Origin of the sequence: Klebsiella sp. ZJOU C1 (assembly GCF_035620215.1) — a bacterium.
In the GTDB taxonomy this organism is placed as follows: Bacteria; Pseudomonadota; Gammaproteobacteria; order Enterobacterales; family Enterobacteriaceae; genus Klebsiella; species Klebsiella variicola.
Map to the genome: position 1 here is coordinate 4908679 of NZ_CP141644.1, position 57671 is coordinate 4966349.

Annotated in this window: 53 protein-coding genes, 1 tRNA gene and 4 rRNA genes (2 of these 58 only partly in view); 23 read left to right on the forward strand and 35 right to left on the reverse strand. The window is 55.9% G+C overall.

The window, feature by feature from the left end:
* Window positions 1-157, forward strand: the final stretch of a protein-coding gene (gene degS, locus SPE70_RS23555; RefSeq protein ID WP_008806667.1) for an outer membrane-stress sensor serine endopeptidase DegS. It extends 902 nt beyond the left edge of the window; 157 of the gene's 1059 nt are visible here — the last part of the coding sequence; the start codon falls outside the window, past its left edge; it ends in the stop codon at window positions 155-157.
* A 25-nt stretch (window positions 158-182) separates the two neighbouring features.
* Here the strand turns inward: degS and SPE70_RS23560 are convergent, their stop codons facing one another.
* The 10 genes from SPE70_RS23560 to mdh form a co-directional block, all read right to left on the reverse strand.
* Window positions 183-893, reverse strand: coding sequence for a hypothetical protein (locus SPE70_RS23560; RefSeq protein WP_008806668.1), 711 nt, complete (start codon window positions 891-893; stop codon window positions 183-185).
* Between the two features lie 59 nt (window positions 894-952).
* Complete coding sequence (locus SPE70_RS23565) at window positions 953-2254, reverse strand: oxalacetate decarboxylase subunit beta (RefSeq protein WP_099217003.1); 1302 nt, start codon at window positions 2252-2254, stop codon at window positions 953-955.
* 15 nt (window positions 2255-2269) lie between these two features.
* On the reverse strand, window positions 2270-4039 hold the full coding sequence (gene oadA, locus SPE70_RS23570) for a sodium-extruding oxaloacetate decarboxylase subunit alpha (RefSeq protein ID WP_136047505.1): 1770 nt from the start codon (window positions 4037-4039) through the stop codon (window positions 2270-2272).
* 15 nt (window positions 4040-4054) lie between these two features.
* Entirely contained in the window at window positions 4055-4300 is a 246-nt protein-coding gene (locus SPE70_RS23575) for an oxaloacetate decarboxylase subunit gamma (RefSeq protein WP_032736653.1), read from the reverse strand.
* Between the two features lie 141 nt (window positions 4301-4441).
* Window positions 4442-5059, reverse strand: a complete 618-nt coding sequence (ttdB, locus tag SPE70_RS23580) for a L(+)-tartrate dehydratase subunit beta (protein WP_012967163.1) — start codon at window positions 5057-5059, stop codon at window positions 4442-4444.
* Entirely contained in the window at window positions 5059-5958 is a 900-nt protein-coding gene (ttdA, locus tag SPE70_RS23585; protein WP_008806674.1) for a L(+)-tartrate dehydratase subunit alpha, read from the reverse strand. Before ttdA ends, ttdB begins: the two co-directional genes overlap by 1 nt.
* A 32-nt stretch (window positions 5959-5990) precedes the next feature.
* Window positions 5991-7259, reverse strand: coding sequence for an SLC13 family permease (locus SPE70_RS23590; RefSeq protein ID WP_012967161.1), 1269 nt, complete (start codon window positions 7257-7259; stop codon window positions 5991-5993).
* Window positions 7260-7470: 211 nt separating this feature from the next.
* Window positions 7471-8136: a GntR family transcriptional regulator gene (locus SPE70_RS23595; RefSeq protein ID WP_008806676.1), complete on the reverse strand. Its 666-nt coding sequence runs from the start codon at window positions 8134-8136 to the stop codon at window positions 7471-7473.
* Window positions 8123-8752 carry a GntR family transcriptional regulator gene (locus SPE70_RS23600; protein WP_008806677.1) on the reverse strand — a complete coding sequence of 210 codons (630 nt, stop codon included), beginning with the start codon at window positions 8750-8752 and terminating at the stop codon, window positions 8123-8125. The genes SPE70_RS23595 and SPE70_RS23600 overlap by 14 nt, the downstream gene beginning before the upstream one ends.
* A gap of 131 nt (window positions 8753-8883) precedes the next feature.
* Window positions 8884-9822: a malate dehydrogenase gene (gene mdh, locus SPE70_RS23605; protein WP_008806678.1), complete on the reverse strand. Its 939-nt coding sequence runs from the start codon at window positions 9820-9822 to the stop codon at window positions 8884-8886.
* A 414-nt stretch (window positions 9823-10236) separates the two neighbouring features.
* Here mdh and argR point away from each other — a divergent pair, with 414 nt between their 5' ends.
* The 3 genes from argR (at window position 10237) to yhcN-B (ending at window position 11709) form a co-directional block, all read left to right on the forward strand.
* Window positions 10237-10707, forward strand: a complete 471-nt coding sequence (gene argR, locus SPE70_RS23610; RefSeq protein ID WP_002918625.1) for a transcriptional regulator ArgR — start codon at window positions 10237-10239, stop codon at window positions 10705-10707.
* 373 nt (window positions 10708-11080) lie between these two features.
* Complete coding sequence (gene yhcN / locus SPE70_RS23615) at window positions 11081-11344, forward strand: peroxide/acid stress response protein YhcN (RefSeq protein ID WP_008806679.1); 264 nt, start codon at window positions 11081-11083, stop codon at window positions 11342-11344.
* 98 nt (window positions 11345-11442) lie between these two features.
* Window positions 11443-11709, forward strand: coding sequence for a DUF1471 family stress response protein YhcN-B (yhcN-B, locus tag SPE70_RS23620; RefSeq protein WP_008806680.1), 267 nt, complete (start codon window positions 11443-11445; stop codon window positions 11707-11709).
* Between the two features lie 193 nt (window positions 11710-11902).
* Here the strand turns inward: yhcN-B and SPE70_RS23625 are convergent, their stop codons facing one another.
* From SPE70_RS23625 to aaeX, 4 genes are all read right to left on the reverse strand, one after another.
* Window positions 11903-12178, reverse strand: a complete 276-nt coding sequence (locus tag SPE70_RS23625) for a barstar family protein (RefSeq protein ID WP_008806681.1) — start codon at window positions 12176-12178, stop codon at window positions 11903-11905.
* A 79-nt stretch (window positions 12179-12257) separates the two neighbouring features.
* Window positions 12258-14225: a p-hydroxybenzoic acid efflux pump subunit AaeB gene (gene aaeB / locus SPE70_RS23630; protein ID WP_008806682.1), complete on the reverse strand. Its 1968-nt coding sequence runs from the start codon at window positions 14223-14225 to the stop codon at window positions 12258-12260.
* Window positions 14226-14230: 5 nt separating this feature from the next.
* Window positions 14231-15163 (reverse strand): p-hydroxybenzoic acid efflux pump subunit AaeA, encoded by a 933-nt coding sequence (gene aaeA / locus SPE70_RS23635; RefSeq protein ID WP_008806683.1) that lies wholly within the window; start codon window positions 15161-15163, stop codon window positions 14231-14233.
* A 7-nt stretch (window positions 15164-15170) separates the two neighbouring features.
* Window positions 15171-15374, reverse strand: a complete 204-nt coding sequence (gene aaeX / locus SPE70_RS23640; RefSeq protein WP_002918640.1) for a p-hydroxybenzoic acid efflux pump operon protein AaeX — start codon at window positions 15372-15374, stop codon at window positions 15171-15173.
* A gap of 131 nt (window positions 15375-15505) precedes the next feature.
* Between aaeX and aaeR the strand changes: the two genes are divergently transcribed.
* Entirely contained in the window at window positions 15506-16435 is a 930-nt protein-coding gene (gene aaeR, locus SPE70_RS23645) for an HTH-type transcriptional activator AaeR (protein WP_008806684.1), read from the forward strand.
* Between the two features lie 35 nt (window positions 16436-16470).
* Here aaeR and tldD read toward each other — a convergent pair whose 3' ends face one another.
* The 9 genes from tldD to SPE70_RS23690 form a co-directional block, all read right to left on the reverse strand.
* On the reverse strand, window positions 16471-17916 hold the full coding sequence (gene tldD / locus SPE70_RS23650) for a metalloprotease TldD (protein ID WP_008806685.1): 1446 nt from the start codon (window positions 17914-17916) through the stop codon (window positions 16471-16473).
* A gap of 88 nt (window positions 17917-18004) precedes the next feature.
* Window positions 18005-21802 (reverse strand): AsmA2 domain-containing protein YhdP, encoded by a 3798-nt coding sequence (yhdP, locus tag SPE70_RS23655; protein ID WP_064170692.1) that lies wholly within the window; start codon window positions 21800-21802, stop codon window positions 18005-18007.
* Window positions 21803-21839: 37 nt separating this feature from the next.
* Window positions 21840-23309, reverse strand: coding sequence for a ribonuclease G (gene rng / locus SPE70_RS23660; protein WP_008806687.1), 1470 nt, complete (start codon window positions 23307-23309; stop codon window positions 21840-21842).
* A gap of 2 nt (window positions 23310-23311) precedes the next feature.
* Complete coding sequence (locus SPE70_RS23665; RefSeq protein WP_008806688.1) at window positions 23312-23893, reverse strand: Maf family protein; 582 nt, start codon at window positions 23891-23893, stop codon at window positions 23312-23314.
* 7 nt (window positions 23894-23900) lie between these two features.
* The gene (gene mreD, locus SPE70_RS23670; RefSeq protein ID WP_008806689.1) at window positions 23901-24389 is read right to left on the reverse strand and encodes a rod shape-determining protein MreD; all 489 of its coding nucleotides are present in this window, start codon (window positions 24387-24389) and stop codon (window positions 23901-23903) included.
* Window positions 24389-25381 carry a rod shape-determining protein MreC gene (gene mreC / locus SPE70_RS23675; RefSeq protein WP_008806690.1) on the reverse strand — a complete coding sequence of 331 codons (993 nt, stop codon included), beginning with the start codon at window positions 25379-25381 and terminating at the stop codon, window positions 24389-24391. The genes mreD and mreC overlap by 1 nt, the downstream gene beginning before the upstream one ends.
* Window positions 25382-25451: 70 nt before the next feature.
* Complete coding sequence (gene mreB / locus SPE70_RS23680; RefSeq protein ID WP_002918653.1) at window positions 25452-26495, reverse strand: rod shape-determining protein MreB; 1044 nt, start codon at window positions 26493-26495, stop codon at window positions 25452-25454.
* A 305-nt stretch (window positions 26496-26800) separates the two neighbouring features.
* The gene (gene csrD / locus SPE70_RS23685; protein WP_012540450.1) at window positions 26801-28741 is read right to left on the reverse strand and encodes an RNase E specificity factor CsrD; all 1941 of its coding nucleotides are present in this window, start codon (window positions 28739-28741) and stop codon (window positions 26801-26803) included.
* A gap of 79 nt (window positions 28742-28820) precedes the next feature.
* On the reverse strand, window positions 28821-29012 hold the full coding sequence (locus SPE70_RS23690) for a hypothetical protein (protein WP_032691257.1): 192 nt from the start codon (window positions 29010-29012) through the stop codon (window positions 28821-28823).
* Window positions 29013-29240: 228 nt separating this feature from the next.
* Here SPE70_RS23690 and msrP point away from each other — a divergent pair, with 228 nt between their 5' ends.
* The 10 genes from msrP to fis all read left to right on the forward strand — a co-directional run bounded on the left by msrP (window position 29241) and on the right by fis (window position 37707).
* Window positions 29241-30242 carry a protein-methionine-sulfoxide reductase catalytic subunit MsrP gene (msrP, locus tag SPE70_RS23695; RefSeq protein WP_012540448.1) on the forward strand — a complete coding sequence of 334 codons (1002 nt, stop codon included), beginning with the start codon at window positions 29241-29243 and terminating at the stop codon, window positions 30240-30242.
* On the forward strand, window positions 30242-30841 hold the full coding sequence (gene msrQ / locus SPE70_RS23700; protein WP_012540447.1) for a protein-methionine-sulfoxide reductase heme-binding subunit MsrQ: 600 nt from the start codon (window positions 30242-30244) through the stop codon (window positions 30839-30841). The genes msrP and msrQ overlap by 1 nt, the downstream gene beginning before the upstream one ends.
* Before the next feature lie 232 nt (window positions 30842-31073).
* A complete protein-coding gene (aroQ, locus tag SPE70_RS23705; RefSeq protein WP_012540446.1) occupies window positions 31074-31526 on the forward strand; it encodes a type II 3-dehydroquinate dehydratase in 453 nt (150 codons plus the stop codon).
* A gap of 22 nt (window positions 31527-31548) precedes the next feature.
* Window positions 31549-32016, forward strand: coding sequence for an acetyl-CoA carboxylase biotin carboxyl carrier protein (accB, locus tag SPE70_RS23710; protein ID WP_008806696.1), 468 nt, complete (start codon window positions 31549-31551; stop codon window positions 32014-32016).
* 10 nt (window positions 32017-32026) lie between these two features.
* A complete protein-coding gene (accC, locus tag SPE70_RS23715; protein ID WP_008806697.1) occupies window positions 32027-33376 on the forward strand; it encodes an acetyl-CoA carboxylase biotin carboxylase subunit in 1350 nt (449 codons plus the stop codon).
* 110 nt (window positions 33377-33486) lie between these two features.
* Entirely contained in the window at window positions 33487-33729 is a 243-nt protein-coding gene (locus SPE70_RS23720) for a YhdT family protein (RefSeq protein ID WP_012540445.1), read from the forward strand.
* Window positions 33719-35170, forward strand: a complete 1452-nt coding sequence (gene panF / locus SPE70_RS23725) for a sodium/pantothenate symporter (RefSeq protein WP_012540444.1) — start codon at window positions 33719-33721, stop codon at window positions 35168-35170. The genes SPE70_RS23720 and panF overlap by 11 nt, the downstream gene beginning before the upstream one ends.
* 11 nt (window positions 35171-35181) lie before the next feature.
* Window positions 35182-36063: a 50S ribosomal protein L11 methyltransferase gene (gene prmA / locus SPE70_RS23730; protein WP_008806699.1), complete on the forward strand. Its 882-nt coding sequence runs from the start codon at window positions 35182-35184 to the stop codon at window positions 36061-36063.
* Between the two features lie 357 nt (window positions 36064-36420).
* Window positions 36421-37386, forward strand: coding sequence for a tRNA dihydrouridine synthase DusB (gene dusB / locus SPE70_RS23735; RefSeq protein ID WP_008806700.1), 966 nt, complete (start codon window positions 36421-36423; stop codon window positions 37384-37386).
* A gap of 24 nt (window positions 37387-37410) precedes the next feature.
* Entirely contained in the window at window positions 37411-37707 is a 297-nt protein-coding gene (fis, locus tag SPE70_RS23740; protein WP_000462905.1) for a DNA-binding transcriptional regulator Fis, read from the forward strand.
* Window positions 37708-37791: 84 nt separating this feature from the next.
* Here fis and envR read toward each other — a convergent pair whose 3' ends face one another.
* Window positions 37792-38445 (reverse strand): acrEF/envCD operon transcriptional regulator, encoded by a 654-nt coding sequence (envR, locus tag SPE70_RS23745; protein ID WP_039102587.1) that lies wholly within the window; start codon window positions 38443-38445, stop codon window positions 37792-37794.
* A 378-nt stretch (window positions 38446-38823) separates the two neighbouring features.
* On the opposite strand from envR, the gene SPE70_RS23750 reads away from it, so the two are divergent.
* The 3 genes from SPE70_RS23750 to SPE70_RS23760 all read left to right on the forward strand — a co-directional run bounded on the left by SPE70_RS23750 (window position 38824) and on the right by SPE70_RS23760 (window position 43605).
* Window positions 38824-39963: an efflux RND transporter periplasmic adaptor subunit gene (locus SPE70_RS23750; RefSeq protein WP_008806702.1), complete on the forward strand. Its 1140-nt coding sequence runs from the start codon at window positions 38824-38826 to the stop codon at window positions 39961-39963.
* A 12-nt stretch (window positions 39964-39975) separates the two neighbouring features.
* Complete coding sequence (locus tag SPE70_RS23755; RefSeq protein ID WP_008806703.1) at window positions 39976-43086, forward strand: efflux RND transporter permease subunit; 3111 nt, start codon at window positions 39976-39978, stop codon at window positions 43084-43086.
* Between the two features lie 297 nt (window positions 43087-43383).
* On the forward strand, window positions 43384-43605 hold the full coding sequence (locus tag SPE70_RS23760; protein WP_012540441.1) for a putative periplasmic lipoprotein: 222 nt from the start codon (window positions 43384-43386) through the stop codon (window positions 43603-43605).
* A gap of 436 nt (window positions 43606-44041) precedes the next feature.
* On the opposite strand, the gene rrf (SPE70_RS23765) is transcribed toward SPE70_RS23760, so the two are convergent.
* The 5 genes from rrf (SPE70_RS23765) to SPE70_RS23785 form a co-directional block, all read right to left on the reverse strand.
* A 5S ribosomal RNA gene (rrf, locus tag SPE70_RS23765) occupies window positions 44042-44157 on the reverse strand.
* Between the two features lie 38 nt (window positions 44158-44195).
* A tRNA-Thr gene (locus SPE70_RS23770) sits at window positions 44196-44271 on the reverse strand.
* Window positions 44272-44285: 14 nt separating this feature from the next.
* Window positions 44286-44401, reverse strand: a 5S ribosomal RNA gene (gene rrf / locus SPE70_RS23775).
* Between the two features lie 97 nt (window positions 44402-44498).
* Window positions 44499-47403, reverse strand: a 23S ribosomal RNA gene (locus tag SPE70_RS23780).
* 194 nt (window positions 47404-47597) lie between these two features.
* Window positions 47598-49137, reverse strand: a 16S ribosomal RNA gene (locus SPE70_RS23785).
* Together the 16S, 23S and 5S rRNA genes with 1 tRNA gene alongside form the textbook arrangement of a ribosomal RNA operon.
* Window positions 49138-49608: 471 nt before the next feature.
* Between SPE70_RS23785 and SPE70_RS23790 the strand changes: the two genes are divergently transcribed.
* Window positions 49609-50163 (forward strand): gamma carbonic anhydrase family protein, encoded by a 555-nt coding sequence (locus tag SPE70_RS23790; protein WP_008807065.1) that lies wholly within the window; start codon window positions 49609-49611, stop codon window positions 50161-50163.
* On the opposite strand, the gene SPE70_RS23795 is transcribed toward SPE70_RS23790, so the two are convergent.
* Genes SPE70_RS23795 through dprA form a run of 6 tightly spaced genes read right to left on the reverse strand, consistent with a single transcriptional unit; the run spans window position 50139 to window position 53930 of the window.
* Complete coding sequence (locus SPE70_RS23795; protein WP_008807064.1) at window positions 50139-50396, reverse strand: DUF1488 family protein; 258 nt, start codon at window positions 50394-50396, stop codon at window positions 50139-50141. The genes SPE70_RS23790 and SPE70_RS23795 overlap by 25 nt on opposite strands.
* A complete protein-coding gene (gene aroE / locus SPE70_RS23800; RefSeq protein WP_008807063.1) occupies window positions 50393-51211 on the reverse strand; it encodes a shikimate dehydrogenase in 819 nt (272 codons plus the stop codon). The genes SPE70_RS23795 and aroE overlap by 4 nt, the downstream gene beginning before the upstream one ends.
* Window positions 51212-51214: 3 nt before the next feature.
* Entirely contained in the window at window positions 51215-51787 is a 573-nt protein-coding gene (tsaC, locus tag SPE70_RS23805) for an L-threonylcarbamoyladenylate synthase type 1 TsaC (protein ID WP_008807062.1), read from the reverse strand.
* Window positions 51788-51791: 4 nt separating this feature from the next.
* On the reverse strand, window positions 51792-52334 hold the full coding sequence (locus SPE70_RS23810; protein ID WP_004145330.1) for a DNA topoisomerase family protein: 543 nt from the start codon (window positions 52332-52334) through the stop codon (window positions 51792-51794).
* Between the two features lie 26 nt (window positions 52335-52360).
* Window positions 52361-52834: a DUF494 family protein Smg gene (gene smg / locus SPE70_RS23815; protein ID WP_008807060.1), complete on the reverse strand. Its 474-nt coding sequence runs from the start codon at window positions 52832-52834 to the stop codon at window positions 52361-52363.
* A complete protein-coding gene (dprA, locus tag SPE70_RS23820; protein WP_012967155.1) occupies window positions 52806-53930 on the reverse strand; it encodes a DNA-protecting protein DprA in 1125 nt (374 codons plus the stop codon). The genes smg and dprA overlap by 29 nt, the downstream gene beginning before the upstream one ends.
* A gap of 128 nt (window positions 53931-54058) precedes the next feature.
* Between dprA and def the strand changes: the two genes are divergently transcribed.
* The 4 genes in view from def to trkA are tightly spaced (at most 52 nt apart) and all read left to right on the forward strand, a layout consistent with a single transcriptional unit that may run on beyond the window.
* Entirely contained in the window at window positions 54059-54568 is a 510-nt protein-coding gene (gene def / locus SPE70_RS23825; protein ID WP_008807058.1) for a peptide deformylase, read from the forward strand.
* A 14-nt stretch (window positions 54569-54582) separates the two neighbouring features.
* Window positions 54583-55530 carry a methionyl-tRNA formyltransferase gene (gene fmt, locus SPE70_RS23830; protein WP_008807057.1) on the forward strand — a complete coding sequence of 316 codons (948 nt, stop codon included), beginning with the start codon at window positions 54583-54585 and terminating at the stop codon, window positions 55528-55530.
* Between the two features lie 52 nt (window positions 55531-55582).
* A complete protein-coding gene (gene rsmB, locus SPE70_RS23835) occupies window positions 55583-56878 on the forward strand; it encodes a 16S rRNA (cytosine(967)-C(5))-methyltransferase RsmB (RefSeq protein ID WP_008807056.1) in 1296 nt (431 codons plus the stop codon).
* Window positions 56879-56891: 13 nt separating this feature from the next.
* Window positions 56892-57671, forward strand: partial view of a Trk system potassium transporter TrkA gene (gene trkA / locus SPE70_RS23840; RefSeq protein ID WP_008807055.1) — the 5' portion only. The gene runs 597 nt beyond the window's last position; 780 of the gene's 1377 nt are visible here — the first part of the coding sequence; the start codon lies at window positions 56892-56894; its stop codon lies beyond the right edge, outside the window.

The following is a 57671-nucleotide window of genomic DNA, read 5'->3' on the forward strand; positions in this document are numbered from 1 at the left end:
CATCTCCGTGAATGACAAACCTGCGGTTTCTGCACTGGAGACGATGGATCAGGTGGCCGAGATCCGCCCGGGATCGGAAATTCCGGTAGTCATCATGCGTGATGATAAGAAAATTACGCTCCATATCGCCGTTCAGGAATACCCGGCCACCAACTAAACGGCTCCCCGTTTGGGGAGCCTCGTTAATCGCTAAATACCGGACCGGCCGGGAATCTGACCAGAAACCCGGTCACCGCCAGCAGCGATCTCAGCCCGGGCCAGACTATCTGTCGCTCGCGAAGCTCATCATCCAGCGTCAGTAGCGCAAATTCCCCCTTCTCACCCAGCACGCCACCCTGCCAGAGCAGGCGCTGCGCCTGCTGCCGCGCCCAGGGCGACTCACTCTTCCAGGCCAGCAAATGCAGCAGCGCCTGCTGCAGACAGACGCTGTGCGAATGGTTATCCCGCCGCAGCCGCCGGTAAACGGGCAGGGACACGCTGCGCACGGTATAAAATCCACTGCCCGCCTCTTCATCGCCTTCAGGAATAGCGCGGGCGAACTGCCCCGCCACGTCGCACAGCCGGTTGTGCGTCAGCGGAAGTTGCCGGGCGCTGAGCGCCCCGGCCGCCATGCACAGCAGACCGCTGCGCTGCAGCGAGGGCGTCGCAGAGCGCACGACCGCCGCCGGTAAGGCGATCACCGCCCGTGTCGCCTCGTCAGCGTTATGGTCAGCGCCGGCCTCATAACAGCTGGCCAGCAGCGCTTCACCAGGCGTGGCGTTCAGCGGGGGCGAAAGCAGGTTCAGCGCCGGCTGCAGTTGTGCAAGTTCATCGCCTGACGCCAGCATGGCGTCAACCACCGCCTCCCGTGTTGATGTCCGGTTTTCCGGACAGCATGCTATGGCTTCATTCATCACCGTCTCCTTATGAGAAATCTCCGCGGCCGGTATGCCAGCCGCGGGAACAGGCTGGCCTACATCGCCAGCACGTACTTGAGCATCACCCCGGCGGCGATCGCCGAGCCGATCACCCCGGCCACGTTCGGGCCCATGGCGTGCATCAGCAGGAAGTTCTGCCCGTCCGCTTCCAGACCCACTTTGTTCGACACCCTGGCTGCCATCGGCACCGCCGACACCCCCGCCGAGCCGATCAGCGGGTTGATTTTGTGCCGGCTGAACACGTTCATCAGCTTCGCCATCAGCACCCCGGCGGCGGTGCCCACGCAGAAGGCGATCACCCCCAGCACCAGGATCCCCAGCGTCTGCGGCTGCAGGAACTTGTCCGCCACCAGCTTGGCCCCCACCGACAGTCCGAGGAAGATGGTCACGATGTTGATCAGCGCGTTCTGCACCGTATCGCTCAGCCGCTCCACCACGCCGCTCTCGCGCATCAGGTTGCCGAAGCAGAACATCCCCAGCAGCGGCGCGGCGTCCGGCAGCAGGAGCGCCACCAGCAGTAACAGCACCGCCGGGAAGAGGATCTTCTCCCGCTTACTCACCGTGCGCAGCTGCACCATGCGGATCTTCCGCTCCTTATCCGTGGTCAGCGCCTTCATGATCGGCGGCTGGATCAGCGGCACCAGCGCCATATAGGAGTAGGCCGCCACCGCGATGGCCCCCAGCAGCTCCGGTGCCAGCTTGCCCGACAGGTAAATCGCCGTCGGGCCGTCGGCGCCGCCGATAATCCCGATGGCCGCCGCCTGCGGCAGGGTGAAGCTGATGATGCCGAAGTAGTTCAGCGTCAGCGCCCCGAGCACGGTGGCGAAGATCCCGAACTGCGCCGCCGCCCCCAGCAGCAGGGTGCGCGGGTTGGCCAGCAGCGGGCCGAAGTCGGTCATTGCCCCGACGCCCATAAAGATGACCAGCGGCGCAATGCCCGAGCCAATCGCCACCTTATAGAAGATGGCCAGCACCCCGGCGGAGTAGCCCATGTCCACCGCCAGCGTCTCCATCTGCCCCTGCACCGACGGCAGGGCCAGCGCCAGCGCCTCCTTAATGGCGTGGACGTCCGGCGCGCAGTGGAGCTTCGCGGCAATCACCGCCAGCTGCGCCGGGTCGTGGTGGGCCAGCAGGCTCTCCAGGGCGGTGAGCGCCAGCCCGGCCTCCGGGATGTTCGACAGCAGGCCGCCGAAGCCAATCGGCAGCAGCAGTAACGGCTCAAACTTCTTCGCAATCGCCAGCCACAGCAGCAGCAGGCTGACCAGCAGCATCACCGCCTGGCCGGCCCCCAGGTGCATCAGCCCCATGCCCTGAATCAGGGCGTTCAGACTTTCCATTTCCGCTCCTCGTCCTTACGCCAGCTGCAGCAGAGTGTCGCCGACCGCCACCGCGTCGCCGGCTTTCACCGCGATACCGCGTACGGTCCCGGCCTGCGCGGCGCGGATTTCGGTTTCCATCTTCATGGCTTCCAGAATCAGCAGCACCTCGCCTTCGGCCACCGTCTGGCCTTCCGCGGCCAGCACCTTCCAGATAGTGCCCGCCAGCGGGGCGGTCACCGGGGTGCCGGCGCCGGCCGGAGCCGGGGCGGCAGCAGGCGCAGCGGCCACCGGCGCGGCGCTGAGCTGGCTGACGTCGCCGCCGTCGCTGACTTTGACCACAAAGGCTTTGCCTTCCACTTCGACGGTGTAGACGCCGGAGGCGGCTGGTTTTTCTGCTTTTGCCACCGGCTGCGCGGCTTCCGCCTGCGGTACCGGCTCAAAGGCTGCCGGGTTGTGGCGGTTTTCGAGGAACTTCAGGCCGGGCTGCGGGAACAGGGCCACGGTGAGCACGTCGTCGATGGCGTTTTCGGCAAGGGTGATGCCTTTCTCCTGCGCCTGGCGTCTGACGTCGGCTTCCAGCTGCGCCAGCTCCGGCTTCAGCAGGTCGGCCGGGCGGCAGGTCACCGGGTCAGCGCCGTCAAGCACCCGCGCCTGCAGGGCGGCGTTCACCGGCGCCGGGGTGCGGCCGTACTCACCCTTCAGGATACCGGCGGTCTCCTTCGCGATGGTTTTGTAGCGCTCGCCGGTCAGGACGTTGAGCACCGCCTGGGTGCCGACAATCTGCGAGGTCGGGGTGACCAGCGGGATGAAGCCGAGGTCCTCGCGCACGCGGGGGATTTCCGCCAGCACCTCATCCAGACGTTGGGCGGCGCTCTGCTGCTTCAGCTGGCTTTCGAGGTTGGTGAGCATCCCGCCCGGGACCTGGGCGACGAGGATACGGCTGTCGGTGCCCTTCAGCTGGCCTTCGAAGGCGTGGTACTTCTTACGCACCTCGCGGAAGTACGCGGCGATGCTCTCCAGCTTGTGGATATCCAGCCCGGTGTCATATTGCGTGCCGGCGAGGGTGGCGACCAGCGCCTCGGTGGCCGGGTGGCCGTAGGTAGCGCTCATGGACGAAATCGCCGTATCCACGCCGTCGACCCCGGCTTCAATGGCCTTCAGCAGCGCCATCTCCGCCATCCCGGTGGTGGCATGGCAGTGCAGGTGCAGGGTGACGTCGTAGCGCTTCTTGATTTCGCTGACCAGCTCAAAGGCGGCATGCGGCGTCAGAATGCCGGACATGTCCTTGATGGCGACGGAGTCGACGCCGGTCTCCAGCAGCTGTTCGGTGAGGTCGAGCCAGGTCTGCAGGGTGTGCGCCGGGCTGGTGGTGTACGAAAGCGTACCCTGGGCGTGGGCGCCGTGGCGGCGGACCGCCTGCAGGGCGGCCTGCATGTTGCGCGGGTCGTTCATGGCGTCGAAGACGCGGAAGACGTCCATGCCGTTTTTGACGGTGCGCTCCACGAAGCGCTCCACCACGTCGTCGGCGTAGTGGCGGTAGCCGAGCAGGTTCTGGCCGCGGAGCAGCATCTGCAGCGGGGTCTTCGGCATCGCCTTTTTCAGCTCGCGCAGGCGGACCCACGGGTCCTCGCCGAGGAAGCGGATGCAGGCGTCAAAGGTGGCGCCGCCCCAGCACTCAAGGGAGCGGTAGCCGACGTCATCCAGCTGAGCGGCGACGGGGAGCATATCGTCGAGACGCAGACGGGTGGCGAACAGGGACTGGTGGGCGTCGCGCAGGACGACATCGGTAATGGCAACGGTCATAAATTCCTCCGTGAATTAAGGGTGAAGACGGCGATGGTGGTGAATGGCGGCGACAATCGCCGGCTTTAAGCGGGCGAAGTCGTCGGCGGGCGCGGCCGGGGCCGGTTTGGGGGCGGCAGGCGGCTCGGGAAACAGGCGGTTGACGGCGAGGGACATTCCCCGGATGGCGAAAATGAGCAGCAGCAGGAACACCAGCACAAAGCCCATGCCGAGAAACATCAGGGTGAAGCCTTCGCCTAACAGGACGGCATTGTCAGTCATAAAATAGCCTTTGGGAGGGGCGCAATAATGGCTAACAGCAGACCGCGTTAGCCGAGTGGATTTCCCCGGACCGCCTGGTCAGAAGCCTCTGTTTAGCAGTCAGCTGCCGCTGCCATTACTGCGCTATATATTCAATCGGGGTTATTTAATGAAGCTCACATGTTTGCAGATTTCATCGGCGACCATGTCTTTGCGCTGATTAAAGATCACTTTATTTTGCTCAAACAGGTTATTGCCGTGGGTATCGATTGAGACAATTAACGGCCCGAACTCTTTCACCCGACATACCCATAAGGTTTCCGGCATCCCTAAATCACGCCACTGCGCATCTTCGATTTCTTCCACGCAGACCGCGGCGACGACCGCGCAGCCGGCCGGGAACACGCAGTGCAAGGCTTTATGCTCGGCGCAACCCTCTTCGGTTCCCTTCCCCATACCGCCTTTACCAACGATTAATTTCACGCCAGTCCTGGCAATAAACTCTTTTTCAAATTTCTCCATGCGCATACTGGTGGTCGGCCCAACGGAGACCATTTCAAATTTATCTTCCGAACCTTTAATCGGTCGCACAATCGGCCCGGCATGCAATATCGCGCCACCGGCAACATTGACCGGTAATTCACGCCCGCCCTCAATTAAGCGACGATGAGCCACATCGCGACAGGTCACAATATGGCCGTTGAGATAAATGATATCGCCCGCTTTAATATCAGCTAAATCTTCATCTTTAATGGGCGTAGTGAGTATTTTTTTAGCCATCAGAATGCCACTCCTGTGTGAGACGTAATGGTGTAGTTCAGGTCTTTATCGAAAACGATATGTCCTTTGCGGTGCGACCAGCAGCCGACGTTGACCGCCACGCCAATGGTGGAAGGATGGCGTGCGGTATTTTCGATATTGACGCCCATCACGGAGGTATTGCCGGACATCCCCTGCGGGCCCAGACCGATTTTGTTGATGCCGTCTTCGAGCATTTTTTCCAGCGATGCCGCCCGTTCGTTATCATTGTGCGAGCCAATCGGGCGCATCAGCGCTTTCTTCGACAGCAGCGCCGCGGTTTCCACCGACGTTGCCACCCCAACGCCAACCAGCAATGGCGGACAGGCGTTCAGGCCATAGCTGGTCATCACATCCAGCACAAAGCGGGTCACCCCTTCATAGCCAGCGCCAGGCATTAACACCATCGCTTTACCCGGCAGCGAGCAGCCGCCGCCAGCCATATAGGTGTAGATGCTGCACTGATCGGAATTGGGAACGATCTCCCAGAAGACCGTCGGCGTACCTTTACCGACGTTTTTACCGGTGTTGTATTCATCAAAGGTCTCGACGCTGTTATGACGCAGCGGGGAGTCGACGGTGGCTTTGATCACCGATTCGCGCAGCAGCGCTTCCAGTTCGCCGATCAGCGGAAAGTTGGCGCCGCACTCCACCAGAAACTGGATCACGCCGGTATCCTGGCAGGAGGGACGATCCAGCTCTTTCGCCAGACGCTGGTTTTCAATCATGGTGGTAAAGATGACGTCCGCCAGCTGGCTGGTCTCTTTCTTATGCAACTCTTTTAGTTTTGCCGTGACGTCATCAGGCAATACTTTGCCGGTATATCCCACAAATCTGGCCATGATGTCGGTCATGCGGGATATCTGTTCGCTTTTGCTCATAAAGGCTCCTTAGTCAGAACAGCGTCCGTAAGTTACGGATGAAAAGGGAAAAGGATTGGCAGCAGGATCAGGCTGACAATGGTGGAAACGATAATCAGAGGGATGCCGGATTTGGCGTAATCGACGAACTTATAGCCCCCGGCCGACAGCACCATCATATTGGCGGGCATCCCGATCGGCGTCGCATAGGCGCAGGAGCTGCCAATCACCGTCGCCATCAGCACCGCACGCGGATCGGCGCCCATACCGGCGGCAATCGACAGGCTCACCGGCACCAACAGCGCGACGGTGGCGGTATTGGACATAAAGTTGGTCATCACCACGGAGAGGGCAAAGACCACCACCAGCAGCATGAACGGCGAGGAGTTGTTGCCCAGTAGACCGATAACCTGGTCAGCCACCAGCTTGCCCGCCCCGGTCATTTCCAGCGCCTTTGCCAGCGCCAGGGTGCCGCCGAAAATAAAAATAGTCTGTGAATCAATAGCTTTGTAAGCTTGCTTTTCCGTCAGCACCCCGGTAACCACCAGCACCAGGGCACCGATACAGCCGGCCACCGCCAGGCTAATGCCGGTCTGTTTTTCGAAAATCATGCCGAGGATCGTGGCGATCAACACCACCAGGGACAGGATCTGCTTCCAGCGTGGAACGTGGCTGTAATCCCGCTGTTCGCCGACGCTGCCCACTTCCCCGCTGTTTGGATTATTGGGCAAAAACTTATAGCCGATGGTCAGGAAATAGAGGATGCCGCAGACCAGCATCGGTAGACCCACTTTCGCATACTCAAAGAAACCGAAGCCGCTGCCGATGTTCTGTAAGGCCGATTGCGCGATCAGGTTGCCCGGGGCGCCAATCAGCGACAGGTTGCCGCCCAATGCGGCAGCAAACACCAGCGGCATCAGCAGACGCGAGCGGGAAAACCCCGATTTGGCGGCCACGCCAATGACGACCGGGATCAGCACCGCCGCCGTACCGGTGTTGGAAAGAAAGCCCGACATCACGCCGACCACCACCATGATGGTGAAAATCAGCTGTTTTTCGGTTTTGGCGAAGTGAGTGATCACCCCGCCGACTTTATTGGCCATCCCGGTTTCAAATAACGCCCCGCCGACGATGAACATGGCGACAAAAAGAATGACATTGCTGTCGATAAAACCGGCAAAGGCCTGCTTCAGATCCAATACGCCAGTGACCACTAACGCCACACAAACCACCATGGAAGTCACTGCCAGCGGCACTTTCTCCCAGACGAACATGACGATAGCGAACACCAGCAAACATAGGGTGATGGTAATCGGTTCCATACTTATAATTCTTCCTATCAATGATATATGATATTGTATCCAATATTGACGAGGGAGAAATTATTCCCATGCAAAAAGTAAGTCAATGCGTTTTTGTGGAATGATCGCGCAATGAGATCTGCATCAAGATCCTGTGCAGATCGTCACGTGAAGGAATTAATAACGTTGATAAATATAATAAACGCCAGCTATTCGCTGGCGATCGATCCGGTCAGGGAGCAGGATCGGGCAGGTAACGCGTGAGCATATTCTCCATCGAGCGGATGATATGCTCATGCATTCGCTGACGGGCCAGCGCTTCGTTATGCTGCTCAAGCGCTTGTAAGATCGCTTTATGTTCACGGAGGGAAATGACGGCGTACTCTTCTTCGGTCACCTTGTGCCCCATCGACAGTCCGTTCCACATGTTGCAGAGCAGCATCTTCATTTTTTCATTTCCCGCCGCGTTCCAGATCTCCATGTGGAAGGCCTGGTTCAGGTCGGAATATTCAGCAGAATTATTGTCTGCCAGCGCCTTCTCTGCGGCATAGTGAACCTGAGCGATGCGTGAAATATCGGTCCCTGGACGAGAAGCTTTCGCCACCGCTTCACTTTCCAGTACAGCGCGAATTTCGTAATGCTCGCGGATAGTCTGCTCATTAATCCCCAGCACCACCGCACCTTTATTCGGCCGCACTTGAATCAGACCATCGGCGGCTAAAATCTGAAACGCTTCACGTACCGGCATGCTGGAAACGCCAACCATTTTGGCAATCCCTTCAAGGGTAATTTCCTGCCCTTCCACTAAATCCCGCGAAAGGATCGCTTTACGCAAAACCGCCGCCACCTGCTCCTTCGCGGAAAGAAGCTTAATTTTCCCTAATTTAGGCTTCTGCACTTTCCCAATCCTTCATATGTTGACGCATTATCTCCGCAAGCATAAGGAAATAACGCTGTGTTGCCTGAGCAATTTTTTCGCCTTCGCCATGGCCAATGGCGCTCGCCAGTTCGTTCAGGATCTGCGCCGACTCCTGGCCATCCTCTTTCAGGTACAGAATGACATAGGAAATATAACCGTCCAAAAATTGCTGATACGCCTTTGCCAGATAGCGGTTATCAAGATAGGAAATCAGCAACTGATGAAACGCCAGTTCACCGGCATTATCGCCAGCACGCGCCAGCTCTTGCGCGCGCGCGCGAAGTAATTCCCCCTGATTTGCCGGCACGAGGGCAAACAGTTCAGCAGCCATCACCGCGATAACGCGAAAAATATGGCTCACATCCTCGACGGCCAGCGTGGAGACCTGCATATGTCGGTTAGGCAAGCGCACCAGAAATCCTTCCTGTTCAAGGGACTGTAGCGCTTCCCTAACCGGCATACGTGAAAGTCCCAATTGTTCCGCGATGTTCTCCTGAGTCAGTTCCTCCCCGGGTTTCATGGCGCCGGAGAGGATCTGATAACGAATCATCTGCGCGATTTGGTCCCGGGTCTGTTTTCTTTCGATCTTTTTCACGCTGTCCTCATGGCTGGTGGCTTAAAACGCGGGGGATTTTAGCAGATTTGCCCGACCGCTGGCGCATGGAGGCGAAAAGTGAGGCAATAAAAAGCCGGAACAACGGTTCCGGCTTTTTTGCACGTGCGAGGTTACTTGTTGACGAAGTCTTCGCCGAGCGCGATATCTTTCTTCAGGGTGTCCAGCATGCCTTCCAGCGCCTGCTGCTCAAAGGCGCTGAGTTTGCCGATAGACTGTCGCTCTTCCACGCCGTTTTTTCCCAGCAGCAGCGGCTGGGAGAAGAAACGCGCATAGTGGCCGTCGCCTTCCACGTAGGCGCACTCCACCACACCTTTCTCTCCCTGCATCGCGCGAACCAGAGAGAGACCAAAGCGCGCAGCCGCCTGACCCATCGACAACGTCGCCGACCCACCGCCCGCTTTCGCTTCCACGACTTCGGTACCGGCATTTTGAATGCGTTTAGTCAGATCGGCCACTTCCTGATCGCTGAAGCTGACGCCCGGGATCTGCGACAATAATGGCAGAATGGTGACGCCGGAGTGACCACCAATGACCGGGACTTCCACCTCGGTTGCCGATTTACCTTTCAGCTCAGCGACAAAGGTATTGGAGCGGATAATGTCCAGCGTGGTGACGCCGAACAGCTTGTTTTTATCGTACACGCCGGCTTTTTTCAGCACTTCGGCGGCGATAGCCACGGTGGTATTCACCGGGTTGGTGATAACACCGATGCAGGCCTGTGGGCAGGTTTTGGCAATCTGCTGCACCAGGTTCTTAACGATGCCGGCATTCACATTAAACAGGTCGGAACGATCCATGCCGGGCTTACGCGCTACGCCCGCGGAGATCAGCACCACATCAGCGCCTTCCAGCGCCGGGGTAGCATCTTCACCGGAAAATCCTTTAATTTTTACATCTGTGGGGATATGACTTAGATCTACCGCCACGCCCGGCGTAACCGGAGCGATGTCGTACAACGAGAGCTCTGAACCTGAAGGCAGTTGGGTCTTAAGTAGTAGGGCAAGCGCCTGGCCGATACCACCGGCGGCGCCAAGGACTGCAACTTTCATCCTAAACTCCTTATTATGGTTAATTTAGTCTTTCGTTATTCCGTCGCCTGGACCTTAATTCACAAGATGAACAATTACAATGATTATGGCTGAAGAATGCATTATTGTGCGTAGCAATAGAACAGCGGCGCACTTTATGCTTCCTGACTGACCATCCAGCAAAGCGAAGTACCGGATCGACTGTTGGTTACAATACACCCAGCCAGTTGCGCAAAACAACACCAACTCAATAACATTTCATTTACTTTTACATGGCTTTAAGCGTTGTGATGTGAACATGTTCCTTATATGGTTTTTTTGCTAAAATATGCCCCCTTCATAACATTATTGACCTATCCCGTTGCGGATTATTTGCATAAAAATTCACGGTTATGCATAATGATGTTGTTTTTACCACCATAATCTGGGTGACTTATGCGAAGTTCGGCAAAACAAGAAGAACTGGTTAAAGCGTTTAAAGCGCTGCTTAAAGAAGAAAAATTCAGCTCGCAGGGTGAGATCGTCCAGGCGCTGCAGGAAGAAGGCTTCGAGAATATCAACCAATCGAAGGTCTCCCGCATGCTCACCAAATTTGGCGCGGTTCGTACCCGTAACGCCAAAATGGAAATGGTCTATTGCCTGCCTGCTGAGCTTGGCGTGCCGACCACCTCCAGCCCGCTGAAAAATCTGGTGCTGGATATCGACTATAACGATGCCGTCGTGGTGATTCACACCAGCCCCGGCGCGGCGCAGCTGATTGCCCGTCTTCTCGACTCGCTGGGCAAGGCGGAAGGTATTCTCGGCAGCATCGCCGGGGATGACACCATCTTCACCACCCCTGCGCGCGGCTTTACGGTGAAAGATCTGCACGACGCCATCCTGGTCCTGTTCGAACAGGAACTCTGAGTATTCCCCTCTGGCAATCGTCAGAGGGCGACTCCCCCTTCTTTCTCTCTCACGCCCCTCACTCCAACAATTATTTAACATTTTGTGTGATTTAACGCGTCTATACGTTCTTTTACTTAAGGGAAACGCCTAAAACGCACAAAAGATCAAATTCGCATACCTTTATGATTTTATTAGAAATAAATCTTATCACTGCGGATAAGTTGTCATTTTTAATTCTTATAGGTTATAAAAAGCGCAATTCATTGTAACTATTAACGCGCAAAACAATTAGCATGGTATTAATATTTTTGGTGATTAGTGTATACTTGGTTTTGTGATGAGGGTCACGAAACAAAGACCCTCAACAAAAAGATTCGACGAGGTGAACATCATGAAAATCAAAACCACTGTAGCAGCACTCAGCATCCTGTCCGTCGTGTCGTTTGGCGCTTTTGCCGCTGACGTTATCAACAGCGAGCAAGCCCAGGGCCGCGAGGCCATCGGCACAGTTTCCGTCGGCGCGGTAGCCTCTTCCCCGATGGATATGCATGAAATGCTGAACAAGAAAGCGCAGGAAGAAGGGGCTTCTTCTTATCGCATTATCGAAGCCCGCACTGGCGACCACTGGCATGCCACCGCTGAGCTTTATAAATAAGTTGTAGTTCGTCAACGACTAATCCGACACAGATTCTCTACCGCGGCCTGGGCGCATACATCCCCCGCCGCGGCAAAACAAAGACTGGAGTAAAGATTATGAAACGCGCAATGATCATCGCATCCCTTGGCCTGGCTTCCGTTCTCTCTTTCGGCGCAAGCGCGGCCGTTCAGCAAGTTAACGCTGAACAAGCACAAAACCTGCAGTCCATGGGCACCATCTCCGTATCCCAGGTAGGTAGTGCGCCAATGGACATGCGTCAGGAGCTGGCCGCTAAAGCCGAGAAAGAAGGCGCCAGCAGCTACCGTATTATTGAAGCACGTACCGGCGATAGCTGGCACGCCACCGCTGAGCTGTACAAATAAACCCTCGTCGTCTTATTTCGACGACTTGCCCCCGCCTGCCGGGGGCTTTTTTTTGCTTCATCGCCGGCCCCGTCCGGAACAGCGATGTCTCAATGCGCTCCCCTGGTTCAGAAACACGTCCGTCACGGTCGGCGAGGCGCGCAACCTCTGGAGGGAAGCCTTCACCAATATTCAACAGATTAGAAATGAACGTTTAGCCATGCCGGGCGTTAAAGCGCAACTCCCCCTCCAGCTCCTCTTCTGCTTCATCAAATAATAAAATCAGCGCGCCGAAGCGCCGACGCTGCTTGTCGTTTAAATGAATAAACTCAATATCCAGCGGCAATGGCAGCAGCCCACCAGTCACCGCGTCCCACAGTGAATCGAGGTTGTTGACCTTATCCTGAGCCAGCTCAAAGGTTCGGGAAAACTCCCGGTAGAAATCCTGTTGTTCGGCGATTTCGTCAAAATCAAACGTATAGGTGGTCATGGCAGCCCCTCCCGCTTCTCTTCCTGTCGCCGTTAAGTATAGCGATAAAAAAACCGACGCCTGGGCGTCGGTTTAGGGGTTAACTGCTGGTCAGCACATGCTGGTACTTGTGCAACATCTCAACCAGCCGCCGCACGGGCTCGGTCACCTGGGGCGAAGCCTCCCAGACCCGCAACTTCTCCTGATAGACATCAAGCTCAGCCAGCAGCTGGGTAAAGTAGCGCCGACGCTTATCATCACTCCCGGCGGAGATCACATGATCTGCGGTACGTCGCAGCTGTCGATGGAAGGCCGACAGATCGTCGTTCACCGGCACGGGCGCATCACGCAGGCGCTGATGGGCAATAATCAACGTCAATGCCAGACGGAAGCGGGCGACATCGCCGGGGAACTTATTGAGCAATAAAAACAACTGCTGATAGAGCGCGGGCAGATGGTTCTCTTTACGACGCGCCGAGTTCGTTGTCAGCGAAGAGACCGCCGCAGAGACAAACTGATTCAACAGCACCCGACCGGTTCTGGCCCGAGAATTATCCCTGACAATGAGAATGACCATCAGGGCAAGGAAACAGCCGACGATCTGCCCCAGCGCACTGTCGAGGAACTGACTGAACTGAAACTGCATCGGGTTATCCAGCACCAGAATGTTAATGGTGCTCGCCAGCGCTCCCAGCGATCCGAGACGCCTTTTCTGCACTTCGATACCGATAAAGAACGCCATCGCCGCCAGGCTGATGCAAAGCAGCAGCATGCTCTGCTGCGTCGCCGGCATGATCACCAGGAAGTACAGGGTACCCAGCGGTAACGCCGCCAGGGTGCCATAAAGGAAGTCCATCGCCACCATTCGGGGGTTAGGCAGGCGCATCGCCAGCGCGGTAACGACGGCAATCATCACCATCGCGCCGCTGCCTGAGGTCCAGCCTGTCCACAACCAGAACAGCGTCCCGAGGATACAGGAGACGGAGGTACGCCAGAAGTTCACCATCGCATGGTGGCGCTCAGCAGATTCCACTTTGACCACCGCTTCGCCGCGCAGCACACTATCTTCAATGCGACTGATTTTGGTGTTACCCACCACGCCACGCTTAAGCAATAAGTAGCGCGTAGCGGCACCCACCCAGCTGTAGATGGTGACGGGCGTATTATGCTCGCCTTTCCAGGTCAGAAAACGGCGCATACGCTTCAGCTGCTGGTGGACGTCCTGCACTGTCTCCACCGGCTCGGCGAACAGCTCACGGTAGTCATCCGTCACCATTTCCGGGCGCGAGTTCTGAATCAGGTAGGTCTCGCAAGCCTGGGTGATAAGCGTTAATGAAAGGGTATTGATCGCCTTCAGGCGCTGATTCGCCTTCGCCCAGCGAGAGGATTCCATGATCAGATTACTGCGCATACCTTCCAGCGCCGTGGTGCGACGCACCAGCGCGCCCCACGCCTGATCCACTTCCTCTTTTTCACCGTGGGCGACGCATAACTGCATCAGCTTATATTGCGCAATCAGCAGGTTATCCAGCTCAAGGTCGATCTCTTTTTTAATCGAACGTGGAGAGAACAGCAGGTCGGCGACGATAGCGCTGACAATACCGATGACAATTTCGCTACAGCGTTCGACAGCAAACTGCGGCGCCAGCATCGGATTGGTATGGATGGTGATAATGATAATCAGCGCAGTGTACCCGGCCAGTCCCCAGGCATAGGAGTTCTCGACCTTAACCAGCGACGAAATCCAGGTACAAAACCCGGCCCACAGGCAGCAAACCAGCATCATCAGCAGAGGCGCACGGATCATCAGGATGATGATAATCAGCGCCGCAATACAGCCAATAAAGGTCCCGGCAATTCGCAACATCCCACGATAGCGGATCGCGCCCGAGTAAGGTTCGCCGCCAGCAGCAAAGGCTGGCCCGGCGGCGACGATCGCTGCCGTCAGTACTGCCCAGCGCGGTGTTTCGAGCTGAAAATGGAAACCGACGAACAGCGCCAGCACCACCGCGCATGCAAGCTTAATGGCAAAGCGGAGATGCCGGGGAGCAATGGTATATGTCCCCATAGCGATTAACCGAATTCGCGCAGGCGCATAGCCAGTTTCTGGAAGAAGTTGGCCCGGCTGGTATCGCGGTCTTCTTTACCGGTGATCACCACCGTCGCCGTGGTGCCCGATGGCCACAGATTGCCCTGCTGCTGGTCGAGGCGAATACGCACCGGCACACGCTGCGCCAGACGCACCCACTCAAGGTTGGAGTCGACCGAGGCCATCCCTTTCGAGTCGCTGCTGCTGCTGGCGTTGGTCACCCCTGCAGCGATACTGTCCACTGTCCCTTTAATGGTTTTGCTGCTGCCAAGCGGGGTAATCTCCGCACGGTAGCCAGGGCGGACGCCTTCCAGCTTGGTCTCTTCCAGATAGGCCATGACGTAAAACGTATTCTCTTTCACCAGCGCCACCGCCGTGGAGCCACGGGTAATAAACTCCCCGGTATAGACGTTAAGGTTGGTCACCCAGCCATCCGCGGGGGCGCGAATTTCTGTGCGCTCGAGGTCCAGCCTGGCCAGATCGCGGCTGGCTACCGCTTTCGCCAACTGATGCTCAACGGTTTGCAGCACGTTGTTCGCCTGGTCTATTTCTTCCCGCGACATCGCCTGTATGCCCAGCTTATTACGCCGACCCGCTTCAACGCGCTTCTCCTGCGCTAAGGTCTGGTAGTAGGCGACATCGGCTTCCGCCTCCGCCAGCGCTTTTTGGTAACGAGGTTGGTCAATAACGAACAATACCTGGTCTTTCTTAACCAGTTGGTTATCCTTGACGTTTACCTGGGAAATCAGCCCGGAGACGTCAGGGGCAATCGCCACAATGTCAGCACTAAAGCGCGCATCCCGCGTCCACGGCGAAGCGGTGTAATAGACCCAGGCGCGGAAAATCGCCACGAAAGCCAAAATGACCAGTATCACGGTAATAGCGGTACGGAGGATATTTCTTGTTAGTGTTTTCACATCAACCTCAAACGAACAAGCGCGATATCAAATAAAAAAGGCAGCAATACAGCGCCGTATTAAACAGTGCAGGGTGCCAGACAAAATCGTAAATGCCGGTCGGAACCAGCAGTCGATGCACCAGCCAAAAGATGGCCAGCGACAAAAGCAACTCGAAGAAGATCGGCGGAAACGATAAGCCGAAAATCACGATGACAGGAAACAGACTCATGATGACCTTGAATAAGAAGCGTACAGGTAGTGAGCAGATGCGTTTATTATGTAGCTAACAATATATTAACGTAACGATTGCCGCATTATCTACAATGTGTGATCTAAATCACTTTTAAGCCAGAGTGAATAATGGAACGATTAAAACGCATGTCCGTTTTCGCCAAAGTGGTCGAATTAGGTTCATTCACCGCGGCGGCCCGCCAGCTTCAGATGAGCGTTTCTTCGATCAGTCAGACCGTAGCCAAACTGGAAGATGAGCTGCAGGTAAAGCTGCTCAACCGCAGCACCCGCAGCCTTGGCTTAACTGAAGCAGGTAAAATCTATTACCAGGGCTGCCGTAGGATGCTGTTTGAAGCGCAGGATGTCCATGAGCAATTATACGCATTTAATAACACCCCCATCGGGACGCTGCGCATCGGTTGCTCTTCAACTATGGCACAAAATGTTCTGGCGCGCATAACGGCGGAAATGCTGAAAGAATACCCCGGACTCTCCGTCAATCTGGTCACCGGCATACCAGCCCCTGACCTGATCGCCGACGGCCTTGACGTGGTGATCCGCGTGGGGGCCCTGCAGGATTCCAGCCTTTTTTCCCGCCGCCTGGGCTCAATGCCGATGGTATTATGCGCCGCCAAAAGCTATCTGGCGCAGGCAGGCAATCCGGAGAAACCGGCCGACCTCGCCAGCCATTCATGGCTCGAATATAGCGTACGTCCGGATAACGAATTTGAAATTATCGCCCCGGAAGGGATCTCAACCCGCCTGATCCCGCAGGGGCGCTTTGTGACCAACGATCCCATGACGCTGATACGCTGGCTGACAGCCGGGGTGGGTATCGCTTATGTACCATTGATGTGGGCGATCGAAGAGATCAACCGCGGCGAGCTTGAGATCCTGCTGCCCAGCTATCAGTCCGATCCACGGCCGGTCTACGCGCTGTATACGGAAAAGGATAAACTGCCGCTGAAAGTGCAGGTCTGTATCAACTATCTGACAGAGTATTTTGTCGACGTGGCGAAGATCTATCAAGGCATGCACGGGCGCGGGATCGCCCGGTGAAGCGGTTCCCGGCAGCGCCGGGAACCTGGTCAGGATCAGGCGGTACCGCCGACGGTAAGATTATCGACCTTCAGGGTCGGCTGGCCGACGCCCACCGGCACGCTCTGGCCCTCTTTGCCACAAACGCCAACGCCGTTATCCAGCCGCAGGTCATTCCCTACCATCGAAATCTGCTGCATGGTTTCAATCCCGGAGCCGATCAGCGTGGCCCCTTTCACCGCCTTCGTGACCTTCCCTTTTTCGATCAGATAGGCCTCGGAGGTAGAGAAGACAAACTTACCGGAGGTGATATCCACCTGCCCGCCGCCAAAGTTAGGCGCGAAGATACCGTAGTCGACCGACTCGATAATCTCCTGCGGCGTCGACTGGCCCGCCAGCATATAGGTGTTGGTCATACGCGGCATCGGCAGATGGGCATACGACTCGCGACGGCCGTTACCGGTCGGCGCGACGCCCATCAGACGCGCATTGAGCTTATCCTGCATATAGCCTTTCAGGATGCCGTTTTCGATCAGCACGTTGTATTGCCCCGGCGTGCCTTCGTCATCGATGGCAACCGACCCGCGACGATCGACGATGGTGCCGTCATCCACCACGGTGCACAGTTCAGAGGCAACTAATTCCCCCATATGGCCGCTAAAGACCGAGGTGCCGCGACGGTTGAAATCACCTTCCAGCCCATGGCCGACCGCTTCGTGCAGCAGGACGCCAGGCCAGCCGGCGCCGAGCACCACCGGCAGCATCCCCGCCGGGGCGGCGACTGCCGAAAGGTTCACCAGCGCCATGCGCACGGCTTCTTTCGCCCAGGCATCAGCCCGCACGTCGCCCTCCTGGGAGGCGAGGAAATAGTCATAGCCAAAGCGTCCACCGCCGCCGCTGCTGCCGCGCTCACGCTTGCCATCCTCTTCCACCAGCACGCTGACCGAAAGGCGCACCAGCGGGCGAACATCCGCGGCGAGGGTGCCGTCGGTGGCGGCCACCAGAATCAGCTCATAAACGCCGCTCAGGCTGGCCGAAACTTCCTGCACGCGCTTGTCCGCCGCCCGGGCGACTTTGTCCACCCGGCGCAGAATATCCAGCTTCTCTTCCCGACTCATGCTCTGCAGCGGGTCGATGCTGGTGTACAAAGGGCTGTACTCAACGGCTCCCAGGGTCTGCACTTTGCCATTACCGGTATCACGCACAATCGTCCGCGCCGCCTGGGCGCTCTGCTCCAGCGCCAGCTTGCTAATCTGGTCCGCATAGGCAAAGCCCGTTTTTTCGCCGCTGACGGCGCGCACGCCTACGCCCTGGTCAATGTTGTACGACCCATCTTTAATGATGCTGTCTTCCAGAACCCAGGATTCGTGATAGCTCGACTGAAAATAGAGATCGCCGTAATCGAGGCGGCGCTCGGTCAGTTGACCAAGAATGGCAAACAGATCCTGATGATTCAGGCCATTTGCCGACAGTAATTGTTCACTTACCAGGTTCAGACTCATCGTTATGCTACTCGTTTGTTGCCGCCTGACAGGCGGAAATACAGAAGGCGATCTATTGAGATTGCGGCAATTCCCGGCAATCGTCAAATCATTGCTTTTTGTTGCTACGCGCCTGGCGCAGCACCTCATTGATCTGCGGCTGGTCAATCGGACCAGTAATGCGATAGCGCAGAATCGAGACTTTGTTCCACAGCGGGCCCAGCACCTTGCTGGCGGCAAACACCGCCGCGCCGACGATAGGGTTGACGGCAAAAGCCGCCGCCACGCCGACGGTCGCAGAGATCTCCGGCGCCACCACCGCCTGCAGATCCAGCCGGCGACGCACCAAATCGACCGAACCTTTCATGGCAATATCCGCTTCCAGGCCATCCACCAGCGTATCGTCGGTATGCAGCACGCCATCCTTGATCCATGCCGTACTGTTAATCGAGTCGAAGTAAAAGCCCTCGCTGAAGGTATCGCTAAAGTCGAAGCGCAGCTTACGCAGCAGGGCATCAACGCTCAGCAAACGCAGCAGCTGGCCAGCGTGTCCAGTACTCAGGTCGGTAAACTGTCCCTTGCCGAGGTGGCTTTTAATGATCCCATTGAGCGATGCGACATCGGGCGACCAGGGCGGCGCGCGCCAGTGCAGATCATAGTCGATGTCAAACGGCGAATCCTTCACCGGCGTGGAAACGCCGAAGAAACTGGCAAACTCATCCGTTTTATTGCCATGCAGTTTGCCTTTCAGCGACGTGCGTACACCGGTCGGCGCGCTGACCCAGACGCCATCGGTCGTCAGTCGGCCAAACCCGGTATCCACCAGACCATTGGAGAGCGTTAAGGTATCGCCCTTAATCGCCACATCGCCGTCAATACGGCCATATTTTTGCCCCCACAACCAGCATTCCGCACAGCGCAGCTGCAGATCGGGCCAGCCGTGGAAATCCAGCCGCGTCTCTGCCTGCGGGGCTGCGTTCTTCTCACCGGTCTGGCCATTGGCGCTGGTCGGGTTGAAATAGAGATAACGCACATTCGCCAGCCAGGGCGCATTGTCGCGCATCGTCAGGGTAGCGTTGATTTCACGCCCCTGCGCCTCGACCTGCGAGCCGCCGGCGACCGGCTGCGACATCAGACTGACGTTGTTCCACTGTTGACCGGCAAGCGCCAGCGACGGCGTACGCAGCACAATGCGCTGGGGAAAGAGTATGGTGCTGCTGACTTCATTCGCCGCCCCGTTTTGAAAGAGCGCCAGCCATTGAGCGCCATCCATCGGTGGCAAATTGAGTTCAACCCCAGGCTGGTCAGGCAGCGGAGAGAGCCCCTTGCTGTCCGAAGTAAGGATTGCCCGATCCAACGTCAGCTTATGGTTCAGCAACCAGCGGCTGTTGATATGATTCTTCGCGCCGACGGAGCCGGTCAGGTCGAAGCTGCTCAAACCGCCGGCGACGTTAATTTTGATCGGCATCGGCTCTCCAGCGGGCTTATTGACCGGCGAAGGTAAGTGACTGCTCACATTCTTGAGGTCGCCGTTGATATCAACCTTATAGCTGGCGTTACCATGGTACGGCAGTTCGATAGCGACCTTGCCCTCCCACGGCACGCTGCCGCTCAGCGACTCGTTGACGGCTTTTGGCAGCAACCCGGTATGCGATGGCTGCCAGTTGGCGTTCATCCCGACGTCCACCAGAAACGCTTTTTCGCCCTCCCGGGTGGAAAAATTGAGATTCAGCGGCTGATGAAACCAGGTCGCGCTCAACGTTTCGCTATTGAGATCGCCATTCACGAAGCTGAAATTCCCGCTCAGGTTTTGCAGAGTGGTGTCTAACGGCTTGATAAACAGACTGTTATTCTGCAGACGCACATCGCCTTTCGCGGTGGTCATTTCGCCATCTAAAGGGATGTTAAGATGTAAGCGAGCGCTCACATCCCCGTCCAGTTGCAGGGAATCCAGCGCCGCTCCCAGGGTCTCTTTCAGCGGCGTGGTGTTGAAATAAGGTCCCACCTCTTTGCCCGGGCCTTTGATATCGGCATCAATCAACAGCTTTTCAGCGGTATAGTCCGGGATCGCGGCATCGAGATTGCTGGCGGTGACATTGCCGAGCATCGCTTTATCCGCCCGCATCCACAACCCGTTATTGATGAAGTTGAGGTCGATGTTCAGCCCGGTCAGCGCCGGCCAGTCCGGCTGGAAGGCAAAAGTGGCGTTCTTCAGTGGGACATAAACCTGGAACTGCCCTTCATTATGCGGGTAAGGGAAAAGATGCGGATTGCCGCCATACACCAGCGTCGCATCGCGAGCCTGTCCGGCTTTAATCGCGCCGCTGAGATAGTCCACCAGCGCCTTGCCCATCAGGTTTTCCGGGAAGTAACGCCATGCCTGGCCACCATCATTGGTGCTGATGCCCGCCAGAATGCCCAGCCAGGGATCATCTCCCTGCGGTTGCAGATAGCGGAAGCCGCCGCGGGCGCGGACACCCGTCGCCTGCACGTCAATATCGCGGCCATCAAGCATAAACCCTTTGTCGTTTTTCACCCAGCTGAGGGTGGCTTCGCCAGCGGCGATCTCCAGCGGGGCGCGGAAAACACCGGTATAAGGCATCAGCGCCTGCGTCATGCGGGCGCGCAGTTCCCCGTGCTCAACGCTGCCATTCAGACTGCCGGAAAAGTGTTCCGCTCCCGGCAGGAGTTTCCACTGCTTCCATGCCAGATCGCTCCACTGCGACTGAAAGCGCGTTTTCTCCGTCGCCTGCAGGGGAATATCGAGCGCCAGCAGGTTGATTTTGCCGCTGGGCTGCGTGGTGCGCCAGAGCTCGCCCAGGGAAGGCGCCAGCTTATCGGCGAAGGGCTGTAATCCGCTGAGGCCGCTGAGGGTTAAGTTGCTGGCACGAATGCGTAATTCATCGCTACGCTGATGGTCGTCGCCACCGACGTCCTGCGCCGGGATCCAGGCCATCGCCAGCGCGCCGCTTGGCCAGGGTTTATCGTCGATAGCGATCCGCGTATCGGGAATGTAGAAGCCCCAGCTCTGCTTGTCATGGGAGAGATGCGCCGTCAGGTTATCCACTGACAGGTGATGCACCTCGTCATCCCCCTGCCAGCTGGCGCCCCCTTTTTTCAGCCATACGTCACCGCTGGCCACATCGCCTTTTTCAATGGTCATCCAACCTTCAAGGCTGAAGCGGGCGCTCTTCAGAGCGATATTGTCCTGCATCCAGCGGCCGAGCCACGGTTTGACGTCAATATCGTCAGCCTGTAGCCAGACTCGCCCTTTATTCAGCAGGCCATCCTCATCGCGGAGATCCATCCGCACCTGCATCACGCCATGCTGGCCGGTGAGACTGGAGAGGCTAAGCTGCCCCTCGGCGCGGTGACGGTTCCTGCCGTTAAGCCAGGTCAGCTGCGGGACTGCCAGCTCCGCCCGCTGACCGGAAATGGTCAGGAAGCTCAGATGGCTGTCGCGCAGGGTAAAGTGGTCGAACTGACGTAAAAAGAGATCGCTGATGCGGTCGGTTTTCAGGCTTTCGCCGCCGTCATTGGTCTGAATAGGGGTGTTGGTATGAACCTGCAGCTGCCAGAAGGTAAGATCGCGGAACTGCCAGCGCATATGCAGCAAACTCTGCCAGACGTCCAGCGCCAGGGTCACGCGCTTCACCGCCATTTTGCCGCCGTCTTTCAGCCCGACCTGAATATCACGGACATCTAACGTCGGACCAAAATTTTGCCAGCTGGCGGTGATCTGCGAGGCATCCACCGGCGTGCCGGTAAGTGTGGAAATCTTCTCCAGCAGCTGCGGACGCCAGGCGTCAAGCTGCGGCAACACGAGACGCAAGCCACTCACCAGCAGCGCGACGATAACAATCAATGTTGCCACGGTGAGCAATAAAATCCCGGGCAGTCGCCTCACGCCTCTCTCCTTGTCAGCCGCACAATGACGCGGTGTCTTACATCATAACCACATCGAACTGCTCTTGATTATAGAGCGGCTCAATTTGTACCTTGACCTGCTTGCCGACAAAGATTTCCACTTCCGCCAGCGCGTGCGACTCTTCCCCTTTCAGGGTTTCCGCCACCGCAGGGGAAGCATAGACCAGGAAGCGATCGGAATCATAAGCATGATGCACGCGGACGATCTCACGCATAATCTCATAGCATACCGTTTCAACCGACTTTACCGTTCCGCGTCCGTGGCAGGTCGGGCACTCGTTGCACAGCACATGCTCCACGCTTTCACGCGTCCGCTTGCGGGTCATCTCCACCAGCCCCAGTTGAGAGAAACCGTTGATGCTGGTTTTCACCCGATCTTTACTCAGCGCCTGCTCTAAGGAGTGCAGTACCCGTCGCCGATGGTCTTCATTGTTCATGTCAATGAAATCAATGATGATAATGCCGCCGAGGTTACGCAAACGTAGCTGGCGGGCTATCGCCTGGGTGGCTTCGATATTGGTATTGAAGATAGTATCGTCAAGATTCCGGTGCCCGACAAACGCCCCGGTATTGATATCAATGGTAGTCATCGCCTCGGTCTGGTCGATGATCAGGTAGCCCCCGGACTTCAGCTCAACCTTACGCTCCAGCGCGCGCTGAATTTCGTTCTCCACATCAAAGAGATCGAAAATCGGCTGGCGGCCGCTGTAGTGTTCCAGCTTGCTGGTCATTTCCGGGATATATTCAGCGGTGAACTCAAGTAACGCCTCGTAGGTCAGGCGAGAGTCGACGCGAATACGGTCGAGATGCGCATCGGCAAAATCACGCAGCACGCGCTGAGCCAGGGCCAGCTCGCCGTACAGCTGATAACGGGTCTGATTGCGCTTTTTGCGCTCCATCACCTTGGTCCAGACGCGCTTCAGATAGGCGGCATCGGCGGCCATTTCCTGCTCGTGAACCCCTTCCGCAGCGGTGCGAATGATAAATCCGCCCTGCTCGTCGCAGTAATCTGCGACAACCTTCTTCAACCGCTCACGCTCGGCTTCGCTTTCAATGCGTTGGGATACTCCCACATGGGAGGCGCCTGGCATAAACACCAGATAACGGGAAGGCAGGGTGATATCCGTGGTCAGACGCGCGCCTTTGGTGCCCAGCGGATCTTTGACCACCTGGACCATCAGGTCCTGGCCCTGGCGCACCAGCTCCGAAATATCGCGTACGGTAAACTGCTTTTGCTCCTCACCAGCGACACATTCGGTATGCGGCATGATATCGGAGGCGTGGAGGAACGCCGCCTTATCGAGACCAATATCTACAAAAGCCGCCTGCATTCCCGGCAGCACTCGGCTAACACGACCTTTGTAGATATTGCCTACTATTCCGCGTCGCGCTTCACGCTCAATATGGATTTCCTGCAGAATACCGCCATCGATATACGCGACGCGCGTTTCGGATGGCGTTACGTTAACTAATAATTCAGCCGTCATCTTTATCCCTTTTCTTTACGCAGTGAGTTAAAGTTACTGAGCAACTCATACGTTTCCACCAGCGGTAAGCCGACTACGGCGTGATAGCTGCCATTAATCTTCCTGACGAAGCAACCACCCAACCCTTGAATACCGTATGCACCTGCTTTATCTAAAGGCTCGCCGCTGGCCACATATTCGGCGATATCCTGCTCGCTAAGCAGCCGGAAGGTCACGTCCGTGACCACCAGACAGTCCAGCGTCTGCTGCGTATCTGCCAGCGCCACCGCAGTCATGACCTGATGCGTTTGGCCGGAAAGCAGACGCAGCATTGCTGCAGCGTGTTCAGCGTCGCGCGGTTTCTCCAGCACTTCGCCGTTAAGAATGACAATCGTATCCGCCCCCAGCACCGGCAAATCGCGCGATGCCATCGCCACCCCGGCCTGCGCTTTTTCGCGCGCCAGGCGGACAACATAGTGCTCGGCGCTCTCCTGCGGCTGGCGCTGTTCCTCAATACCGGGAACCAGACGCTCGAAAGTGAGACCAAGCTGAGTCAGCAGTTCCTGCCGACGCGGGGAACCTGAAGCAAGATACAGAGTTGTCATATCAACCTTATTGCACTGCAAATTGCTGACGCACTTTGCGCATCAGCAGGAAGAGCCATGGCCAGAGGACACCGTTTACTACACTACTCCAGAATACTTCCGGACGGAAAGAGACGTTGATCACTAAAAACTCTGCCCAGAAAACAATGATATCCACGGCCAGGGATAACAGCATGACCACCAGCGCTTGTTGCCACAGCGCCAGGTTACGGAACAGCTGATATTTCAGCGCGACCAGATAGGCGATAATGCTTAAGGACAGGGCGCGAACGCCCAGCGTCGAGCCGCTAATGAGATCAAGAATAGCCCCCATCACGAAGCCCGTCCCCACGTTCACCCGGTGCGGCAGGGCGAGGATCCAGTACAGCAGGATCAATAATACCCAGTTGGGCCGGAAAACGCTGATGTCCGCCGGCCAGGGCATAATTTGCAGCAATAGCGCGATAAGAAACGAGAGCCAGATAACCCAGCGTCCCTGGCTACGATAACTTGCCACTATTGCCCCCCTGCAGGCAGAGACGGCTGCGATGGCGTCAGCCCGGTGGCTGGCGCCGGCATCTGCGGCCCCATGGCATCCGGCGCAGGCAGCACCTGCGGCATCATCTGCATCAGGCGCTCGTTAGCCACGCGATGGACCTCTTCCGGGGTCATCGGGTTGGCGCCATTGCGATCGGCGCCCCACAGCAGCAGCAGATAGCGCAAGCGCTGCAGCCCGGCCGTCGGACGCGCCTGAATCACGGTGTAGGCGCGCTGAGTGTCCAGCTTCACCGAGGAGACCACCCCGACCGGATACCCTTCCGGGAAGCGGCCACCGAGACCAGAGGTCACCAGCACATCGCCGACGCGAATATCGGTATTCGCCGGCAGATGCTCAAGCTGGAGATCGTCAGTACAGCCGTTACCGGCGGCAATCACGCGAATGTCGTTACGCAGGACCTGGATCGGCAGCGCATGGGTGGCATCGCAGATCAGCAGCACCCGGCTGGTCATTTTCGCCACGGCCACGACCTGCCCCACTACGCCTTTATCGCTGATAACCGGCTGGCCTTCGTAAACACCGTTCACGCTGCCCTTATCAATAACCACCTGATCGCTGTAGGGGTCGTTGACCGTTGAGATGACCTGCGTCACCATTTTTTGTTCGTCCTGGCGCAGCGGCGAGCCAAGCAGTTCACGCAGACGCGCGTTCTCTTGCTTGTACTGGCCCAGCATCAGCAGATCGCTGTTTTTCAGCAACAGTTCCTGACGCAGCGCGCGGTTTTCCAGTTCGAGCTGATCGCGGGTCGCCAGCGTTTGCGATACGCTGTCGAGGAGTTCCCGGGGACCATTAGAGACAAAGTAGAAAGGGCTGACGGCTGTATCCATGTACGTTCTGATTTGACTGAACGTACCCAGGCGGCTGTCGGCGATAATGACGCCAAGCGCCACCAGCACCGCCAGAATAAGGCGAATCTGTAGCGAGGGGCCACGGCTAAAAATTGGCTTCATAGGCTATGCGTATTCTCGTGTCAGTAAAGACCAGGGGCAGCCGCTAAGCCACCCCAGACCTTCAGGCTGACTACTCTTCGCTAAACAGGTCGCCGCCGTGCATGTCGATCATTTCCAGCGCCTTGCCGCCGCCACGCGCTACGCAGGTCAGCGGATCTTCAGCAACCACGACTGGAATACCGGTTTCTTCCATTAACAGACGGTCCAGGTTGCGCAGCAGCGCACCACCGCCGGTAAGAACCATCCCGCGCTCGGAGATATCAGAAGCCAGTTCCGGCGGGCACTGCTCCAGAGCAACCATGACCGCACTCACGATGCCGGTCAGCGGCTCCTGCAGCGCTTCAAGAATTTCGTTGGAATTCAGGGTAAAGCCGCGTGGTACGCCTTCCGCCAGGTTACGGCCGCGAACTTCGATTTCACGCACTTCATCGCCCGGGTAAGCCGAACCGATTTCGTGTTTGATACGCTCAGCGGTCGCTTCACCGATCAGGGAGCCGTAGTTACGACGCACGTAATTAATCACGGCTTCGTCGAAACGGTCGCCGCCGATACGCACGGAAGAAGAGTAGACCACGCCGTTCAGGGAAATAACCGCGACTTCGGTAGTACCGCCGCCGATATCGACAACCATAGAACCGGTCGCTTCAGAAACCGGTAAGCCTGCGCCAATCGCTGCCGCCATCGGCTCTTCGATCAGGAAGACTTCACGAGCGCCAGCGCCCTGCGCGGATTCACGGATCGCACGACGCTCAACCTGGGTGGCGCCAACCGGTACGCACACCAGCACGCGCGGGCTCGGGCGCATAAAGCTGTTGCTGTGCACTTGTTTGATAAAGTGCTGCAGCATCTTTTCCGTCACGAAGAAGTCAGCGATGACGCCGTCCTTCATCGGGCGAATCGCCGCGATATTACCCGGGGTACGGCCGAGCATCTGCTTCGCTTCATGACCTACGGCGGCGACGCTTTTCGGCGATCCGGCACGATCCTGACGAATGGCCACCACGGAAGGCTCATTCAATACGATGCCTTGTCCTTTTACGTAAATAAGGGTATTCGCGGTACCCAGGTCAATGGACAGGTCATTGGAAAACATGCCACGAAATTTTTTTAACATACTAAGGGATAATCCTGAAAGCTGGGGCGGAAAACAAAATCCGCTTACTTTACCAACCACACGCAGCAGCGACAAGGCGCAAAAATCACCTGCTGCGGTGAAAATTAGTGCAGTTCATTTCCTTTGTTACAAATTTTTCCGACTCCGTTCATTGCTGAAATCTTCAGCAGCGCTCCACGCCTGAATTTGTAACCTGTCAAAGGAGGGTCACTGGCATTTACATTGCGATGATCCGGCGAGTAGACAAGCACACCCCCTTCACGATGGCGCGCGTTATTCTACGTGAAATCACGCTAAACGGCAGATCAAACCGAGTATCTTTGCGAATATTTTTTCACATTTGTGTCAAGTGGCTGTGAGGCCGCAAAAAATTCCCCCTGACCGCCTGTGACACCGCATTGGGACAGCACTAACCACTCGCTGCGGCTGCGTACGCCCGTCGCAAAAACTTGCATAGGCATGCCTTTGCAGGCTTCCACCAGACTTTGCACCAGCAGCTGGTTCTCACTGCGCTTTTCAATGTTGCGCGCCAGCCCAGGATGCAGTTTGATCAACTCCGCATCCAGCTGCTTGATCCAGCTGGTTCCCACCAGGGTTAGTCCCGCCTGAACGACCGCCACCCGAACGCCCAGGGCGTTAACCAACCGCATAACCGGCTGCAGACGGCCGATATATTGACAAACATCTGCCTCCGCAAGTTCAAAAATAATCCGCTGACGCTGCGATTTTTCACACTGCATTAAGGCATCGCGCAGCCAGCGCTGAAAACGGGGACGGATCAGCGACTCCACCGACAGCTGTAACGCCAGGTTTTCTTCAGGCCAGAAGCCTAAAAATGGCAGCAGGCGCGTCACCTGCAGGCGGTCATACTCCTCCGCCAGACCAAACTGCAGCACCATCGGCATGTACTCGGCGGCGATCACCTCTTCTTTACCGTCGTACATCCGCGACATCAGTTCACGGTGATGCACCCGGCCATCGCGGGTAACGGCAGGTTTTTGGTACAACCGCGGTCCCCCGCGGCTCAGCATCTGTTCGATCAGCGTCCGCCAGCGAACGTTGCCGCGACCTTTCTCAGGAAGGGTGTCATCGTAAACCGACCAACTATTGCTACCCTGCAGCACCGCGTTGCGCGTTGCCGCTTCCGCGTGCTCCATCACCTGCGCTGTCGATTGCCCGCTGCGGAAAGCACAGATCCCGATATGCATCATATCGTCGCGATCGAGAATGCGCGTCGGCGGCAGTGCGTCCATGGCCTTCAGCAACAGCCCGGCGATACTATCCGCCTCTTTTAACGTGCGGTGCGGCAGCAGCACGGCGAAGTCGCTACGGTGATAGCGCGCCAGTAGCGCGCCGGGATAACGCATAATAAAGGTAGAGAGCAGGTTGATAAGCGTGAAGTAATGCTCTTCGGCGGCCGCCCGTCCCCAGTTGTCCCGTAGCAGATCGAACTCCGGCAGACGGATCATCATGACGATGCCGTAGGCGCCCACTTTCTCCTGGTCTTCCAGCAGCGTGGCCAGCTGATTATCAAAGAACAGGCGGTTATTCAGGCCCGTTTTAGAATCCTGTGCCGCATAGGAGCGAATCAGCGTATCCATACGGCTGCGCTGATCGCTGGCGAATTGCAGCTCCGACAGCAGCATATCCAGCGCGCTGCTGGTGCTGGCTGGCCATTCATAGACCGATCCGCGCACCTGCGGCCCGCGCTCGCCGCTCAGGATGCGCGTGGAACGCAGCTCAAGCAGCTCCTGACCAGCCAGCTGGCGGCGGATCCAGCGGACGGCGAAGAAAATAATCACCACCATAAAGCCGATGGAGATCGACAACGGGGCCGTAATCGACAGCGAGCGGAAATAGTTCACCATTGGGTCAACGTAGACCAGATGCAGAGTGATACCGGGGTGTTTAAGCGACGGGACCGTGATCTCACGGAATTGCTCATGGCTGCCAAGCGGGCGGTAGCTGTCGGTTCGGGAGTGGCTGTAGAGTGGTTTGCCGTTAAGCATGAAATCGATATGCACGATCTCGAGCGGCGTCATCAGCTCATCCAGCTGCGGCTCAAGCTGATCAAAAGAGGTGGTGATGAGCCGGTTGTCCAGCATGGTCGCCACCGCCTGAACCCGGTTTTCGACCTTGTTCTCAATGCCGTTATAAAAACTCAGCGAAGCGCCAATCAGCGTGACAAAGATGGTCAGGCTAGTTAGCAGCGTGATAAAGGCTGAGAACTTCGTCGTTAATCGCATCCCTGTGTTAACTCCGCGAGTGAATGACTGCCCGATGAACCATCAGGCTCCCGTGCTGGCGCGCGCCTTGCCGCTAGCATTAACCTTTTAAAGCGCGACGCATACTATCAAAGATGGCGAGTCTGGCAATGGAATGCGTATTATCGGCGAAAGTATGCCGATAGCGAGTATAGTCGGCAGAAAAAATTTGCCAATCATTGCCCGCCTGCGGCCTGCGCCAGAAGCGCTTTAATTTTAGACGCAGGATGGCAAACCCGCGCCAGCGACGCAAATTATTACCGGTTTACCGTTTGGCCTGCTTGCCGCCCTCTTTTCCCTGCTAAAGATGCCGGGTCATGCGCGGTAAAGGAAACGTCTTGCGCCACTTTCCGATGATTCCTGGACGACCGCGCCTCTGCTTCGGCGGCGGCTCCTCATCCTAATCTGCAATTTTTCGTGACATATTCGCGATAAATCGTCGTCTCCGTCATGCTTAGGGAAACGCATGACGGAGGACACCATGAAAAGAAAAAAACTGACGGAAGCCGACGTCACGGCCGAATCCGTTTTTATGCTCAAGCGGCGCCAGGTGCTGAAAATGTTGGGTATCAGCGCGACGGCGCTTTCGCTTCCCGCCGCCGCGCAGGCCGATCTGCTGGACTGGTTTAAAGGAAATGACCGCCCGCCGGCCCCGGCGGGCAAGGCCCTGGACTTTGCTAAACCCGCCGAGTGGCAGGCTAATCTGACGCTCACCCCGGAAGATAAGGTCGCCGGTTACAATAACTTTTATGAATTCGGCCTAGATAAAGCCGACCCGGCGGCGAACGCAGGTAGCCTGCGCACCGATCCCTGGACACTGACCATCGGCGGTGAAGTGGCGAAGCCGCTGACCCTTGACCATGACGATCTGACCAAACGCTTTCCGCTGGAGGAGCGCATTTACCGTATGCGCTGCGTGGAGGCCTGGTCGATGGTCGTTCCCTGGGTCGGTTTCCCGCTGCATAAACTGTTGGCGCTGGTGGAACCCACCAGCAACGCACGCTATGTCGCCTTCAAAACCCTTTACGCCCCGGATCAAATGCCCGGGCAGAAAGATCGTTTTATCGGCGGGGGACTTGCTTATCCTTACGTGGAAGGGTTGCGACTTGACGAAGCCATGCACCCCTTGACGCTGCTTACCGTCGGCGTGTATGGCAAAGCGCTGCCGCCGCAGAACGGCGCGCCGATCCGCCTGACCGTGCCGTGGAAGTACGGTTTTAAAGGCATTAAATCCATCGTCAGCATTGAGCTGACGCGCGAGCAGCCGCCGACCACCTGGAATCTGGCGGCGCCGGACGAATACGGCTTCTTTGCCAACGTTAATCCCCATGTCGATCATCCCCGCTGGTCGCAGGCCAGCGAGCGGTTCATCGGCTCAGGCGGTGTGCTCGATGTGAAACGTCAGCCGACGTTGCTGTTTAACGGCTATGCCGACGAGGTGGCCTCACTGTATCGTGGTATGAACTTGCGGGAGAACTTCTAGTGCGTTTCACCGTCAAACAGATCGCGTGGTTGAAAGTCTTCCTCCACCTGGCGGGGTTTTTACCGCTGGTCTGGTTGTTCTGGGCCGGGCATCAGGGCTACTTTAGCGCCGATCCGGCCAAGGATATCCAGCACTTTACCGGCAGGATGGCGCTTAAATTTCTGCTGGCGACTCTGCTGGTCGCCCCGCTAGCGCGCTATGCAAAGCAGCCATTATTGATTCGCATTCGCCGCCTGTTAGGTTTATGGTGTTTTGCCTGGGCGACGCTGCACCTGACCAGCTACACCTTGCTGGAGCTGGGCATTAACAATCTGGCGCTGCTGGGCTCGGAGATTATCAATCGCCCCTATCTGACGTTAGGCATGATCTGCTGGGTGATCCTGCTGGCGCTGGCGGCGACTTCGACGCAGGCGATGCAGCGAAAACTGGGCCGTCGTTGGCAACTTTTGCACAATTTCGTCTATCTGGTGGCGATCCTCGCGCCGATTCACTACCTGTGGTCAGTGAAGATCGTCTCGCCGCAGCCCATCATTTATGCCCTGCTGGCGGTGGTGCTTTTGGCATGCCGTTATAAGAAGTTCCGCCAGTGGTGGCGCTGAATCCGGTAATGTGCAGTTTCCCGCAGATCTTTTATCAACCGCGACTCTTTTTACGATAGCGGTTGATAATCTTCCCTGATAAGACCAGTATTTAGCTGCCAATTGCTACGAAATCGTTATAATGTGCGACTTTGGTTTTCCTGACGGGGTTTTCTGACCCTGAAAAGGTGACAAGGGCGCATTGAAGGTATATGTTGTTTTTTACCCGAAGATGGCAGGAGATCGCCACACGATGGCTGACAAGTTTCACATTTTGCTTTTGAATGGTCCAAACATTAACATGCTCGGTACCCGCGAGCCTGATAAGTATGGCACCCTCTCGCTGGCTGAAATTGTTAACCGTTTGACATCTGAGGCGGCGGCGCTGAATGTGAGCCTGGATCACCTGCAGTCCAACGCGGAGTATGCGTTAATCGACCGAATTCATCAGGCTAAAGACAACGTGGACTATATCCTGATTAATCCGGCCGCGTTCGCGCATACCAGCGTAGCAATCCGTGACGCGTTGCTTGCCGTGAACATCCCGTTTATCGAGATTCACTTGAGCAACGTGCATGCACGCGAACCCTTCCGCCAGCACTCATACCTGTCAGATGTCGCCGCTGGCGTCATTTGCGGACTGGGGGCGGACGGCTATTCATACGCTTTACAGACGGCGGTAAAACGCCTGTCACAATCACACTAAACAAAGAGTACGGAACCCACTCATGGATATTCGTAAGATTAAAAAACTGATCGAGCTGGTTGAAGAATCAGGTATCTCCGAACTGGAAATTTCTGAAGGCGAAGAGTCTGTTCGCATCAGCCGCTCTGCACCGGTCGCAAGCTATCCGGTTATGCAGCAGGCTTATGCTGCGCCGATGATGCAGCCTCAGGCGCCTGCCGCCGCGGCTGCCGCACCAGCTGCTGCAGCTGAAGCGCCGGCAAAAGCGGAAATCAGTGGTCACATCGTACGTTCCCCGATGGTTGGTACTTTCTATCGTACGCCAAGCCCGGACGCGAAAGCGTTTGTGGAAGTTGGCCAGAAAGTTAACGTGGGCGACACCCTGTGCATCGTCGAAGCGATGAAAATGATGAACCAGATCGAAGCCGACAAAGCCGGCGTGGTGAAAGCCATTCTGATCGAAAGCGGCCAACCGGTAGAATTCGACGAGCCGCTGGTAGTTATCGAGTAACGAGGCGAACATGCTGGATAAAATTGTCATCGCTAACCGTGGCGAGATCGCATTGCGCATCCTGCGTGCCTGTAAAGAACTGGGCATCAAGACCGTCGCTGTGCACTCCACCGCGGATCGCGATCTAAAACACGTATTGTTAGCGGATGAGACGGTCTGTATTGGCCCGGCTCCGTCCGTAAAAAGCTATCTCAACATCCCGGCTATCATCAGTGCGGCGGAAATCACCGGCGCGATAGCGATTCACCCGGGTTATGGTTTCCTCTCCGAGAACGCCAACTTTGCCGAGCAGGTTGAGCGCTCCGGCTTTATCTTCATCGGTCCGAAAGCCGACACTATCCGCCTGATGGGCGACAAAGTGTCCGCAATCACCGCGATGAAGAAAGCCGGCGTCCCGACCGTTCCAGGTTCTGACGGCCCGCTGACCGACGATATGGACGCTAACCGCGCCCATGCCAAACGCATTGGCTATCCGGTGATCATCAAGGCCTCCGGCGGCGGCGGCGGTCGCGGTATGCGCGTTGTGCGTAGCGACGCCGAACTGGCGCAGTCTATCTCCATGACCAAAGCGGAAGCGAAAGCGGCTTTCAATAACGACATGGTCTACATGGAGAAATACCTGGAAAATCCTCGCCACATCGAGATCCAGGTACTGGCGGACGGTCAGGGTAACGCTATCTATCTGGCAGAGCGTGACTGCTCCATGCAGCGTCGCCACCAGAAAGTGGTCGAGGAAGCGCCGGCGCCGGGCATCACCCCGGAACTGCGTCGCTACATCGGCGAACGTTGCGCGAAAGCCTGTGTGGATATCGGCTACCGCGGAGCGGGCACCTTCGAGTTCCTGTTCGAAAACGGCGAGTTCTACTTCATTGAAATGAACACCCGTATTCAGGTAGAACACCCGGTTACCGAAATGATCACCGGCGTTGACCTGATCAAAGAGCAGCTGCGTATTGCAGCTGGCCAGCCGCTGTCCATCAAGCAGGATGAAGTGGTCGTCAGAGGCCATGCGGTGGAATGCCGTATCAACGCCGAAGACCCGAACACCTTCCTGCCGAGCCCGGGTAAAATTACCCGCTTCCACGCGCCGGGCGGTTTTGGCGTGCGCTGGGAGTCTCATATCTACGCCGGTTACACCGTACCGCCGTACTATGACTCCATGATCGGTAAACTGATCTGCTACGGCGAAAGCCGTGACGTGGCGATTGCCCGCATGAAGAATGCGCTGCAGGAGCTGATCATCGATGGCATCAAAACCAACGTCGATCTGCAGATGCGCATTATGAGCGACGAGAACTTCCAGCATGGTGGCACTAACATCCACTATCTGGAGAAAAAGCTCGGACTGCAGGAAAAATAATCCTGTATTTGCTGCAAAAGGCCGGTTAATCCGGCCTTTTTTCTTTTTCTCTCCCCTCGACTTTTCCATGCGGTACAATCCCCGCTTTCTTCATCCTCAAGGGACAAAAAATGGACAAACGCTTTGTTCAGGCCCATAAAGAAGCGCGCTGGGCGCTGTGGCTGACCCTTCTCTATCTTGCCGCCTGGCTGGCGGCGGCCTATCTGCCGGGCGTCAGTATCGGTTTTACCGGCCTGCCCCACTGGTTTGAAATGGCCTGCCTGCTGGTGCCGCTGCTGTTTATACTGCTGTGCTGGGCGATGGTGCGCTTTATCTTCCGTGATATCTCTCTGGAGGATAACGATGCAGCTTGAGATTATCGTGGTGCTGATCGCTTATCTGTTTGTGGTCTTCGGGCTGTCGATTTACGCGATGCGTAAACGCAGCACCGGGAACTTCCTTAGCGAGTATTTCCTCGGCAGTCGATCGATGGGGGGGTTTGTATTAGCCATGACCCTCACCGCCACCTATATTAGCGCCAGCTCGTTTATAGGCGGCCCCGGCGCCGCCTATAAATATGGGCTGGGTTGGGTACTGCTGGCGATGATCCAGGTACCGACGATCTGGCTCTCTCTCGGGATCCTCGGCAAGAAGTTCGCGATCCTGGCGCGACGCTACAATGCTATTACCCTTAACGATATGCTGCAGGCGCGCTACCAAAGCCGCGCGGTGGTATGGATTGCCAGCGTCAGCCTGCTGGTGGCCTTTGTCGGGGCCATCGCGGTGCAGTTTATTGGCGGCGCGCGCCTGCTGGAAACCGCTGCCGGGATCAAGTACGAAACCGGTCTGCTGATCTTTGGGATCACCATCGCGCTGTATACCGCTTTCGGCGGCTTCCGCGCCAGCGTACTCAACGATACGATGCAGGGAATGGTGATGTTGATCGGGACGATCGTCCTGCTGGTTGGTGTCGTCCATGCTGCCGGCGGCCTGCATCAGGCGGTGGACACACTGCAGCGGATCGACCCACAGCTGGTGTCGCCGCACGGTGCGGATGATATCCTGTCCCCCACCTTTATGACCTCGTTCTGGGTGCTGGTTTGCTTCGGCGTTATCGGCCTGCCGCATACCGCCGTACGCTGTATCTCCTATAAAGACAGCAAAGCCGTGCACCGCGGGATTGTCATTGGCACGATCGTCGTGGCGATTCTGATGTTCGGCATGCATCTCGCCGGCGCTCTTGGCCGCGCCGTCCTGCCGGGCCTCACCGTGCCCGATCTGGTGATCCCCACGTTGATGGTCCAGGTGCTGCCGCCGTGGGCTGCAGGACTGTTTTTAGCCGCGCCGATGGCCGCGATTATGTCGAACGTGAACGCCCATTTACTGCAGGCATCGGCTACGATCATTAAAGATCTGTGGCTCAGCGCGCAGCCAACAAAAAAACGCAATGAGCAGAAGCTCAAGCGGATCTCAACGATCGCCACCTTAGTGCTGGGTATATTAATGATGCTGGCCGCCTGGCGGCCGCCGGAAATGATTATCTGGCTCAATCTGCTGGCCTTCGGCGGCCTGGAAGCGGTGTTTTTATGGCCGTTGGTGCTGGGCCTTTACTGGGAGCGAGCAAACGCTGCCGGGGCGCTCAGCGCGATGTTGGTGGGCGGCGTGCTGTATGCCGTGCTCGCGACGTTTCATATTCAGTTCCTGGGCTTCCATCCTATCGTGCCCTCGCTACTGCTAAGTTTGTTGGCTTTTGTCGTCGGGAACCGTTTCGGCCAACCCGTCCCGCCAGCCCCTGTGATGACTACTGATAAATAAAGAGTTTTGCTATGCCATGGATCCAACTGAAACTAAATACTACCGGCGCGAACGCAGAAGATCTTAGCGATGCGCTGATGGAGGCCGGATCGGTCTCCATCACCTTCCAGGATACGCACGATACGCCGGTATTTGAGCCGTTGCCCGGGGAAACCCGGCTGTGGGGCGATACCGACGTGATCGGCCTGTTCGATGCCGAAACCGATATGAAAGCGGTCGTTGCCCAACTGGAGCAGCATCCGCTGCTCGGCGCCGGCTTTGCGCATAAAATTGAACAGCTGGAAGATAAAGACTGGGAGCGCGAGTGGATGGATAACTTCCACCCGATGCGTTTCGGTGAGCGCCTGTGGATTTGTCCGAGCTGGCGCGATGTCCCCGATGAGAACGCGGTCAACGTGATGCTTGATCCGGGACTGGCTTTTGGTACCGGCACTCATCCCACTACCGCCATGTGTCTGCAGTGGCTCGACGGCCTCGACCTGCAGGGCAAAACCGTTATCGATTTTGGCTGCGGTTCCGGCATCCTGGCGATCGCCGCCCTGAAACTGGGTGCCGCTAAAGCTATCGGGATTGATATCGACCCACAGGCCATCCAGGCCAGCCGTGATAACGCCCAGCGTAACGGCGTCTCCGAGCGTCTTGAATTGTATCTGCCGCAGGATCAGCCAGAAGCCATGAAAGCCGATGTCGTGGTCGCAAACATCCTCGCGGGCCCGTTACGTGAGCTGGCCCCATTAATCAGCGTCCTGCCGGTTACAGGCGGCCTGCTGGGCCTTTCCGGCATTCTGGCAAGCCAGGCGGAAAGCGTCTGCGAAGCCTACGCCCCGCTCTTCACCCTCGACCCGGTGGTGGAGAAAGAGGAGTGGTGCCGGATCACCGGCCGGAAAAACTAAGCACAATGCGGCCTGCGGGCCGCATTTTTGTTTCCAGTAGCCACCAAATAATGCCTGGAAATGAGAGGCAGATCGCACTACAGAGTACTTTTTTGGCTACAAAAACAGCGTTTTATGCCGTCAGGCAGCGAGTTTATCTAAGAAAAATCGAGAAGTTTTACGATTTTATAAATGGACACAAATTACCCATCATCAATTAAAGTAATGATTAATATAAGTATTTATTCATCGCTTTTACGCTAGTCCCGGATTCATTGATCTGCAACAGAGGATTGCTCAAAGTTTGGCCTTTCATCTCGTGCAAAAAATGCGTAATATACGCCGCCTTGCAGTCACAGTATGGTCATTTCTTAACTCATGCGCATCGGACACCACCAGCTCAGAAATCGCCTGATCGCAGCGCCCATGGCTGGCATTACTGACAGACCATTCCGGACGCTGTGCTATGAGATGGGAGCGGGTTTAACCGTTTCCGAGATGATGTCCTCTAATCCACAGGTGTGGGAGAGCGACAAGTCCCGTTTACGGATGGTGCATATTGATGAGCCCGGTATTCGTACCGTGCAAATCGCCGGTAGCGTACCGGAAGAGATGGCTGCAGCCGCGCGGATTAACGTGGAAAGTGGCGCCCAGATTATAGATATCAATATGGGATGCCCGGCGAAAAAGGTGAATCGCAAGCTTGCAGGTTCAGCCCTCTTGCAGTACCCCGAGCAGGTGAAGTCAATCCTGACGGCGGTCGTCAACGCGGTGGACGTTCCTGTGACTCTCAAGATTCGCACCGGTTGGGAACCGGAACACCGTAACTGCGTAGAGATTGCCCAACTGGCCGAAGAGTGTGGCATTCAGGCTCTGACTATTCACGGACGCACCCGCGCCTGCTTGTTTAACGGAGACGCTGAGTACGACAGTATTCGGGCAGTTAAGCAGAAAGTTTCCATTCCGATTATCGCGAATGGTGACATTACTGACCCGCTTAAAGCCAGAGCTGTGCTCGACTATACAGGGGCTGATGCCCTGATGATAGGCCGTGCAGCTCAGGGAAGACCCTGGATCTTTCGGGAAATCCAGCATTATCTGGACACTGGAGAGCTGCTGCCCCCGCTGCCACTGGCAGAGGTTAAGCGCTTGCTTTGTGCGCACGTTCGGGAATTGCATGACTTTTACGGTCAGGCAAAAGGGTACCGAATCGCGCGTAAACACGTCTCCTGGTATCTTCAGGAACATGCTCCAGATGACCAGTTTCGGCGCACATTCAACGCCATTGAGGATGCCAGCGAACAGCTGGAGGCGTTGGAGGCATACTTCGAAAATTTTGCGTAATAGAAATAAAGAGCTGACAGAACTATGTTCGAACAACGCGTAAATTCTGACGTACTGACCGTTTCTACCGTTAACTCTCAGGATCAGGTAACTCAAAAACCCCTGCGTGACTCGGTTAAACAGGCACTGAAGAACTATTTTGCTCAACTGAACGGTCAGGATGTGAATGACCTGTATGAGCTGGTACTGGCTGAAGTTGAACAGCCCCTGTTGGACATGGTGATGCAATACACCCGTGGTAACCAGACCCGCGCAGCCCTGATGATGGGCATCAACCGCGGTACACTGCGTAAAAAACTGAAAAAATACGGCATGAACTGATACTAGTCAGTTGCTTGCTTGATATAAAAGGCGCTCTTCGGCATGGGGAAGCGCCTTTTTTATTATCTGCGCCGACAAAACACATTACTGATTCACTACCCGCAGTACAGGCTCCTGCGATAAACGAGCAGCACAGACCACCGCCATAATATTATCCACCAGCGCAGGTGCCTGCTGATACAGATCGAAGCGTTGCGGTTCAAGCAGCCAGTTTTTAATCAAGCCGGAAAAGGCGCTATGTAAAACAATTAATATCACGTCGATATTTGTTTCGGCTGGCAATATATTGTTACGCACACAGCGCTGCAGAATGCCGCCAATAACGGAATAGTTAAATCCAATGCGTTGGCGAATTTCGCTCTCCGATAACATATCGCTGGCAAACTCACAGCGTTGATAAAGGATTTGCATCAGGGCACGCTGGCGAGGATTCTCAGCAATATAGCGCAGGCCGGCAATAAATCGCTGGCGCAAATCTTTTAAGGGCTCCTGCTCATTCCTTGTCGCCAGGTTTTGCTGAATCAAATCCCTGAGCGGCGGCTGCTGCTGCCACATCTCATTAAACAACTCGGTCTTACTGGCAAAATGCCAGTATACGGCACCGCGAGTCACCCCCGCCGCATCAGCGATATCCGTCAGGGTCGTATTGATCACCCCCCGCAGGGCGAACTGCTGGATCGCGGACTCAATCAGGAGCTGCCGCGTGCGCAGCGCCTCCTCTTTGGTTTTTCTCGCCATATAAGATCTCAGTTCCCGATTAACAGGCAATATAGATTTTTCTGAAGATCCCTTAATCTAACATTCGGTGCATAATATTATTTAGCAAAAATGCAGACAAGCTAATTCTGATGTAGAAAACCAACGAATCACCTTAATGAATATTAATAGCCAACTCATTCATTAAAACAATGTCTGTTTATTATGTTTTACAATTAAGATAAATAGTAAAAACAGATCGGCCATTTTTTTGTTTTTGCGTGCCTTGCTGATTGCTTAAAAATAAGTATCTCTTACATCCAATGGCGTTTATTTGTAGGATGGCAAACTGCTTTTTGATTCCCTCTTTCTTTCACAGATTCGCCGCCGAATTTGGCACGTAATCTATAAGGAACCGCAATGACAACTCACGCCAGAGTGACACTTTTATCCGGTTTAATTATCTCTGCCTTGTTGCTTACCGGCTGCGATAATTCGGGCAACCCGCAACCCCATGCACAGGCGCCGCAGGTGACGGTCCATGTCGTGAACAGTGCGCCGTTGTCGGTCACCACCGAACTGCCAGGCCGCACTTCTGCTTTTCGCGTGGCGGAAGTCCGCCCCCAGGTGAGCGGTATCATCCTGAAGCGTAACTTTGTTGAAGGAAGTGATGTCGAAGCAGGTCAGTCGCTCTATCAGATCGATCCGGCAACCTATCAGGCCGCCTGGAACAGCGCGAAAGGCGATGAGGCCAAGGCCGAAGCCGCAGCCGCCATCGCCCATTTGACGGTGAAACGCTACGTTCCACTGCTGGGTACCAAATATATCAGCCAGCAGGAATACGATCAGGCGGTGGCCACCGCACGCCAGGCCGACGCCGACGTCATCGCCACCAAAGCCGCCGTAGACACCGCCCGTATCAACCTGGCCTACACCAAAGTGACCTCCCCCATAAGCGGGCGCATCGGCAAATCGAGCGTCACCGAGGGCGCGCTGGTCACCAACGGTCAGTCGGATGCCCTGGCCACCGTCCAGCAGCTCGACCCCATCTATGTCGACGTGACGGAGTCCAGCAATGACTTTATGCGCCTTAAGCAGGAAAGCCTGCAGCGCGGCGGTGATACAAAAAGCGTTGAGCTGGTGATGGAGAACGGCCAGGCCTATCCGCTTAAAGGGTCGCTGCAGTTCTCTGACGTCACTGTCGATGAAAGCACGGGCTCTATCACGCTACGCGCTATCTTCCCTAACCCGCAGCATGCCCTGCTGCCGGGGATGTTCGTCCGTGCTCGCATAGACGAAGGTGTCGATCCGCAGGCCATCCTGGTGCCGCAGCAGGGAGTGACCCGCACGCCGCGGGGCGATGCCTCCGTGATGTTGGTGAATGACAAAAACCAGGTTGAAACCCGGGAAGTGGTCGCGACTCAGGCCGTTGGCGATAAATGGCTCATCACCAGCGGGCTGAAGCCGGGCGATAAAGTGATTGTCAGCGGCTTACAGAAAGTCCGTCCAGGCGTCACCGTCAAAGCGGAAGCGGAGCGTGCGGCACCGGCCGCACAATAAGGATACTCAGCCATGTCTAAGTTTTTTATCCATCGACCGGTCTTCGCCTGGGTGCTGGCCATCATTATGATGATTGCCGGCGGCCTGGCCATCCTGCAGCTACCGATAGCGCAGTATCCGACGATTGCGCCCCCTGCGGTGGCGATCTCCGCCACCTACCCGGGTGCGGATGCCCAAACCGTGCAGGATACGGTCACTCAGGTTATCGAACAGAATATGAACGGTATCGACAACCTGATGTATATGTCGTCAACCAGCGACTCCGCTGGCTCGGTAACCATTACGCTCACCTTTAAGTCCGGCACCGATCCGGATATCGCCCAGGTGCAGGTGCAAAACAAACTGCAGTTGGCTACGCCGCTGCTGCCTCAGGAAGTACAGCAGCAAGGGATTAGCGTCGAAAAATCCAGCAGCAGCTTCCTGCTGGTTGCCGGCTTTATCTCTGATAACCCGGCCACCACCCAGGACGATATTTCTGACTATGTCGCCTCCAACGTGAAAGACCCTATCAGCCGCCTCAACGGCGTGGGCGATGTGCAGCTGTTCGGCGCGCAGTACGCCATGCGCGTCTGGCTGGACGGCAATTTGCTGAATAAATACAACCTCACGCCGGTCGACGTCATCAATGCGCTGAAGGTTCAGAACGATCAGATCGCCGCGGGTCAGTTGGGCGGTACGCCGGCGCTGAAAGGTCAGCAACTGAACGCGTCGATCATCGCTCAGACGCGGCTTAAAGATCCGCAGGAGTTTGGCAAGGTTACACTCCGGGTCAATGCCGATGGTTCGGTCGTCCATCTGAAAGACGTCGCCCGCATTGAGCTGGGGGGAGAAAACTACAACGTCGTCGCGAGAATTAACGGTAAACCCGCCTCTGGTCTGGGTATTAAGCTTGCGACCGGCGCCAACGCGCTGGATACTGCCACCGCGATTAAAGCGAAGCTGGCCGAGCTACAGCCCTACTTCCCTCAGGGGATGAAGGTTGTCTATCCGTACGATACGACCCCTTTCGTCAAAATCTCCATCCACGAAGTGGTTAAAACGCTCTTTGAGGCAATTATCCTCGTCTTTCTTGTCATGTATCTGTTTCTGCAGAACATGCGCGCAACGCTCATTCCGACGATTGCCGTTCCTGTCGTGCTGTTGGGTACCTTTGCGGTACTGTCGATGTTTGGCTACTCCATCAACACCCTGACGATGTTTGGCATGGTGCTGGCGATAGGCCTGTTGGTCGATGACGCCATCGTGGTGGTGGAAAACGTCGAACGTGTAATGGTTGAGGAGAAGCTCTCGCCAAAAGAAGCGACAGAAAAGTCGATGTCGCAGATCCAGGGGGCGCTGGTGGGTATCGCCATGGTGCTCTCTGCGGTATTCGTCCCGATGGCCTTTTTCGGCGGCTCGACTGGCGCGATTTATCGTCAGTTTTCGATCACTATCGTCTCCGCCATGGCGCTCTCCGTGCTGGTTGCGCTGGTACTGACGCCGGCGCTCTGCGCCACGTTGTTGAAGCCAGCCTCAGCCGAACACCATGAGAAAAAAGGATTTTTCGGCTGGTTTAACGCCCGCTTTGACCAGAGCGTCAATCACTATACCAACAGCGTTAGCGGCATTCTGCGTGGAACAGGCCGTTATCTGGTGATCTACCTGGTGATAGTCGTGGGGATGGCCGTGTTGTTCATGCGTTTGCCCACGTCCTTTCTGCCCGACGAGGATCAAGGCGTCTTCCTGACCATGATCCAGCTGCCTTCCGGCGCTACCCAGGAGCGCACGCAGAAGGTGCTGGATACCGTAACCGACTACTATCTGCATAACGAGAAGGCCAATGTTGAAAGCGTCTTTACCGTTAACGGCTTCAGCTTCAGCGGCCAGGGGCAAAACTCCGGCATGGCGTTTGTCAGCCTGAAACCCTGGGAAGCGCGTAGCGGTGATGAAAACAACGTTGAGTCGATTATTAAACGGGCCACCGTGGCCTTCAGCCAGATAAAAGACGCCATGGTTTTCCCGTTCAACATGCCGGCCATTATTGAGCTGGGTACCGCCACCGGCTTCGACTTTGAGCTGATCGACCAGGGTGGACTTGGCCATACCGCCCTGACCCAGGCGCGAAACCAACTGCTCGGTATGGTGAAACAGCATCCGGATCAGCTGGTCCGGGTACGGCCCAATGGGCTGGAAGATACGCCGCAGTTCAAACTGGATGTCGATCAGGAAAAAGCGCAGGCGCTGGGCGTATCCCTCTCCGATATCAATGAAACGATATCTGCGGCGCTGGGGGGGTACTATGTCAATGACTTTATCGACCGCGGCCGCGTGAAAAAAGTGTACGTCCAGGCTGATGCCCATTTCCGTATGCTGCCGAGCGACATTAACAACATGTACGTTCGTAGCGCCAACGGCGAAATGGTTCCGTTCTCCGCCTTTGTCACTTCACGCTGGATATATGGCTCGCCGCGTCTGGAGCGCTACAACGGCTTGCCGTCCATGGAGATCCTCGGTGAAGCCTCGCCAGGAAAAAGTACCGGGGAAGCCATGGCCCTGATGGAACAACTGGCCAGTAAACTGCCGAGCGGCATCGGTTACGACTGGACCGGGATGTCTTACCAGGAACGGCTCTCCGGCAACCAGGCGCCTGCACTTTATGCCATCTCATTGATCGTCGTCTTCCTGTGCCTGGCAGCGCTGTATGAGAGCTGGTCGATCCCCTTCTCAGTCATGTTAGTGGTTCCGCTGGGGGTCATTGGCGCGCTGTTAGCGGCCACGCTGCGTGGGCTGAATAATGACGTTTACTTCCAGGTCGGTCTTTTGACTACGATCGGTTTGTCGGCAAAGAATGCGATCCTGATCGTTGAGTTCGCCAAGGATCTGATGGAGAAAGAAGGGAAAGGGATCATTGAGGCCACGCTGGAGGCATCGCGGATGCGTCTGCGCCCTATTCTTATGACATCTCTGGCTTTTATCCTCGGGGTTATGCCGCTGGTGATTAGCCATGGTGCCGGTAGCGGGGCTCAGAATGCAGTGGGCACCGGCGTGATGGGCGGGATGCTTACCGCGACACTGCTGGCGATTTTCTTTGTCCCGGTGTTCTTCGTGGTCGTTAGGCGACGCTTTACCCGGCACGCTGAATAATTCGGCTATGTCTTGAAGGCGCCCCCTCCGGGCGCTTTTTTTTGCATGGAATATTGGTCGCCAGCTAAACTAAACTCCCCGCAGTCTGGCAACCGCCATCGCACGCAGCATCGCTGAATCACAATCTTTCTCTCCATCTTTTCTGCATATTCCCGGGCTTATCTTCACGATATTTACGCGGCTCATAAATTGAGATGATTTCGGCATCCGGGCCGGACAATCCGCGGTGATAAAATAAGCCATTCCGTTCTGCACTGGCTCTCAGTACAACCCTGCGGATTATCCAGAGGTAATATCATGAAAAAGTATTTAATCGTGGCGCTGCTGGCCTCTCTGCTGGCAGGCTGTGCCCATGACTCTCCTTGCGTGCCGGTTTATGACTCGCAAGGCCGCTTAGTCCACACCAATACCTGTATGAAAGGCACAACACAGGACAACTGGGAAACGGCTGGTGCGATCGCTGGTGGGGCCGCAGCGGTTGCCGGTCTCACGTTAGGTATCGTGGCGCTGACTCGTTAGCAACTCCGCTCCACAAATGCTCAGCCTGGAGGCGTTCCCTTCGGCTCAGTCGCCAGAAAGACAAAAGGCCCAGTCACACGACTGGGCCTTTCATTTACGTTGATATGACCGCTGCTTTCCCCGGAGGCGGTGCTGCGCACCTTTTCCGGGCTACGGGGTCTGTAGCCCCGGTAAGCGCAGCGCCACCGGGGGAGCTGGCGGCGCGTCTGGCCGCAAAAAACAAAAAAGCCCGGTCTTCCGACTGAGCCTTTCGTTTTATTTGATGCCTGGGAATGATGGCGGGCGTCCTGCCCGCTACCCTCCGGCCGTTGCTGCGCAACGTTCAAATCCGCTCCCGGCGGATTTGTCCTGCTCCGGAGAGCGCTCATCGGCAAACAACAGATATAACAAAAGCAAAAGGCCCAGTCTTTCGACTGGGCCTTTTGCTTTATTTGATGCCTGGCGATTCCCTACTCTCACATGGGGAGACCCCACACTACCATCGGCGCTACGACGTTTCACTTCTGAGTTCGGCATGGGGTCAGGTGGGACCGCCGCGCTATTGTCGCCAGGCAAATTCTTTACAACGTGCCGAACTTTAACCTAAAAAGTGGTGCTGATACCCAGAGTCGAACTGGGGACCTCACCCTTACCAAGGGTGCGCTCTACCAACTGAGCCATATCAGCACGCTAAATTTGATGCCTGGCAGTTCCCTACTCTCACATGGGGAGACCCCACACTACCATCGGCGCTACGGCGTTTCACTTCTGAGTTCGGCATGGGGTCAGGTGGGACCACCGCGCTATCGCCGCCAGGCAAATTCTGTTTTATCAACACGTCTCACGGACGCATCGATTAATCTGTATCAGAGCTGAAAATTCTCTCAAATCCGCCAAAACATCTTCGGCGTTGTAAGGTTAAGCCTCACGGTTCATTAGTACCGGTTAGCTCAACGCATCGCTGCGCTTACACACCCGGCCTATCAACGTCGTCGTCTTCAACGTTCCTTCAGGAGACTTAAAGTCTCAGGGAGAACTCATCTCGGGGCAAGTTTCGTGCTTAGATGCTTTCAGCACTTATCTCTTCCGCATTTAGCTACCGGGCAGTGCCATTGGCATGACAACCCGAACACCAGTGATGCGTCCACTCCGGTCCTCTCGTACTAGGAGCAGCCCCCCTCAATTCTCCAGCGCCCACGGCAGATAGGGACCGAACTGTCTCACGACGTTCTAAACCCAGCTCGCGTACCACTTTAAATGGCGAACAGCCATACCCTTGGGACCTACTTCAGCCCCAGGATGTGATGAGCCGACATCGAGGTGCCAAACACCGCCGTCGATATGAACTCTTGGGCGGTATCAGCCTGTTATCCCCGGAGTACCTTTTATCCGTTGAGCGATGGCCCTTCCATTCAGAACCACCGGATCACTATGACCTGCTTTCGCACCTGCTCGCGCCGTCACGCTCGCAGTCAAGCTAGCTTATGCCATTGCACTAACCTCCTGATGTCCGACCAGGATTAGCTAACCTTCGTGCTCCTCCGTTACTCTTTGGGAGGAGACCGCCCCAGTCAAACTACCCACCAGACACTGTCCGCAACCCCGGTCAGGGGCCTACGTTAGAACATCAAACATTAAAGGGTGGTATTTCAAGGTTGGCTCCACGCAGACTGGCGTCCACGCTTCAAAGCCTCCCACCTATCCTACACATCAAGGCTCAATGTTCAGTGTCAAGCTATAGTAAAGGTTCACGGGGTCTTTCCGTCTTGCCGCGGGTACACTGCATCTTCACAGCGAGTTCAATTTCACTGAGTCTCGGGTGGAGACAGCCTGGCCATCATTACGCCATTCGTGCAGGTCGGAACTTACCCGACAAGGAATTTCGCTACCTTAGGACCGTTATAGTTACGGCCGCCGTTTACCGGGGCTTCGATCAAGAGCTTCTCCTTACGGATAACCCCATCAATTAACCTTCCGGCACCGGGCAGGCGTCACACCGTATACGTCCACTTTCGTGTTTGCACAGTGCTGTGTTTTTAATAAACAGTTGCAGCCAGCTGGTATCTTCGACTGGTCTCAGCTCCATCCGCAGGGACTTCACCTACACACCAGCGTGCCTTCTCCCGAAGTTACGGCACCATTTTGCCTAGTTCCTTCACCCGAGTTCTCTCAAGCGCCTTGGTATTCTCTACCTGACCACCTGTGTCGGTTTGGGGTACGATTTAATGTTACCTGATGCTTAGAGGCTTTTCCTGGAAGCAGGGCATTTGTTACTTCAGCACCGTAGTGCCTCGTCATCACACCTCAGCGTTAAAAGGTACCGGATTTACCTGGAACCTCCGCCTACATGCTTAAACCGGGACAACCGTCGCCCGGCTAACATAGCCTTCTCCGTCCCCCCTTCGCAGTAACACCAAGTACAGGAATATTAACCTGTTTCCCATCGACTACGCCTTTCGGCCTCGCCTTAGGGGTCGACTCACCCTGCCCCGATTAACGTTGGACAGGAACCCTTGGTCTTCCGGCGAGCGGGCTTTTCACCCGCTTTATCGTTACTTATGTCAGCATTCGCACTTCTGATACCTCCAGCAACCCTCACAGGCCACCTTCGCAGGCTTACAGAACGCTCCCCTACCCAACAACGCATAAGCGTCGCTGCCGCAGCTTCGGTGCATGGTTTAGCCCCGTTACATCTTCCGCGCAGGCCGACTCGACCAGTGAGCTATTACGCTTTCTTTAAATGATGGCTGCTTCTAAGCCAACATCCTGGCTGTCTGTGCCTTCCCACATCGTTTCCCACTTAACCATGACTTTGGGACCTTAGCTGGCGGTCTGGGTTGTTTCCCTCTTCACGACGGACGTTAGCACCCGCCGTGTGTCTCCCGTGATAACATTCTTCGGTATTCGTAGTTTGCATCGGGTTGGTAAGTCGGGATGACCCCCTAGCCGAAACAGTGCTCTACCCCCGAAGATGAGTTCACGAGGCGCTACCTAAATAGCTTTCGGGGAGAACCAGCTATCTCCCGGTTTGATTGGCCTTTCACCCCCAGCCACAAGTCATCCGCTAATTTTTCAACATTAGTCGGTTCGGTCCTCCAGTTAGTGTTACCCAACCTTCAACCTGCCCATGGCTAGATCACCGGGTTTCGGGTCTATACCCTGCAACTTAACGCCCAGTTAAGACTCGGTTTCCCTGCGGCTCCCCTATACGGTTAACCTTGCTACAGAATATAAGTCGCTGACCCATTATACAAAAGGTACGCAGTCACACCCGAAGGTGCTCCCACTGCTTGTACGTACACGGTTTCAGGTTCTTTTTCACTCCCCTCGCCGGGGTTCTTTTCGCCTTTCCCTCACGGTACTGGTTCACTATCGGTCAGTCAGGAGTATTTAGCCTTGGAGGATGGTCCCCCCATATTCAGACAGGATACCACGTGTCCCGCCCTACTCTTCGAGTTCACAACCTGTGCATTTTGGTGTACGGGACTATCACCCTGTACCGTCGGACTTTCCAGACCGTTCCACTAACACACAAGCTGATTCAGACTCTGGGCTGCTCCCCGTTCGCTCGCCGCTACTGGGGGAATCTCGGTTGATTTCTTTTCCTCGGGGTACTTAGATGTTTCAGTTCCCCCGGTTCGCCTCGTTAACCTATGTATTCAGTTAACGATAGTGCAACGAATTGCACTGGGTTTCCCCATTCGGACATCGCCGGTTATAACGGTTCATATCACCTTACCGACGCTTTTCGCAGATTAGCACGTCCTTCATCGCCTCTGACTGCCAGGGCATCCACCGTGTACGCTTAGTCGCTTAACCTCACAACCCGAAGATGTCTTCAGATTGCGAAAATTTGAGAGACTCGAACACACTTAAACAGTGTGTCGTTTCAATTTTCAGCTTGATCCAGATTTTTAAAGAGCAAAATTTCACAATGCACTTCGCAGTACATTTTGAAATTTATCATTTATCAAACAATCTGTGTGAGCACTACAAAGGCAGGTTCTTTAAGGTAAGGAGGTGATCCAACCGCAGGTTCCCCTACGGTTACCTTGTTACGACTTCACCCCAGTCATGAATCACAAAGTGGTAAGCGCCCTCCCGAAGGTTAAGCTACCTACTTCTTTTGCAACCCACTCCCATGGTGTGACGGGCGGTGTGTACAAGGCCCGGGAACGTATTCACCGTAGCATTCTGATCTACGATTACTAGCGATTCCGACTTCATGGAGTCGAGTTGCAGACTCCAATCCGGACTACGACATACTTTATGAGGTCCGCTTGCTCTCGCGAGGTCGCTTCTCTTTGTATATGCCATTGTAGCACGTGTGTAGCCCTGGTCGTAAGGGCCATGATGACTTGACGTCATCCCCACCTTCCTCCAGTTTATCACTGGCAGTCTCCTTTGAGTTCCCGGCCGAACCGCTGGCAACAAAGGATAAGGGTTGCGCTCGTTGCGGGACTTAACCCAACATTTCACAACACGAGCTGACGACAGCCATGCAGCACCTGTCTCACAGTTCCCGAAGGCACCAATCCATCTCTGGAAAGTTCTGTGGATGTCAAGACCAGGTAAGGTTCTTCGCGTTGCATCGAATTAAACCACATGCTCCACCGCTTGTGCGGGCCCCCGTCAATTCATTTGAGTTTTAACCTTGCGGCCGTACTCCCCAGGCGGTCGATTTAACGCGTTAGCTCCGGAAGCCACGCCTCAAGGGCACAACCTCCAAATCGACATCGTTTACAGCGTGGACTACCAGGGTATCTAATCCTGTTTGCTCCCCACGCTTTCGCACCTGAGCGTCAGTCTTTGTCCAGGGGGCCGCCTTCGCCACCGGTATTCCTCCAGATCTCTACGCATTTCACCGCTACACCTGGAATTCTACCCCCCTCTACAAGACTCTAGCCTGCCAGTTTCGAATGCAGTTCCCAGGTTGAGCCCGGGGATTTCACATCCGACTTGACAGACCGCCTGCGTGCGCTTTACGCCCAGTAATTCCGATTAACGCTTGCACCCTCCGTATTACCGCGGCTGCTGGCACGGAGTTAGCCGGTGCTTCTTCTGCGGGTAACGTCAATCGATGAGGTTATTAACCTCACCGCCTTCCTCCCCGCTGAAAGTGCTTTACAACCCGAAGGCCTTCTTCACACACGCGGCATGGCTGCATCAGGCTTGCGCCCATTGTGCAATATTCCCCACTGCTGCCTCCCGTAGGAGTCTGGACCGTGTCTCAGTTCCAGTGTGGCTGGTCATCCTCTCAGACCAGCTAGGGATCGTCGCCTAGGTGAGCCGTTACCCCACCTACTAGCTAATCCCATCTGGGCACATCTGATGGCATGAGGCCCGAAGGTCCCCCACTTTGGTCTTGCGACGTTATGCGGTATTAGCTACCGTTTCCAGTAGTTATCCCCCTCCATCAGGCAGTTTCCCAGACATTACTCACCCGTCCGCCGCTCGTCACCCGAGAGCAAGCTCTCTGTGCTACCGCTCGACTTGCATGTGTTAGGCCTGCCGCCAGCGTTCAATCTGAGCCATGATCAAACTCTTCAATTTAAGTTTGATGCTCGTGAATTAAACTTCGTAATGAATTACGTATGTTCACTCAGAGACTTGGTATTCATTTTTCGTCCGAGGACGTTAAGAATCCATGTCACTTTGAGTGCCCACACAGATTGTCTGATAAATTGTTAAAGAGCAGTTGCGACGCGCTTTAGCGCTCTGTCGCGAGGTGGCGTATATTACGCTTTCCTCTTTCAGAGTCAACCCTGAATTTCAGGATTTTTCTCTTCAACCGAACCGGCTGTTTGTGTGAAGTGATTCACATCTGCCGTGTCAGTGGGAGCGCATTATAGGGATCCCATTTTTTTGCACAAGCCTTTTTTCGATCTTTTTTTCTGAATGGTGATTTTTCACCCTTTTCGTCGCGTAATTGCACGATTTGCTCAATTTTCACCGTTTTCAGGGGTTGCACAGGGAGATAAAAGCCACCAAAGTCTTCTTACATTCCGGTATTTTGAGGTCTATATGTCTGCTCAGCTGCGCCCCTATAAAGCATTTTTCCCACAAATCGGTCTTCGCGTCATGATTGACGCATCCAGCGTTGTCATCGGTGATGTCAGAATTGCCGATGATGTCAGCGTCTGGCCTCTGGTGGCCATTCGCGGCGACGTCAACTATGTATCGATAGGTCAACGCAGCAATATTCAGGACGGTAGCGTTCTCCATGTGACCCATAAGTCCTCTTATAAGCCGGAGGGAAATCCGCTGATCATTGGTGAGGATGTAACTGTTGGTCATAAAGTGATGCTGCACGGCTGCACTATCGGCAACCGCGTGCTGGTTGGTATGGGTTCGATCTTATTAGATGGTGTCGTCGTTGGCGATGACGTCATGATTGGTGCAGGCAGTTTGGTACCGCAGAACAAACAACTGGAAAGCGGCTACCTTTACTTTGGCAATCCGGTCAAACAGATCCGCCCCCTGACGGAGACGGAACGGGAAGGACTGAAGTATTCAGCAAATAACTATGTGAAATGGAAAAATGAATACCTGGATCAGGATAACCAGATCCAGCCCTGAGCATCTTCTTGACCATCGCGGATCAATGCTTCCACCTCTTCCTCTAGATCCCAACGATGTTCCTGGAAGGCGGCCAGCCACTGCGCTGGCCCCTCTGCACCAAAACGCTGCTGCAGGCTCTGTCCTGAAATTGCGCAGGTTAATTGCATCCCATTGACCAGCACAGGAAAAACCACACCCTGCCGTTCGGCATCCCATGATTCCCGGTCAGGAAACTGAATCGCCTGATTCATGCATTCAGTTCCTGCTGCAGCGTTTCGATGACCGGAGCGATAGCCGGCAGGACGCCGTGCCATAGCAGAACAGCATGGGCGGCTTGCGCCACCAGCATTCCCAGCCCATCAGCACAGTGGACTGCGCCATACTGCTGGCACCAGTGAAGAAACGGTGTTGGCCCTTTCTGGTAAAACATGTCATAGCAATACACGTCAGCGTGGACAACAGATGCCGGGATAGCCGGTACATCACCGTCTATTCCACTGGACGTCGCATTGATGATCAGATCGAATGTCTCCCCGGATAAGGTATCCATCTCTCTTGCGCTGACGCTACCGGTATGGGCGAAGAGAGTGGCTAACTCATGGGCACGAGAATAGGTTCGATTCACGATCGTGACGGCACATCCCAGCGACAGAAGCGGCAAAAGAACCCCGCGTGATGCGCCACCAGCACCTACCAGCAGGATCCGCTGGCGCGGCTTAATGAACCCCAGGCGTTCCAGATCGCTCAGGAGGCCAATACCGTCGGTGTTGTCCCCCAGTAAACGGCCATCTTCCAGGCGTTTCAGGGTATTTACTGCTCCCGCCAGCGCAGCGCGTTCTGTCAGCTCGTCCGCGCGCGCAAAAGCTTCCTCTTTAAAAGGAACGGTGACGTTGGCCCCCTTTCCTCCTTCTGCAAAGAACTGATTCAGAGAAGAGACAAAATCGTCCAGCGGCGCCAGCACACGTCCATAAGGATGAGTAATCCCTAACTGGCGGGCAAACAGCTGATGAATAGAAGGCGATTTGCTGTGCGCGATCGGATTACCAAAAACGGCATAGGTTTCCATGGTTCACCCCTGGCGGAACAGTTTACCCGTCAGGGCATCACGGATTTCAGATGGATTTTGCCGTCCACCTGTGGCGCCATCCACAACCGGGAAGCTGTCACCAAACTGAGCATGAACCTCTGCGGTGGTACGACACGGTGGTTGCCCGGTGAGATTGGCGCTCGTCGAGACCAGCGGTTTTCCGTAAGCTTCGCACAATTCAATCACCAGCGGATGGTTGGTCACGCGTACGGCCAGCGAATCAAAACGCCCCGTCAGCCAGCGCGGCGTTTCAGGACGCGCCGGGAATACAAACGTCACCGGTCCCGGCCAGCAGGAAAAGATAGCGTCCCGCTGCGAGTCACTTAACCGTGAATCATCAACATAAGGCTTCAACTGCTCAAAGCTGGCGGCGATAAGGATCAATCCCTTGTCAACAGGACGCTGCTTCAGCTCCAGCAGACGCATGACGGCCGTTTCGCTGTCTGGATCGCAGCCAACGCCAAAAACGGCTTCTGTGGGGTAGGCGATGACATGTTCATTTTTCAGTACCGCCACGGCATGTGCGACGGTTTCTGAGGGCAGGTTATTGTTCACTGATTTATTCCGCCGGGATCGGCTTTCCACATTGTTTACTGGCACAGAAGCGTCTGAGCCCCTGCGCCGTCTTCTTTTCAATTAACAGCGGGTAATGGCATTCAGGGCATTCGCCCGCTACCGGTTTAAAATTGATAACGAACTGGCAATCAGGGTAGCGATCGCAGGAATGAAAGGTTTTACCGAAACGAGAGCGACGCTGGACCAGATGCCCTTGTCCGCATTGCGGACAGGCGATAGCGGTCTCATCGGGTTTATCAATCAGCTCGGTATGCTCGCATTCGGGATAGCGACTGCAGCCGATAAACATACCAAAGCGCCCCTGGCGTAACACCATGACAGCGCCGCAAGATGGGCACTCCTGTCCCTCCAGCACCTTAACGATATGACCGTCCGCCTGACTTTTCAGGGGACGGATATAGTCACAGTCCGGATAATGCGAACAGCCGAGAAACGGGCCATGTTTCCCGGAACGGATCACCAGTTCAGCCCCGCACTGCGGGCAGGGCTCATTTTTACGCACCGAAAACAGTGCTGATTTGGTCATAACAACTCGATGTTGCTGCAAAAAGATTAATGCAGCATACCTTCATTTACTTCGAAGAGTAATTCTTCCATTTGCTGATAGGCGTTTTCACAGCCCGGAATGTTGAACAGTACCATCAGGATGACCCATTTCAGGTCTTCCAGTTCAAATTCTGCTGTATCCAGCGCCAGGACGCGCTCTATCACCATTTCTCGCGTTTCGAGGTTCAACACCTGAATCTGCTCGAGGAAGAGTAAAAATCCCCGGCAACTGGCATCCAGACGCTGGCACTCCTCTTCGGTATACACCCGAAGCGACAGCGGGTCGGAAGCGAGCTGCATGGGTTCAACGAGACCTTCCTGATAATCAGCCAGTTTCTCGAGCCACATTAACGCGTTATAGATATCTTCCCGCTCAAAGCCTGCATCGGTAAGATCCCGCGTCAGTTTGTCCTGATCCACGCGCATTTCTGCTTCGTTATGGATGTAAGTTTCAAACAAATACATGAGTACGTCGAACATGGCTTGCCCTCCTTAATCGGACATAGCCGCCGGGTACAGCTGCGATCCAGCCTGCTAACTCCAGTTCAAGTAGCTGAGCTACGGTTACTGGCACAGATTGGCCGGCACGTTCAGCGACAACGTCAACAGGTGTTACCTCATCTCCTACGTTAGCCAGGAGCTCCGGAAATGGCAATGCTACAGACGGCTGATCGGCGCAATTATTTATCGAATCAGACGTATCAGTAAGCCAGGCCAGCTCGTTTTGCCAGTACTCCACGATATCCTCTGGCGAGGTCACCGGTACCGCGCCTTGCTTGATTAACCAGTGCGGACCTTCAGATCCCGGATTACCAATCGGGCCAGGCAGGGCGAACACATCTCTTCCCTGCTCCAGGGCGCAACGGACGGTGACCAGCGATCCGCTTCGCAACGCCGCCTCAATCACCAGCACGCCCAAACTTAAGCCGCTGATAATACGGTTACGTCGGGGAAAATGAGCGGGAAGCGGCGGCGTAATGAGTGGAAATTCAGAGACCAGCGTACCGCCATTGTCGATGATCTGTTGGGCGAGGTTTGCATGGCGCCGCGGATAAACCTGTTCCAGCCCGTTGCCCAGCACCGCGATGGTTTTCCCCTCCGCGGCCAGCGCGCCGCGGTGCGCAACGCCATCAATGCCTAACGCCAGCCCACTGGTGATGGTGATCCCTCTACGCGCCAGCGTTTCGCTGAACAGTTTTCCCCAGCGGGCGCCATACCAGGAGTGCAAACGGCTGCCAATAACGGCAAGCTGCGCGCTGTGAAGCAGGGCGGGGTCGCCACTGACCAGCAACGCGCCGGGGTAATCAGCGATAGCCCTTAGCCGCAACGGATAGCGCGGATCGTCAGCCCGTAACAGATGATGATCCGGGTGTTCCAGCCAGCGCTGCGTCTCGTCAAGCTCTCGCTCGTCAAACCGTAAAAATGGCTTCACCTGCGCCGCGGTCATCCCAACGGCATGTAGCGCTTCACTATCCACGAAAGCGGCTGCGCATAACCGCTGCGCAATATCCAGCATCCTGTCGCCATACAAATTATTGACCTTCATCAGCCGCAGCCAAATCTCGTCGGGCGTCATCCTTACCCCCTGCCATAAGCGGCATTGACAATCTTTGCGATTGGACAGTGAGACTGTCAATTGCAGGGGGTTTTGTCTAGAATAGAGCTAATAATCTTATCAACTCCTGAATACGACTCTGGAACTTTATGGCAGTTTTGCAAGTGTTACATATTCCGGACGAGCGCCTTCGCAAAGTCGCCGAGCCGGTCAAAGAAGTGAATGCGGAAATTCAGCGTATCGTCGATGATATGTTCGACACCATGTACGCCGAGGAAGGCATCGGTCTGGCCGCAACCCAGGTCGATATCCATCAGCGCATCATCGTGATCGATGTGTCGGAAAATCGTGAAGAGCGGCTGGTGTTAATCAACCCGGAGCTGCTGGAAAAAGACGGCGAAACCGGTATTGAAGAAGGCTGCTTGTCCATTCCGGAACAGCGTGCTCTGGTACCCCGTGCGGAAAAAGTGAAGATCCGTGCGCTGGATCGCGACGGTAAGCCGTTTGAGCTGGAGGCCGATGGCCTGCTGGCGATCTGTATCCAGCATGAAATGGATCACCTGGTTGGCAAACTGTTTATTGACTATCTGTCACCGCTCAAACAACAGCGCATTCGTCAGAAGGTTGAGAAACTGGATCGTTTACGTTCCCGTGCCTGATAACAAGGAATACCGTGTCACATTCACTACGTATCATTTTCGCCGGCACCCCCGATTTTGCAGCGCGTCATCTTGACGCGTTGTTGTCGTCTGAACATCAGATCGTTGGCGTGTTTACTCAGCCAGACCGTCCCGCGGGACGCGGCAAAAAATTGATGCCGAGCCCGGTAAAAGTGCTGGCTGAAGCCCATGACGTCCCCGTATTCCAGCCATCGTCTCTTCGTCCGCAGGAGAACCAACAGCTCGTCGCCGATTTAGGCGCCGATATCATGGTGGTGGTGGCGTATGGTCTGATCCTGCCAAAAGCGGTGCTTGAGATGCCGCGTCTGGGCTGCATCAACGTTCATGGCTCCCTGCTGCCGCGCTGGCGTGGCGCCGCGCCGATCCAGCGTTCGCTGTGGGCGGGCGATAGCGAAACCGGCGTGACCATCATGCAGATGGACGTCGGCCTTGATACGGGTGACATGCTGTATAAGCTTTCCTGCCCCATTACCGCTGAGGATACCAGCGGCAGCCTGTACGATAAGCTGGCCGGCCTCGGCCCACAGGGACTGCTGACAACCTTAGCGCAACTGGCAAACGGAACGGCACAGCCTGAAGTCCAGGACGAGTCACTCGTCAGTTATGCCGAGAAGCTGAGTAAAGAAGAGGCCCGCATCGACTGGTCGCTTTCCGCTGCACAGCTGGAACGTTGCATCCGGGCGTTTAATCCTTGGCCAATGAGCTGGCTGGAGATTGACGGGCAGCCAGTCAAAGTCTGGCGGGCATCGGTTATTGCCGAAGCCACGCACGCCGAGCCGGGAACAATAGTGGCAGCAACCAAACAGGGTATTCAGGTCGCCACGGGTGATGGGATCCTCAGTCTGGAATCACTACAGCCAGCGGGTAAAAAAGCGATGAGCTCGCAGGACTTACTCAATTCCCGCCGGGAGTGGTTCATCCCTGGTACCCGTCTCGCCTGACGGTTGTCTCTTTAAAAGCCCGGGTTAGCCGGGCATTTTTATTTTTGCGCTTATGAAAAACAAAATAAACTTACGCAGTCTGGCCGCCCAGGCTATCGAGCAAGTGGTAGAACAAGGTCAGTCTTTGAGCAACGTTCTGCCCCCTCTGCAGCAGAAAGTCAGCGATAAAGACAAAGCGCTGTTGCAGGAGCTGTGCTTTGGCGTATTGCGTACGCTCAGTCAGCTTGAGTGGCTTATCAACAAGCTGATGGCGCGTCCGATGACCGGCAAACAGCGCACCGTGCATTTTCTGATCATGGTTGGGCTTTATCAGTTGCTCTATACCCGTATTCCTCCGCATGCCGCACTGGCGGAAACGGTAGAAGGCGCGGTGGCCATTAAACGCCCGCAGCTTAAAGGGCTGATCAACGGCGTGCTACGCCAGTTCCAGCGCCAGCAGGAAGCGTTATTAGTCGAATTTGCTGAGCATGAAAACCGCTATCTTCATCCCAAATGGCTGCTGAAACGCCTGCAGCAGGCCTGGCCGCAGCAGTGGCAGGAGATCGTCGATGCGAACAACCAGCGCCCGCCGATGTGGCTGCGCGTTAATCGCAACCATCATTCCCGGGATGAATGGCTTGCTCTGCTTAAAGAGGCCGGCTTAGAGGGCTTCACCCACCCTGACTATCCCGACGCCGTGCGTCTGGCCACCCCTGCCCCAGTCCATGCGTTGCCAGGTTTTGCCGAAGGCTGGGTCACCGTCCAGGATGCCTCGGCCCAGGGCTGTATGCGCTACCTGCTGCCGGAAAATGGCGAACGCATTCTCGATCTTTGCGCCGCACCGGGCGGCAAGACGACGCATATTCTGGAGGTTGCCCCGCAGGCTCAGGTCATGGCGGTGGATATTGATGAACAGCGTCTGTCACGCGTCTATGACAACCTGAAACGGCTGGGCATGAAAGCCGAAGTCAAACAGGGCGATGGTCGCTTCCCTGAGCAGTGGTGTGGCAACGAACAGTTCGATCGTATTCTGCTGGATGCCCCCTGCTCCGCCACCGGCGTCATTCGCCGCCATCCGGATATCAAATGGCTGCGCCGGGATCGGGATATCGCCGAGTTAGCCCAGCTGCAGGCCGAGATCCTGAATGCCACCTGGGAGCACCTGAAACCAGGCGGTACGCTGGTTTACGCTACCTGTTCTATTCTGCCGGAAGAGAATAGTCAGCAAATTTCCGCCTTCCTCGCACGAACCCCGGATGCTGAACTTCATGCAACCGGTACGCCGGCGAGCCCCGGGCAGCAAAATCTGCCGGGCCCGGAAGAAGGTGATGGCTTCTTTTACGCTAAGCTAATCAAACGTCGGAATTAATGGGTCACTGCAGATGAAGATTATTATTCTGGGCGCCGGCCAGGTCGGCGGCACGCTGGCGGAAAACCTTGTCGGCGAGAACAATGATATTACGCTGGTTGATACCAATGGTGACCGTTTGCGCAGCCTGCAGGATAAGTTCGACCTGCGTGTCGTCCAGGGACATGGCTCTCACCCTCGCGTACTGCGCGAGGCGGGAGCCGATGATGCCGATATGCTGGTAGCGGTCACCAGTTCGGATGAAACCAATATGGTGGCCTGTCAAGTCGCCTACTCATTATTCAATACCCCAAACCGTATTGCGCGTATTCGTGCGCCTGATTACGTTCGTGATGCGGATAAGCTCTTCAATTCTGAAGCGGTGCCCATCGATCACTTAATCGCCCCGGAACAGCTGGTCATCGACAATATTCACCGGCTGATCGAATATCCTGGCGCGCTTCAGGTCGTGAACTTCGCCGAAGGGAAAGTCAGCCTCGCCGTAGTAAAAGCCTATTACGGTGGTCCGCTGGTAGGGAATGCGTTGTCCACCATGCGGGAGCATATGCCGCATATCGATACGCGTGTGGCCGCTATTTTCCGCCACGATCGTCCTATTCGCCCACAGGGTTCGACGATTGTGGAAGCCGGCGATGAAGTATTCTTTATTGCCGCCTCGCAGCATATTCGCGCGGTCATGAGCGAACTGCAGCGACTGGAAAAGCCGTATAAGCGTATTATGCTGGTCGGCGGGGGCAATATTGGCGCGGGTCTGGCCCATAAGCTGGAAAAAGATTACAGCGTCAAGCTTATC

Bases quoted from the DNA above. Each gene is read 5' to 3' on its own strand.
- SPE70_RS23810 (WP_004145330.1), bottom strand. From the start codon at position 52,334: ATGACCAAATCAGCACTGTTTTCGGTGCGTAAAAATGAGCCCTGCCCG.
- envR (WP_039102587.1), bottom strand. From the start codon at position 38,445: ATGGCGAGAAAAACCAAAGAGGAGGCGCTGCGCACGCGGCAGCTCCTG.
- mreC (WP_008806690.1), bottom strand. From the start codon at position 25,381: ATGAAGCCAATTTTTAGCCGTGGCCCCTCGCTACAGATTCGCCTTATT.
- mdh (WP_008806678.1), bottom strand. From the start codon at position 9,822: ATGAAAGTTGCAGTCCTTGGCGCCGCCGGTGGTATCGGCCAGGCGCTT.
- dusB (WP_008806700.1), top strand. From the start codon at position 36,421: ATGCGCATCGGACACCACCAGCTCAGAAATCGCCTGATCGCAGCGCCC.
- dprA (WP_012967155.1), bottom strand. From the start codon at position 53,930: ATGACGCCCGACGAGATTTGGCTGCGGCTGATGAAGGTCAATAATTTG.
- ttdB (WP_012967163.1), bottom strand. From the start codon at position 5,059: ATGGCTAAAAAAATACTCACTACGCCCATTAAAGATGAAGATTTAGCT.
- smg (WP_008807060.1), bottom strand. From the start codon at position 52,834: ATGTTCGACGTACTCATGTATTTGTTTGAAACTTACATCCATAACGAA.
- mreB (WP_002918653.1), bottom strand. From the start codon at position 26,495: ATGTTAAAAAAATTTCGTGGCATGTTTTCCAATGACCTGTCCATTGAC.
- argR (WP_002918625.1), top strand. From the start codon at position 10,237: ATGCGAAGTTCGGCAAAACAAGAAGAACTGGTTAAAGCGTTTAAAGCG.
- rng (WP_008806687.1), bottom strand. From the start codon at position 23,309: ATGACGGCTGAATTATTAGTTAACGTAACGCCATCCGAAACGCGCGTC.
- panF (WP_012540444.1), top strand. From the start codon at position 33,719: ATGCAGCTTGAGATTATCGTGGTGCTGATCGCTTATCTGTTTGTGGTC.
- tldD (WP_008806685.1), bottom strand. From the start codon at position 17,916: ATGAGTCTGAACCTGGTAAGTGAACAATTACTGTCGGCAAATGGCCTG.
- aroQ (WP_012540446.1), top strand. From the start codon at position 31,074: ATGGCTGACAAGTTTCACATTTTGCTTTTGAATGGTCCAAACATTAAC.
- SPE70_RS23575 (WP_032736653.1), bottom strand. From the start codon at position 4,300: ATGACTGACAATGCCGTCCTGTTAGGCGAAGGCTTCACCCTGATGTTT.
- msrP (WP_012540448.1), top strand. From the start codon at position 29,241: ATGAAAAGAAAAAAACTGACGGAAGCCGACGTCACGGCCGAATCCGTT.
- csrD (WP_012540450.1), bottom strand. From the start codon at position 28,741: ATGCGATTAACGACGAAGTTCTCAGCCTTTATCACGCTGCTAACTAGC.
- yhcN-B (WP_008806680.1), top strand. From the start codon at position 11,443: ATGAAACGCGCAATGATCATCGCATCCCTTGGCCTGGCTTCCGTTCTC.
- aaeB (WP_008806682.1), bottom strand. From the start codon at position 14,225: ATGGGGACATATACCATTGCTCCCCGGCATCTCCGCTTTGCCATTAAG.
- SPE70_RS23755 (WP_008806703.1), top strand. From the start codon at position 39,976: ATGTCTAAGTTTTTTATCCATCGACCGGTCTTCGCCTGGGTGCTGGCC.
- def (WP_008807058.1), top strand. From the start codon at position 54,059: ATGGCAGTTTTGCAAGTGTTACATATTCCGGACGAGCGCCTTCGCAAA.
- SPE70_RS23590 (WP_012967161.1), bottom strand. From the start codon at position 7,259: ATGGAACCGATTACCATCACCCTATGTTTGCTGGTGTTCGCTATCGTC.
- prmA (WP_008806699.1), top strand. From the start codon at position 35,182: ATGCCATGGATCCAACTGAAACTAAATACTACCGGCGCGAACGCAGAA.
- SPE70_RS23760 (WP_012540441.1), top strand. From the start codon at position 43,384: ATGAAAAAGTATTTAATCGTGGCGCTGCTGGCCTCTCTGCTGGCAGGC.
- SPE70_RS23625 (WP_008806681.1), bottom strand. From the start codon at position 12,178: ATGACCACCTATACGTTTGATTTTGACGAAATCGCCGAACAACAGGAT.
- yhcN (WP_008806679.1), top strand. From the start codon at position 11,081: ATGAAAATCAAAACCACTGTAGCAGCACTCAGCATCCTGTCCGTCGTG.
- SPE70_RS23750 (WP_008806702.1), top strand. From the start codon at position 38,824: ATGACAACTCACGCCAGAGTGACACTTTTATCCGGTTTAATTATCTCT.
- SPE70_RS23795 (WP_008807064.1), bottom strand. From the start codon at position 50,396: ATGAATCAGGCGATTCAGTTTCCTGACCGGGAATCATGGGATGCCGAA.
- aaeR (WP_008806684.1), top strand. From the start codon at position 15,506: ATGGAACGATTAAAACGCATGTCCGTTTTCGCCAAAGTGGTCGAATTA.
- accC (WP_008806697.1), top strand. From the start codon at position 32,027: ATGCTGGATAAAATTGTCATCGCTAACCGTGGCGAGATCGCATTGCGC.
- SPE70_RS23565 (WP_099217003.1), bottom strand. From the start codon at position 2,254: ATGGAAAGTCTGAACGCCCTGATTCAGGGCATGGGGCTGATGCACCTG.
- accB (WP_008806696.1), top strand. From the start codon at position 31,549: ATGGATATTCGTAAGATTAAAAAACTGATCGAGCTGGTTGAAGAATCA.
- SPE70_RS23790 (WP_008807065.1), top strand. From the start codon at position 49,609: ATGTCTGCTCAGCTGCGCCCCTATAAAGCATTTTTCCCACAAATCGGT.
- SPE70_RS23560 (WP_008806668.1), bottom strand. From the start codon at position 893: ATGAATGAAGCCATAGCATGCTGTCCGGAAAACCGGACATCAACACGG.
- fis (WP_000462905.1), top strand. From the start codon at position 37,411: ATGTTCGAACAACGCGTAAATTCTGACGTACTGACCGTTTCTACCGTT.
- oadA (WP_136047505.1), bottom strand. From the start codon at position 4,039: ATGACCGTTGCCATTACCGATGTCGTCCTGCGCGACGCCCACCAGTCC.
- rsmB (WP_008807056.1), top strand. From the start codon at position 55,583: ATGAAAAACAAAATAAACTTACGCAGTCTGGCCGCCCAGGCTATCGAG.
- SPE70_RS23665 (WP_008806688.1), bottom strand. From the start codon at position 23,893: ATGACAACTCTGTATCTTGCTTCAGGTTCCCCGCGTCGGCAGGAACTG.
- aroE (WP_008807063.1), bottom strand. From the start codon at position 51,211: ATGGAAACCTATGCCGTTTTTGGTAATCCGATCGCGCACAGCAAATCG.
- SPE70_RS23720 (WP_012540445.1), top strand. From the start codon at position 33,487: ATGGACAAACGCTTTGTTCAGGCCCATAAAGAAGCGCGCTGGGCGCTG.
- ttdA (WP_008806674.1), bottom strand. From the start codon at position 5,958: ATGAGCAAAAGCGAACAGATATCCCGCATGACCGACATCATGGCCAGA.
- aaeX (WP_002918640.1), bottom strand. From the start codon at position 15,374: ATGAGTCTGTTTCCTGTCATCGTGATTTTCGGCTTATCGTTTCCGCCG.